Source organism: Pseudomonas sp. FYR_7, from assembly GCF_043106155.1.
Lineage (GTDB): Bacteria > Pseudomonadota > Gammaproteobacteria > Pseudomonadales > Pseudomonadaceae > Aquipseudomonas > Aquipseudomonas parafulva_B.
In genome coordinates, this window is sequence record NZ_JBICMI010000056.1 from 1 (window position 1) to 45,392 (window position 45,392).

Annotated in this window: 35 protein-coding genes, 1 tRNA gene and 5 pseudogenes; 20 read left to right on the top strand and 21 right to left on the bottom strand. The window is 57.1% G+C overall.

Annotated elements, in window-relative coordinates:
- The 5 genes from ACF8R3_RS14620 to ACF8R3_RS14640 all read left to right on the top strand — a co-directional run.
- Positions 1-657 (top strand): DUF2345 domain-containing protein (locus ACF8R3_RS14620; RefSeq protein ID WP_392515789.1); only part of this gene is annotated, 657 nt, incomplete at its 5' end.
- 14 nt (positions 658-671) lie between these two features.
- Positions 672-3,644 carry a hypothetical protein gene (locus ACF8R3_RS14625; RefSeq protein WP_392515790.1) on the top strand — a complete coding sequence of 991 codons (2,973 nt, stop codon included), beginning with the start codon at positions 672-674 and terminating at the stop codon, positions 3,642-3,644.
- Complete coding sequence (locus tag ACF8R3_RS14630; RefSeq protein ID WP_196186372.1) at positions 3,641-4,789, top strand: hypothetical protein; 1,149 nt, start codon at positions 3,641-3,643, stop codon at positions 4,787-4,789. Before ACF8R3_RS14625 ends, ACF8R3_RS14630 begins: the two co-directional genes overlap by 4 nt.
- Before the next feature lie 281 nt (positions 4,790-5,070).
- A complete protein-coding gene (locus ACF8R3_RS14635; RefSeq protein WP_197844709.1) occupies positions 5,071-5,727 on the top strand; it encodes a hypothetical protein in 657 nt (218 codons plus the stop codon).
- 138 nt (positions 5,728-5,865) lie between these two features.
- Positions 5,866-7,041, top strand: a complete 1,176-nt coding sequence (locus ACF8R3_RS14640) for an integrase core domain-containing protein (RefSeq protein ID WP_392515791.1) — start codon at positions 5,866-5,868, stop codon at positions 7,039-7,041.
- 140 nt (positions 7,042-7,181) lie between these two features.
- Here ACF8R3_RS14640 and ACF8R3_RS14645 read toward each other — a convergent pair.
- The 8 genes from ACF8R3_RS14645 to ACF8R3_RS14680 all read right to left on the bottom strand — a co-directional run bounded on the left by ACF8R3_RS14645 (position 7,182) and on the right by ACF8R3_RS14680 (position 13,370).
- Positions 7,182-7,257: transfer RNA gene (locus ACF8R3_RS14645), tRNA-Gly, on the bottom strand.
- 64 nt (positions 7,258-7,321) lie between these two features.
- Complete coding sequence (gene pgsA / locus ACF8R3_RS14650) at positions 7,322-7,882, bottom strand: CDP-diacylglycerol--glycerol-3-phosphate 3-phosphatidyltransferase (RefSeq protein WP_023534788.1); 561 nt, start codon at positions 7,880-7,882, stop codon at positions 7,322-7,324.
- A 33-nt stretch (positions 7,883-7,915) separates the two neighbouring features.
- Complete coding sequence (gene uvrC, locus ACF8R3_RS14655; protein WP_196127930.1) at positions 7,916-9,739, bottom strand: excinuclease ABC subunit UvrC; 1,824 nt, start codon at positions 9,737-9,739, stop codon at positions 7,916-7,918.
- Positions 9,740-9,744: 5 nt separating this feature from the next.
- Positions 9,745-10,383: a UvrY/SirA/GacA family response regulator transcription factor gene (gene uvrY, locus ACF8R3_RS14660; RefSeq protein ID WP_027916239.1), complete on the bottom strand. Its 639-nt coding sequence runs from the start codon at positions 10,381-10,383 to the stop codon at positions 9,745-9,747.
- A gap of 63 nt (positions 10,384-10,446) precedes the next feature.
- Positions 10,447-10,836 carry a helix-turn-helix domain-containing protein gene (locus ACF8R3_RS14665; RefSeq protein WP_058639781.1) on the bottom strand — a complete coding sequence of 130 codons (390 nt, stop codon included), beginning with the start codon at positions 10,834-10,836 and terminating at the stop codon, positions 10,447-10,449.
- Between the two features lie 109 nt (positions 10,837-10,945).
- Positions 10,946-11,395, bottom strand: a complete 450-nt coding sequence (locus ACF8R3_RS14670) for a GNAT family N-acetyltransferase (protein ID WP_392515792.1) — start codon at positions 11,393-11,395, stop codon at positions 10,946-10,948.
- Positions 11,396-11,432: 37 nt separating this feature from the next.
- A complete protein-coding gene (locus tag ACF8R3_RS14675) occupies positions 11,433-11,930 on the bottom strand; it encodes a PaaI family thioesterase (protein ID WP_392515793.1) in 498 nt (165 codons plus the stop codon).
- Positions 11,931-11,987: 57 nt separating this feature from the next.
- Positions 11,988-13,370 (bottom strand): amino acid permease, encoded by a 1,383-nt coding sequence (locus ACF8R3_RS14680; RefSeq protein ID WP_100851900.1) that lies wholly within the window; start codon positions 13,368-13,370, stop codon positions 11,988-11,990.
- A gap of 334 nt (positions 13,371-13,704) precedes the next feature.
- On the opposite strand from ACF8R3_RS14680, the gene ACF8R3_RS14685 reads away from it, so the two are divergent.
- A complete protein-coding gene (locus tag ACF8R3_RS14685; protein WP_392515794.1) occupies positions 13,705-14,958 on the top strand; it encodes an aspartate aminotransferase family protein in 1,254 nt (417 codons plus the stop codon).
- Between the two features lie 8 nt (positions 14,959-14,966).
- Here ACF8R3_RS14685 and ACF8R3_RS14690 read toward each other — a convergent pair whose 3' ends face one another.
- A complete protein-coding gene (locus ACF8R3_RS14690) occupies positions 14,967-15,269 on the bottom strand; it encodes a hypothetical protein (RefSeq protein ID WP_027916244.1) in 303 nt (100 codons plus the stop codon).
- Between the two features lie 177 nt (positions 15,270-15,446).
- Here ACF8R3_RS14690 and ACF8R3_RS14695 point away from each other — a divergent pair, with 177 nt between their 5' ends.
- The gene (locus ACF8R3_RS14695) at positions 15,447-15,872 is read left to right on the top strand and encodes a hypothetical protein (protein WP_145254671.1); all 426 of its coding nucleotides are present in this window, start codon (positions 15,447-15,449) and stop codon (positions 15,870-15,872) included.
- A 36-nt stretch (positions 15,873-15,908) separates the two neighbouring features.
- On the opposite strand, the pseudogene ACF8R3_RS14700 reads toward ACF8R3_RS14695, so the two are convergent.
- Positions 15,909-16,520 (bottom strand): annotated as a pseudogene (locus ACF8R3_RS14700) (SulP family inorganic anion transporter); the annotation flags it as partial.
- A gap of 210 nt (positions 16,521-16,730) precedes the next feature.
- Between ACF8R3_RS14700 and ACF8R3_RS14705 the strand changes: the two are divergent.
- Genes ACF8R3_RS14705 through ACF8R3_RS14725 form a run of 5 tightly spaced genes read left to right on the top strand, consistent with a single transcriptional unit; the run spans position 16,731 to position 22,917 of the window.
- The gene (locus ACF8R3_RS14705; RefSeq protein WP_392515795.1) at positions 16,731-17,846 is read left to right on the top strand and encodes a tyrosine-type recombinase/integrase; all 1,116 of its coding nucleotides are present in this window, start codon (positions 16,731-16,733) and stop codon (positions 17,844-17,846) included.
- Between the two features lie 36 nt (positions 17,847-17,882).
- Complete coding sequence (locus ACF8R3_RS14710; RefSeq protein WP_392515796.1) at positions 17,883-18,449, top strand: hypothetical protein; 567 nt, start codon at positions 17,883-17,885, stop codon at positions 18,447-18,449.
- Positions 18,440-20,209 carry a hypothetical protein gene (locus ACF8R3_RS14715; protein WP_392515797.1) on the top strand — a complete coding sequence of 590 codons (1,770 nt, stop codon included), beginning with the start codon at positions 18,440-18,442 and terminating at the stop codon, positions 20,207-20,209. Before ACF8R3_RS14710 ends, ACF8R3_RS14715 begins: the two co-directional genes overlap by 10 nt.
- 12 nt (positions 20,210-20,221) lie before the next feature.
- Positions 20,222-22,237, top strand: a complete 2,016-nt coding sequence (locus ACF8R3_RS14720) for a hypothetical protein (protein ID WP_392515798.1) — start codon at positions 20,222-20,224, stop codon at positions 22,235-22,237.
- The gene (locus ACF8R3_RS14725; protein ID WP_392515799.1) at positions 22,237-22,917 is read left to right on the top strand and encodes a hypothetical protein; all 681 of its coding nucleotides are present in this window, start codon (positions 22,237-22,239) and stop codon (positions 22,915-22,917) included. Before ACF8R3_RS14720 ends, ACF8R3_RS14725 begins: the two co-directional genes overlap by 1 nt.
- A gap of 1,781 nt (positions 22,918-24,698) precedes the next feature.
- On the opposite strand, the gene ACF8R3_RS14730 is transcribed toward ACF8R3_RS14725, so the two are convergent.
- On the bottom strand, positions 24,699-25,031 hold the full coding sequence (locus ACF8R3_RS14730; RefSeq protein WP_392515800.1) for a hypothetical protein: 333 nt from the start codon (positions 25,029-25,031) through the stop codon (positions 24,699-24,701).
- Between the two features lie 300 nt (positions 25,032-25,331).
- Here ACF8R3_RS14730 and ACF8R3_RS14735 point away from each other — a divergent pair, with 300 nt between their 5' ends.
- Both ACF8R3_RS14735 and ACF8R3_RS14740 read left to right on the top strand, forming a co-directional pair.
- On the top strand, positions 25,332-25,505 hold the full coding sequence (locus ACF8R3_RS14735) for a hypothetical protein (RefSeq protein WP_392515801.1): 174 nt from the start codon (positions 25,332-25,334) through the stop codon (positions 25,503-25,505).
- Positions 25,506-25,662: 157 nt separating this feature from the next.
- Positions 25,663-26,766 (top strand): YcaO-like family protein, encoded by a 1,104-nt coding sequence (locus tag ACF8R3_RS14740; protein WP_392515802.1) that lies wholly within the window; start codon positions 25,663-25,665, stop codon positions 26,764-26,766.
- A gap of 122 nt (positions 26,767-26,888) precedes the next feature.
- Here the strand turns inward: ACF8R3_RS14740 and ACF8R3_RS14745 are convergent.
- The 8 genes and pseudogenes from ACF8R3_RS14745 to ACF8R3_RS14780 all read right to left on the bottom strand — a co-directional run.
- Positions 26,889-27,233, bottom strand: a pseudogene (locus tag ACF8R3_RS14745) (PepSY-associated TM helix domain-containing protein); the annotation flags it as partial.
- 1 nt (position 27,234) lies between these two features.
- Entirely contained in the window at positions 27,235-27,519 is a 285-nt protein-coding gene (locus tag ACF8R3_RS14750; protein WP_181104781.1) for an iron transporter, read from the bottom strand.
- 20 nt (positions 27,520-27,539) lie between these two features.
- The gene (locus ACF8R3_RS14755; protein ID WP_392515803.1) at positions 27,540-28,838 is read right to left on the bottom strand and encodes a histidine kinase sensor domain-containing protein; all 1,299 of its coding nucleotides are present in this window, start codon (positions 28,836-28,838) and stop codon (positions 27,540-27,542) included.
- A 204-nt stretch (positions 28,839-29,042) separates the two neighbouring features.
- Positions 29,043-31,283 (bottom strand): TonB-dependent siderophore receptor, encoded by a 2,241-nt coding sequence (locus ACF8R3_RS14760; protein WP_392515804.1) that lies wholly within the window; start codon positions 31,281-31,283, stop codon positions 29,043-29,045.
- A 323-nt stretch (positions 31,284-31,606) separates the two neighbouring features.
- A complete protein-coding gene (locus ACF8R3_RS14765) occupies positions 31,607-32,515 on the bottom strand; it encodes a 2-hydroxyacid dehydrogenase (RefSeq protein ID WP_181104777.1) in 909 nt (302 codons plus the stop codon).
- 45 nt (positions 32,516-32,560) lie between these two features.
- Positions 32,561-33,925, bottom strand: a complete 1,365-nt coding sequence (locus ACF8R3_RS14770; RefSeq protein WP_181104775.1) for an MFS transporter — start codon at positions 33,923-33,925, stop codon at positions 32,561-32,563.
- Positions 33,926-34,008: 83 nt separating this feature from the next.
- Positions 34,009-35,592 carry an aldehyde dehydrogenase (NADP(+)) gene (locus ACF8R3_RS14775; protein ID WP_392515805.1) on the bottom strand — a complete coding sequence of 528 codons (1,584 nt, stop codon included), beginning with the start codon at positions 35,590-35,592 and terminating at the stop codon, positions 34,009-34,011.
- Positions 35,593-35,689: 97 nt separating this feature from the next.
- Positions 35,690-36,649, bottom strand: coding sequence for a LysR family transcriptional regulator (locus tag ACF8R3_RS14780; protein ID WP_392515806.1), 960 nt, complete (start codon positions 36,647-36,649; stop codon positions 35,690-35,692).
- 115 nt (positions 36,650-36,764) lie between these two features.
- Here ACF8R3_RS14780 and ACF8R3_RS14785 point away from each other — a divergent pair, with 115 nt between their 5' ends.
- Genes ACF8R3_RS14785 through ACF8R3_RS14795 form a run of 3 tightly spaced genes read left to right on the top strand, consistent with a single transcriptional unit; the run spans position 36,765 to position 41,214 of the window.
- Entirely contained in the window at positions 36,765-37,946 is a 1,182-nt protein-coding gene (locus tag ACF8R3_RS14785; protein ID WP_181104769.1) for a fumarylacetoacetate hydrolase family protein, read from the top strand.
- Positions 37,947-37,999: 53 nt separating this feature from the next.
- Positions 38,000-39,385 carry an MFS transporter gene (locus ACF8R3_RS14790; RefSeq protein ID WP_181104767.1) on the top strand — a complete coding sequence of 462 codons (1,386 nt, stop codon included), beginning with the start codon at positions 38,000-38,002 and terminating at the stop codon, positions 39,383-39,385.
- Between the two features lie 41 nt (positions 39,386-39,426).
- Complete coding sequence (locus tag ACF8R3_RS14795) at positions 39,427-41,214, top strand: IlvD/Edd family dehydratase (protein ID WP_265533880.1); 1,788 nt, start codon at positions 39,427-39,429, stop codon at positions 41,212-41,214.
- Between the two features lie 370 nt (positions 41,215-41,584).
- Here ACF8R3_RS14795 and ACF8R3_RS14800 read toward each other — a convergent pair.
- Positions 41,585-41,935 (bottom strand): annotated as a pseudogene (locus tag ACF8R3_RS14800) (NAD/NADP octopine/nopaline dehydrogenase family protein); the annotation flags it as partial.
- Between the two features lie 110 nt (positions 41,936-42,045).
- Positions 42,046-42,483, bottom strand: a pseudogene (locus ACF8R3_RS14805) (transposase); the annotation flags it as partial.
- On the opposite strand from ACF8R3_RS14805, the pseudogene ACF8R3_RS14810 reads away from it, so the two are divergent.
- The 3 genes and pseudogenes from ACF8R3_RS14810 to ACF8R3_RS14820 form a co-directional block, all read left to right on the top strand.
- Positions 42,476-42,856, top strand: a pseudogene (locus ACF8R3_RS14810) (integrase core domain-containing protein); the annotation flags it as partial. The pseudogenes ACF8R3_RS14805 and ACF8R3_RS14810 sit on opposite strands and share 8 nt — an antisense overlap.
- The gene (locus ACF8R3_RS14815) at positions 42,790-43,452 is read left to right on the top strand and encodes a hypothetical protein (protein ID WP_392515807.1); all 663 of its coding nucleotides are present in this window, start codon (positions 42,790-42,792) and stop codon (positions 43,450-43,452) included. The pseudogene ACF8R3_RS14810 and the gene ACF8R3_RS14815, both read left to right, overlap by 67 nt.
- Before the next feature lie 555 nt (positions 43,453-44,007).
- Positions 44,008-45,392: hypothetical protein (locus ACF8R3_RS14820; RefSeq protein ID WP_392515808.1), on the top strand; the 1,385-nt coding region annotated here is incomplete at its 3' end.

Below are 45,392 nucleotides of genomic sequence, written 5' to 3' on the forward strand. Positions count from 1 at the left end.
GGCGGCGAACCGCTGATCGCCGTCAGCGCCCCGGCCGGTGTGGCCGTGGTCACTTCGCGCAGCGTGGCCATCGCCGCCAGCGAGCATATCGACAGCGTGGCCCAGCAGCACCAGCACCTCACGGCCGGCAAGAACATCGTGCTCAATGCCGGCGACCAGATCGGCCTGTTCGCCCAGAGTGGCGATATGCACCATATCGCCCACCAGGGCGAGGTGCTGGTGCAGGCCCAGCACAACAGCATCAAGGTGCAGGCCGAGCAGAGCATCGAGCTTAGTGCTTCCCAGCAGTACGTGCAGATCGACGCCGGCACGCACATCACCCTGCTGTGCGGCGGCGCCTACCTGAAAATGGAAGGCGGCAACATCGAGCTGGGCATGCCCGGCAGCTTTATCGTCAAGGCGGCGAATCACCAGCAGGAGGGGCCGGGACAACTGAGCCGGACGGTGAACACCTGGCCGCACGCGAAGTTCGACGACAAGTTCCAGGTGCTGCTGCATGACGGCAAGCCTGCTGCCAATTACGCCTACGTCATTACCCGTGCCGACGGCGCGACGATCGAGGGCGTTACCGACAGCCAGGGCATGGTCGATGTTCAGCGTGGCCTGAGCATGGAATCGCTTTCCCTGGAAATCCTTGAACCGAATGATGCTAATTGACAGGAGACCCCGGCATGAGCACGGAAGAAACCACTTGCCGCCAGGTGGGCTCGCGGCTTGACAGCAAGACCGCCAACTGCCGCTTCGACCATACCCTCACGCCGAACAAGCGGACTGATCTGGTGCAGCTGCGCCTGCCGCCACCGCAGCAGGGTTTGGCGATCTACCCGTTGCGCTATGCCGTGCTGCGCCATGAGTTCCCCCGCGCCAAGTTCCCGACGCTGAATTTTTCCGGTTATGCCGAACTGGGCGACGGCTACCATCTGGGCGTACGCGAGCTGCGCCCGCGCACCCAGCTTTACCTGCTGTACACCGAGAATGGCACGTTCAAGCACAAGCATTACCAGGTAACGGATGCGGTGCAGTTCGCCGAGGTTGTCACCTCCGAAGAAGCCGGCACAACCACGACCTCGACCGATCAGCAAGGCAACCCGGTTACCGTCATGCCCACGGTCTCGTCGGCTGTCGGCTTCATCACCGCGCCGCTGCCAACCGCCGAGCGTGACATCGGCGACACGGCCTATCTGCTGGTCTGCGATACACCGCTCACCGCTACCGTACTGGGCAAGCTGGAACGCAATGAAGGCGGGCTGCGCACCGCCACTACCACGGAGATCCGCCTCAAAGGTGGCCCCCGGCAACCCCATGTGCTGGGCACCGAAACGCTGAAGGACATACCCGCCCTGGCCGAGGACGAAAAACAGCGTCTGTCACTGCTTGAATGGAGCGAAAACCAGCCACAGGAAATGCTCGGCGGCGAGACGATTCACCTCGTCTGTCAACGCCGCTCCCAGCAGCCCGGCCAGTCGCAGCGCCAGGCCCCCGTGGCCGTGGCGCTGCATGACCCGGTTGGCGTCATGAGCGAGTTCGGCCACCTCACCGGCAGGTGCGTGCTGGATCTGCAGGAATGGTCTGATCGCGAGCAGGTGCCGCGCAAGGTCATGGTGTCGAAGTGGATTGATGAATTAGGCCAACAGAAGGAAGATAGCGTCAGGCAAGACAGGCTCAACAATGATGCGGTCTGGGGTGGAATAAAACACGCAACGAACGCTACTCAGAACGTAGTCTATAAGGAAGCCGTTCGTGCCTCGAAGGAGGCTCGCAGAAAACGTCTGGAAAGCGCCCGCAACGATGAGCGCCGCGACTTCATGGCCACCTATGAACAGAAGCGCGATGAGTTCATCGCCGCCATTGATAAAGCCGCTGCTGCGGCCTATGCCATGTACACCGCCCTGGAACTTCGCCACGGCGCCGTCATGCAGTTGTACGATGAAACCGATGTAGAAAGCTTTATCTGCCTGCGCCGCGCCGTCACCTACTCGATGACCGTGCTTGCCTGCGATCCGCAGGGCCGCCAGGTTCTGGAAGCCATGCTGCCCGAAGCCGGCCCTACTGGTCTGATGGCACGCGCCATCAAGGGATTTCCAGATTTCGCGGAGTTTATCGATGCGTCTATCGGGCAGCAGAGTGCTCTAATCGCCGCTAGCCGGGTTGCTGACATCACACGCGAGTTAGCAAACAAGGTGCCTCCAGACGATACCAGCCGCTATCTGAGCAACATCGTCACAGAACTGGTAGCTCGTACTCGCCTGCGCACCCCCGAAGCATTTGAACGCAGCATGTATTTTCGTGCGTTCCAGTTAATGGATGGAACTCTTGCCCAACGTGAAACCGTACCGCTAAAAGACGCCGGCAAGTGGCTACTGGAGAACAACGGCGGAAAACCAATCAACGGCTTCCGTCCGATCACCATGGCTAGACACGCCAACGAACTCATTTCTTTATACAAGAGCGAACCGATACAAAGCCACTTGAGTGAAATTGAGGATAATGCCAAGCAAGTAAGGGGAAAATCTAATAATTGGCATGGGATCAAGTTTACCATCGGGTCTTTTGGTGTCTATCTGAGCACCCGCAACTTACAAGAGGTGGTGAGTAAGATTGGCGAAAAAGATGGATGGACTTTAGTCAACTCCCTTAATTTGGCTTCAAGCATAATAGAAACCGGTAGTGCTCTAGCTGTAATCAGCGAAGCAGGGTATCAAGGCAGAGAAGCAGCAGCTATGACCCGAGCGAACCAAGCGGGAAGTGAGCTTGCGAAACAAAGAGCAACAATCTACGGGAACTTAGCAGTAGGGCTACTAGCACTATCCGCAGCGACAACAAGTATCAAAGAGCTCTGGTTAACTGCAAACTCCTCCTCCGGCAGCCAAGCAACCGCTCATGCAGTGGGGAGCGTCTTACAAGCCGCAGCTACAACAGTTGGTGGATTACACCTAATGGGCAATCTAAGTAGGCAAAATAGTAGCAGCTACTTATCATCGCTCTCCCGAAGAGTGATGATAAATTTAGCGGTGCATGCCGACACTTCAGGTGCTGCCCGATTAGCCCTCGGAATCGCCCGTTTGGGTTCAGGATGGATTGGATGCATATTAATCGCCCTGACTGCTACCTACCAAGCCGTAAAAAACTGGAACGAGCAAAACGCCGATGAGAGTAAGGTTACGGATTGGATTGCCCGCAGTATCTGGGGAACCGGCATGCGTAAACGCTTGTTTCGTAGCGATGAACCTCTGACCGAATTTACTCCCAAAGAGGAAATCAAAGAATTCTATCGGTTTTTTATGGAGCCCCATATCGAAACAGATGCAGCAGTACTGAGAACGCTGGGCTCTTTGACTTTCCCAGTATGGGGCGCCATCAACCAAGTAAAACATGGCAGCCAGTTACCAGCAGATGCCCGTACCGTCACTGTGGCCTTACCCGGCTGGCAACCAGAGGTTAGCGCCTATACCATCACCCAACATAATGAATTCAAGTTTGCCGGCATACAAAAAACGCTAGATAACCCGGACTTGGTTCAACTTCGCAACGGCGTCGGCTATATTAATTACCATACAGACACTTTAGGGGGTGATATTGAGGTCAAGTATTTGCCCAATGGTTTTGCTGAGCCCAACTTTGTATTGGAAATGAAGAAGACATGAATCAACAACAGGAACTACCACAAACCAGGGAGGAACTGAACGCCAGAATCGACCAACTCTGGCGTGAGGAACTGGAGTGGGTGCGTCAGCACCCCAACCCTGACCTTACCGAATTCAGCGAGCTGATCAAAAAAGAAACACACAAAAGCAATGTAAACAAACTTCCTCCATTGGATATCGCCATGTGGCCGGCAGATGTATTTTGCAACATTAACATTGGCGACACCGAAAGGTTCAATGACCACTTTATAGAACCACCAATGGAAACCCGCGCCTCAGGCGGAGAAAAAATCTTTTGGGGATTTCACAATGGCATGGTGTTATTACTGCTCTCCCACTTGATTGTTGGTAACGAGGATCCCATTTCCCTGCTACTTTTTTATCTTATCGTACTTGTAGTTATTGGCCCCATTATTTATTTCGTAACATTCCGATTTGGAAAAGAAAAACTCGGCCGTACTCGTTATAACCGCCAGGCTCAACTAGTACATATCGACAATGGTAAGGGACATGTTGCCCATATTCCTTGGCGGAACGCAGTCCCCTTAGTACAAACCGGCTTTTGGCCATCCAGCATGATGCGTATCTGCGTACCTCGTCCCCAAGCGGATGCAGAGGAATTCAATCTCCGCACCTCTCGCGCGCCCGGTACACTTGATGACAATCTACGAGATATCTATGGTATCGATATCGCATTAAGCAATGAAGATCATTCCTCTATCCACAGCAATCTACAGCGTCTGGAGTTTATGCGGCGCTATATGGAACACGGCCTACAGGCTATTCAGCCGCACCCACAAGCGATACAGCAAGGGCTAGTGGAAGACCCTGAACAACGCGACGGGCCTAAACGTATCTGTGCCACAGGCTGGGACGGCAAGTACGTTATCTACCCCTTGGGCCGTATCTGGCATTATTTTTGTTTTGGCCCATGGCTGGATAGTCGTGCACGCCGTCGCCTCGAGGGCTTTGAATGGAACGATGAGGTCAAGAACCTCTGCGGCCCCAACCCCGATCTGCGCGGCCTGAACACCCGCCCGGTCAAATCCCGCACCGATGTCTACTACCGCCCTGACGGTGCCAGCTACCGGCTGGTGGATCGCTGGGGCAACCCGCTACGCTTCGAGCCGGCCAAGCAGGCCTGATGGCTGGTTCGCGTATGGCACTGGCCCTGCTTCAGCCCGTTGCTCGATAGGTACACACGCCGTGGCTCCGAGAACGCTGGATGTAGCGACGAAGTCCAGAATCTCTGCGGCCCCGCTCCCGACCTGCGCGGGCTGGATACCCGGCCAGTCAAATCCCGCACCGACACCTACTATCGCCCAGCCTACGACCACCCCGCCAGCTTCGGCTACCGCCTGGTAAATCGCCACGGGCACCCACTCCCCCCGTCGCCTCAGTCACTATCAACAAGGAAATGAGCCTGATGGAAATACGGTTCGAGCAGGCAGACGAAAATGCGCACGATACGATCTTCAAGTTGCTTCAGGGCGAAGGGCATCGCCTTGATAAGATCAGAATGGATCACGACTTTAATGTGATCGAATTGGATGGCAAAAGAGTGCTCGAACAACGCGGCCCCGCCATATCCCTGATCATCAATGAAGCACCAAACCAACTCGAAAAGCAGGCATTCGACTGGCTGAACGAACATTGCCAGCTACGCCCTGCCAAGTACAAGGACGCCTGGTTCTATGCGCTTTGTGCGTGTGGCGGGTGGGTCCTGATCCGCTCTCCCTACCTTGTGGAGGGCGCATCATTTGCCGAAGCAGCAGTGCTTCTCACCATGAATCTGCTATCCACCACTCTGTTCGTGCTGGCCTATCTCATAGCCCGAACAAAATCCCGGCAGAATACGTCCGGACAAGCCTTCAGCATCAGGAAGAACAAGCTGTTCTGGGTGGGAACAGTACTGGTGGCCTTGCTATTCCTGGTGGGCTTGGCAGCCCTGTTCGATAAACCCAGCCTTGCCGCCGTTTCTCTCCTGCCATTGCTTAGCCTGGGAACCGCCGTCATGGCATTTCGCAAGACACGCTACTTCCACACGCTCGAAGTGTTGCAGCGCCATGAGGCAACAGCATGATCAGGCGAATCTTTTCCCTTGCCAAAAAAGCGCTTCCTGCCCTTGCTTTGGTATGACTCACCCACATGGGTTACCAATCAGTTCACACACATGGGTAACAGTTTTTAATTGGCAGGGTCGGTTTTTGAGGATCTGACCATGCCATGGCGAGAGCTGAGACCTATGGACCTGAAACTGCTGTTCATCGCGGACTACATCAAGGGTCCGCCCAGCTTCAGTGCGCTTTGCCAAGCCTATGAAATCAGTCGTAAGACTGGCTACAAGTGGGTCAAGCGCTATGAGAAGGACGGACCTGCCGGCCTCCAAGACCTTAGCCGTCGTCGGCATTCCCAGGAATGGGTGGTGCCGCTTGCGGTGCATGAGGCGATCACTGAATTGCGCGGTCGAGGCGAGACAGAACCCGGCCCCAAGAAAATCCAGGCGGCTTTGCAGGAGCGCTTCCCCGATCAGAAACCGCCATCTAAGACCTCGATCTACAACATCCTGAAGAAAGCTGAGCTCGTCAAACCACGGCGATTGCGTCAGCGCGTCGCGGTTTACCCTAAGCCATTACAGAAAGCAGAAACCCCTAACCAGCTGTTCAGCGCCGATTACAAAGGGCAGTTCCTGACGGGTGCGGGAGTCTGGTGTTATCCATTAACCATCATGCATCACGCCAGTCGATTCTTGCTGGCGTGCCACAGCATGGCGAATACCAATTTTCAGGAAACCCAAGCAGTTTTTACCCGCGTGTTTCGCGAGTATGGTCTACCGGAGCGCATCCGCACCGACAATGGGGTCCCGTTTGCAAGTAAGGGACGAGCTGGCCTTTCTCAGCTATCAAGCTGGTGGTTACGCCTTGGGATCATTCCTGAGCGGATCGCACCCGGAAGGCCTGAGCAAAATGGTCGACATGAACGTATGCATCGGACCCTGAAAAGCACGCTTCCATCACCGCCCGCAATTGAATGGGATGCTCAACAACAACACTTTGACCTGTTCATGCAGCACTACAATCACGAACGTCTGCATGAAGCACTGAAGCAGAAAACACCGGCATCCTGCTATGAACCTTCACCGCGCCAGTACCCTGAAAAGCTGCCAGACATGACCTACCCGAGTCACATCGATAGCCTCCAGGCCGACTGCTCAGGCATAGTCAATCGACGTGGCCTAAGGATCTACGCGGGGAATGTGCTCAAGCATCAGACCATTGGACTGGAGGAAGTAGAAGACGGGATCTGGGATGTTATCTTCGGTCCAATCATTCTTGGAAGGATCGATGAGAGGGATGCAATCGATGGATATGTGACACTCCAGGTGTTACCTGTGTGAGTGTACTTTTTTGTAACCCATGTGGGTGATCCGTACAGATGTGGGTGAATTCCAGTAGACTTCGCTGGAATGAAAAAAGGGCCAAAAGGCCCTGTTTTCAATGGCTTGCAGACTTCGGTGGACGTCTACAGAACCTAAATTGGAGCGGGAAACGAGACTCGAACTCGCGACCCCGACCTTGGCAAGGTCGTGCTCTACCAACTGAGCTATTCCCGCGTCGTGATGGGTGCCATTGTAGCGATATCCAAAATGGCGTCAACCCCTTGATTCAAAAAAACTTTTATTTCTGCTCCGAGCCTTCGCGCAGGTGCGGCCAGGCAGCCACCAGGTAATGCACCATCGACCACAGGGTCAAGCCCGCCGCGACTAACAACAACCCGTAACCCAGGATCACCCAGAAGGTTACCGCTGGCGGGTTGCCCAGCAGGATCACCAACGCCAGCATTTGTGCAGCCGTCTTCCACTTGCCCAGATTGGACACGGCCACGTGCGCCCGCGCGCCCAGTTCGGCCATCCACTCGCGCAGCGCCGACACCACGATCTCGCGACCGATGATGACTGCAGCCGGCAAGGTGAGCCAGAAGTTGGCGTGGGTCTGCACCAGCAGCACCAGCGCAACGGCGACCATGAGCTTGTCGGCCACCGGGTCCAGGAACGCACCGAACGGGGTGCTCTGCTGCAACCGACGCGCCAGGTAGCCATCCAGCCAGTCGGTGGCGGCGGCGACGGCAAATACGCTGCTGGCGGCCATGTAGCTCCAATGGAACGGCATGTAGAACAGCAGGATGAAAATCGGGATGAGCAGAACGCGTAGAACGGTGAGCAGGTTTGGAATATTCATCGGTACGACTGGCCGCGGGTTGAACCCGGCATTCTACTCGCTATGCAGGCTGGCATAAATCGACTCGGCAAGCTTTTTACTGATACCCGGTGCCTTGGCAATCTCGTCGACACTGGCGCGGTTGAGCTCTTGCAGGCCGCCGAAATGTTTCAGCAAGTCCCGCCTGCGCTTGGGCCCGACGCCTGCCACATCCTCCAGGCTCGACACCCGCCGGGCCTTGCCGCGACGGGCACGGTGGCCGGTGATCGCGAAGCGGTGGGCCTCGTCGCGGATCTGCTGGATCAAGTGCAGCGCTGGCGAATCACCCTTGAGGGTGAATTCGTTGTGCACATCGTTCAGGTAGAGGGTTTCGAAACCAGCCTTGCGCGTCACGCCTTTGGCCACGCCAAGCAGGGTCAACTCGCTGAACCCCAGTTCCTGCATCACATCGCGCGCCATGTTCAACTGGCCCTTGCCCCCGTCCACCAGCAGCACGTCCGGCAGCTTGCCCTCGCCATCGCGAATGCGTCCGTAACGACGGGTCAGGGCCTGGTGCATGGCGGCGTAGTCGTCGCCGGCCGTGACGCCCTCGATATTGAAGCGCCGGTAGTCCGACTTGATCGGCCCTTCCGGCCCGAACACCACGCAGCTGGCGACCGTCGCCTCGCCACTGGAGTGGCTGATGTCGTAGCACTCCAGGCGCTGCGGCACTTCGTCCAGGCCCAGTACTTCGGCCAGTGCGTCGAAGCGTGCTGCCATGTGCTGGCGGTTAGCCAGGCGTGCGTTGAGCGCCTGCTCGGCGTTGGTCACTGCCAATTGCTGCCAGCGCGCACGGGTGCCACGCACACGATGGCTGATGGTCAGCTCGCGGCCGCGCAGGGCGTTGAGGGCCTCGGTGATGGCCGCGAAGTCCTCGTGCACCACGTTGACAATCAGCTCCCCCGGCAACTCACGCTCCGGGTTGCCGACGTAGTACTGGGAAACGAATGCCGCCATCACCTCGGAAACGTCTTCCTCGATGCCGACCTGCGGGAAGAAGTTCTTGCTCCCTAGCACACGCCCACCACGGACGCTGATCATGTGGACGCAAGCGCCACCGGGGTTGACGAACGCGGCAATGACGTCGACTTCGCCGCTGCCCCCTTCGATGTACTGCTGGTCCTGTACGCGGCGCAGCAGGCCGATCTGGTCGCGCAGTTCGGCTGCTTTTTCGAAATTGAGGTCCATGGCGGCCTTTTCCATCTCGGCATTGAGCTCATTGCCCAACTGCTGGCTGCGCCCTTCCAGGAACATCACCGAATGGCGTACGTCCTCGGCATATTCCTCAGCGCTGACCAGGCCGGTGCAGGGCCCCTTGCAGCGCTTGATCTGGTATTGCAGGCATGGACGGGTGCGGTTGGCGTAGTAGCTGTCTTCGCATTGCCGTACCAGAAAGGTCTTTTGCAGCACGCTGAGGCTCTCGCGGATGGCCCCAGCACTTGGGTAGGGGCCGAAGTAGCGCCCCTTGGCTTTCTTCGCGCCCCGATGAATGCCAAGCCGCGGGAACTGACCGTCGGAAAGGAATACATAAGGATAGGACTTGTCGTCACGCAGCAGGATGTTGTACGGCGGGCGCCACTCCTTGATCAGGTTCTGCTCCAGCAGCAGCGCCTCGGTTTCGTTGGCGGTGATGGTGGTTTCCACCTGGGCGATGCGGCTGACCAGTGCAGCGGTCTTGGGCGCCAGCCCGGACTTGCGAAAATAACTGGCCAAGCGTTTCTTGAGGTTCTTGGCCTTGCCCACGTAGAGCAGCCGCGCATCGGCGTCGAACATTCGGTACACACCCGGGCGACCACTGCAGGTCGCCAGGAATGCGCTGGCATCAAAGACTTCAGACATGAGATTTACAGGCTTGCGTCAACCATACCGTGGCGAACGGCCAGCAATGTCAGTTCGACGTCGCTGGTGACCGAGAGTTTTTCAAAGATCCGGTACCGGTAGGTATTGACGGTCTTGGGCGAGAGGCACAACTTGTCGGAAATGATCTGCACTTTCTGGCAGCCGACGATCATCAGGGCAATCTGGATTTCACGCTCGGACAATGCATCGAATGGCGAGCCCTGTGGCTGGAACGACTTGAGCGCCAACTGCTGAGCAATCTGCGGGCTGATGTAGCGTTGGCCGGCAAATGCCAGGCGAATGGCCTGGACCATCTCGTCGAGGCCGGCGCCCTTGGTCAGGTAGCCGGCCGCCCCGGCTTGCAGCAGGCGCGTGGGGAACGGGTCTTCTTCACACACGGTCACTGCCACCACCTTTATGTCAGGGTGGCTGCGCAGCAACTTGCGCGTGGCCTCAAGACCACCGATGCCAGGCATCTTGACGTCCATCAGCACAACGTCTGGCTTGAGCTCGCGCGCAAGCTTGAGCGCCGATTCGCCGGAGTCCCCTTCACCTACCACCTGCAAGCCGTCGATATCGGCCAGCATGCGCGTAATACCGGTTCGTACCAGATCGTGGTCGTCGACCACTAGGACCCTAATCAAGCACACACCTCTTCAGCAGGGCGATTGTATGACGCCACCTTAACAAAATTTTTCAAGACCGGCCTAGCGCATTGCTTTCGTCAGAAACGACTGACGACCTGGGTCCGAACCTATACGCCCCGGCTGCTCATGCCTGTGGTCAGACAGTCGTTTCAACAGGTGGACAATCGCCGCCTTGTCGGCCTCAGCCAGGCCCCGAAGCGCGTTGAGCACGTCCGACTCCTGCGCACTAATCCCATGCAAGGGTACAGGGATGCGTACCCCGTTCAGAACATACAGCGCATCAACCCCCCTGGCCGCTACCGCAGCCAGGTAATCGACACGTGGCATGCGCTCCCCACTTTCGTATTTGCCCTGCGCGTTGGGTTCCACCCCACCGATATCGCCGAATACACGCTGGGTCATACCCAGCCGCTCACGTTCTTCCCGCAGCCGAGGGCCGATTCCATTCATCCGGGCGTCTCCTTGTCCCTGAGTATCTCCGAGCAGCGCCACGTCCGCACGCACCGCTGCCTCGTTTACAAAGGGCACTATGCCGCTGCCGGCCGACTGGGACAAGGCATCATTGCCCTGAGCAATCGATCCTGCGCTGCATGCGCACAAAACAATCATCCTCCCCCATTTCGATGAACCCTCGCCGCTGGTAAAGCCTGCGCGCCGGATTGGTGCGAAACACCATCAGCCTGAGCAGCGCCAAACGCCGTTGGGCTGCCCATTGCGCGAGCGTTTCGAGCACCCAGCTGCCAACCCCCTGCCCCTGGTAAGCGGGAAGCAAATGCAACTCCCGGATGAAAAGCGCCTGGCTATCCTGGCTGAGACTGCAGAAACCCAACACGGCGTCGGTATCGGTGTCGGTCACTAGCCACTGCTCGCGCCACTGCCAGGCCTGGTCGAAAGCCTGCTCCACCCACAGAAGGTCGTATCGGTGGTAATAAGGCAGCATGAGGCGGCGCGTCAGGTCGCGGGCGAACGTCAGATCACTGTCAGTGGCAGGAATGAGTTGCAGCATCACGCGTTCTCCCGCTCAGGCAGGCTTGGCCGGAACGAACTCACGCCCTTGCATGGGCTTGGCGCTGCAATTTATCGGTATCGACACGAACGAACACCGAATCGGCCCTGACGGTGAGCACCCCATCAGCCCACACCTCGCAGATCACCCGGCTTTTGCGTGCCACTTCTCCCTCGACCCGAGCCTTGAGCAGCAGCTCAACCCCCATGGGTGTCGGTTTGAGGTACTCAAGCCCCAGGCGGCCAGTGACGCAATCGATACGCGGCAAGCTGCCAGGCGCCCGGCCTTCGCATCGATAGTGATAGGCCATGGCCGTCCAATTGGAGTGGCAGTCCACCAGCATTGCCAGCAATCCGCCATAGACCAGCCCCGGCCAGCCGGTAAAGGTAGCGTCGGGGGTGTGTCGACAGACCAGATGAATGCCGTCTTCGGCCCAATGGCTTTGTACACGGAGCCCGTGCGGATGGGCGCTGCCACAGCCATAGCAAATGCCATCCGGGGCAGCCACTGCCTGCAGGCTCAAGGCTTGATCGTTCATACGCTTCCTGTGCTTGTTGTAATGAGGGCGCGCTACGCCCTCATTAAAGCAGATAGGTCACGCGGTTTGCAGACTCGCCTTGCCGGGGCGCCTGGCCAGCGCCACCACGAGGATGAACGTCGTGACCCCGGCTGTCATCAATGTCTCGTACCGATAGGCATCGCTGAACAACATGTACCCCAGCACCAGGACGATGGTGGCGATCACCAGCCAGGTGAGCCAGGGGAACAACCACATCTTCAGCTCCAGCAAGCGCCCTTCGCGCTCCGCGCGCGCGCGCATGCGCAGTTGGGACACGGCGATGACCAGATACACCAGCAACGCGATGGCACCGGTGGTGGACAGCAGAAAGCCGAACACCTTGCCTGGGAACACGTAGTTGACCAGACACCCGGCAAACCCTGCCAACGTCGAGAGGATCACCGCGACCGTAGGCACGCCGGAGCCTGCAATGCGCCGGGTAATGGGCAGAGCCTGCCCGCGGGCGCCCAGCGAATACAGCATGCGCGAGGCGGTATACAGCCCCGAGTTCATGCAACTGGTCACGGCCACCAGCACCACCATGTCCACCAGCAGCTTGGCGCCAGGCACGTTCAGCACCTCAAGGACCCGTTGGAACGAGCCGACTGCCTTGAGCCCTGGGTCATTCCAGGCGACCAGCGAAACCACCAGGAAGATCGAAGCCAGGTAGAAGATCGCGATGCGATACACCACCAGGTTGGTGGCACGACGGATCTTGTCCTTGGGGTTGGCCGTTTCGTCGGCAGCGATGGTGACGATCTCCGCGCCGAAGAACGAAAAGATGGTGATCAGTACACCGCCCAGTACGGTGCCAAAGCCGTTGGGCATGAAGCCCCCGGTATCCCAGAGTCGGCTGACCCCGGACACGTCGGCCAAGGGCCAGAAGCCAGTCACCGCCAGGGTACATACGACGATGAAGGCAACGATGGCCACGACCTTGATCAACGCGAACCAGTACTCGAAGGCGCCGAAGTTCTTGACGCTGATCAGGTTGGTACCCGATAGCACGAGCATGATCAGGAAGGCGAACAGCCAGGACGGCACCCCGGGAAAGTAGGCATGCAGGATATCAGCACCGGCGATGGCCTCGACCGGAATGATCAGCACCCAGAACCACCAGTACAGCCAGCCGATGGTAAAGCCCGCCCACGGGCCGATGGCCTGCGAGGCGTAGGTGGAAAAAGAACCGCTGTTGGGGTTGGCGATGGCCATCTCGCCCAGCATGCGCATCACCAGCAACACCAGCAGCCCGGTCATGGCATAGGAAATGAGGATCGCCGGGCCTGCCGTGGCGATGGCGTTGGAGGAGCCAATGAACAGCCCGGCGCCTATGATGCCGGCAATGGAAATCATCGATACCTGACGGGATGTCAGGCCATGTTGCAAGGAACGCTGTTTCTTGTTGTTCGGGGAAGCCATGTTGAACCCTCTGACTGGATCGCACGGTCATTTTTTGATCCGGGTAAGTATTGAGACTTGCCAGAGGTGTCACAAACGACGTTTTATCAGTACGTAATTCCTTGAGGGAATGATTAAGCGTCCTCCTACGTGGACTACGTTCCCTAGCGTGGCGTATGAGCCTCCCTTGCAAAAGGGTGAATCATGTTGTTCAAAGAGCATGACCAGTGCACCACTGATCACAGCCTCGGGCACATCAAGAACCGTAGGAATGAAACCAATCCAATAATTCGTTTGCACCCCCTGACCCCTAGGCGCTTGGATAGGCAGTACATCGCCCACAGGTCCCCGCCTCATGAACCACGACTGCATCAGCCAATCCATCGCCATCGTTCATCCCATTACCCTTACACATGGCCGCAACGCCGAGGTGTGGGACGACCAAGGAAAACGCTACATCGATTTCGTAGGCGGCATCGGCGTGCTGAACCTGGGCCATTGCAATCCAGCGGTCGTACAAGCCATACAGGATCAAGCCAGCCGCCTGACTCACTACGCTTTCAACGCAGCCCCACATGCCCCTTACCTTGAGCTGATGGCGCAACTGAGCCAATTCATCCCGGTCGCTTACCCGCTGGCCGGCATGCTGACCAACAGCGGCGCGGAGGCGGCCGAAAATGCCCTGAAAGTAGCCCGCGCGGCGACCGGCAAGCGCGCCATCATCGCCTTCGATGGCGGCTTCCATGGCCGTACCCTGGCCACCCTGAACCTCAATGGCAAGGTCGCCCCTTACAAGCAGCGGGTCGGCGAGCTGCCGGGGCCGGTGTACCACCTGCCCTACCCCAGCGCCGACACCGGGGTTACCTGCGAACAGGCCCTCAAGGCCATGGACCGCCTGTTCAGCGTCGAGCTGGCGGTGGAGGACGTGGCGGCGTTCATCTTCGAGCCGGTGCAAGGTGAAGGCGGGTTCCTCGCCCTTGACCCAACGTTCGCCCAGGCCCTGCGCCGTTTCTGCGACGAGCATGGCATCTTGATCATCATCGACGAGATCCAGTCGGGCTTCGGGCGTACCGGGCAGCGCTTCGCCTTCCCACGTTTAGGGCTTGAGCCCGATCTGCTGCTGTTGGCCAAAAGCATTGCCGGCGGCATGCCGCTGGGTGCGGTGGTCGGGCGCAAGGAACTGATGGCAGCGCTGCCCAAGGGCGGCCTGGGTGGCACTTATTCAGGCAACCCGATCGCCTGCGCAGCGGCCCTGGCCAGCCTGGCACAGATGACCGACGAGAATATCGCGACTTGGGGCGAACGCCAGGAACAGGCAATCGTGCGCCGCTTCGAGCACTGGAAGGCTACAGACCTGAGCCCGTTCATCGGCCGCTTGACCGGCGTCGGCGCCATGCGCGGAATCGAGTTTGTCCAAGCCGACGGCAGCCCGGCGCCGGCGCAACTGGCCAAGGTGATGGAAGCGGCTCGCGCCAGGGGGCTGCTGCTGATGCCCAGCGGCAAGGCACGGCACATCATCCGCCTGCTGGCACCGCTGACCATCGAGGCCTACGTGCTCGAGGAAGGCTTGGATATTCTCGAGCAGTGCCTTGCCGAGCTTGGCTCCTGAAGAGGGGCTTAGAGACCCAGCTCTTGCGGGGTAAGCATATCGGACTCGAAGGCAATCCAGCCGCCTTCGAGTTCGGCGTGGCCGTTGACGATCGGGCCGTAGTAGGTCAGGCCATTCTCCAGGGTCACGCAGATGTGCGTGGCGTTCTTTTCCGGAGCGGCCAGCGTACCGACGAAATGCACCTTCTTGAGGGTCTCGGTCACCGCTTCCAGGCCCACGCGCATGCTGGCGTTTTCCGAGGCTTCGATGTCGCCGCCTCGGTCTTCGGCGCTGATGGTGATGGTGGCGATGTACGGGTACTGGTTGCTCAAGCGGGTCTACCTCGAAACGTGGGTGGGCATAGGGGCGCGTAGAGTACGGCAGCCGCCGCCCCTTGTCTCTAGCGTTCGCCTGCCGAACCGGCGCGGTGCAGACCAACACAGGTGATCTGCCTGCAACGATCTGTTAGGGTGCCGGCCGATACACGCCCTAGCATACGAGGATCCCGAGTGAGCGCTGAAGAACCCATGATCGCCGACCTGTTCGACGTCGACAAACGCCTGTCCCTCAAGCCGGTGGTCGATTTCAACAGCTACCTGCGCAATGCGTTTGGCGAGGGGCCCTGCCGCTGCCACCGTTGCCTTGAAGGCGCCGACCAGACGAGCTACGCCCTGGCGCACACATTCTCGTTCGACGGCCGGCCATGGCATCGCCGCTTCGCCAGTACCGCCGCCAGCGACGTGGCGCAAGTCCTGAAAAAGGCCTGGCTGTCGTACACCAAGGTGGATCTGACGCTGTCCGGCATCCTCGACCTGGCCACCGTACAGACCTTCACGGATGCAGCGCTGCACCCGCGCCTGCTCGCCCTGCTGCCCGCCAGCGGGCTGGCCCATGAAGCGGACGGACAGTGGCACCTGCAGGCCCCGGCTGACTGAAGCTCTGGCTTGCGGCCCATGCGGCGGGCCGCCGCCTCAGTGCTGTTCGCCGGCCCGCTTGAGCAGCTTCTTGCAACGCTCGGACAAATGCACCACCCGCAGGTGCTTGCCGGCCTTGGCATAGCGCTCACGCAAAGTTTTTAGCGCGGCAATGGCCGAATAGTCCACAAAGCTCAGGTGCTGGCAGTCCAAGGTCACCTCGGCCGGGTCATTGGCCGGGTCGAACTGGTTCAGGAACGGCGCGGTCGAGGCGAAGAACAAGGTGCCGTGCACCTGATAACGCTTGTGCCCGTGCTCGTCCTCATGGCTGTCGGCGTACAGTTCGCGCGCATGCTGCCAAGCAAAGTTCACCGCCGCGATCACGATGCCGAACAGCACGGCCATGGCCAGGTCGGTGAACACAGTCACCACGGTGACGGCGATGATCGCCAGCATGTCGTTCACCGGCACCTTGTGCAGCACCCGCAGCGACGCCCAGGCGAACGTCTGTTGCGCGACCACGAACATGACACCCACCAGGGCCGCCAAGGGGATACGTTCGATCAATGGCGAAAGGAACAGCACGAACAACAGGATCATCACCCCGGCCATCACCCCTGATAGCCGCCCTCGCCCACCGGAACTGAGGTTGATCACCGTCTGACCGATTTATAAAACACACAAGGAAAAAATAGCAAATTACGTCTAGGCCTCGGTTGCCAAGCGGCGTGATTTTCATCTTCTATAATTTTTTTGGTGACACAGTTGCCTGGGCCTGGGCCTGGGCCGGGGCCAGGGCGCCGAAGCCTTTGCCGTTTTCGGTAGCGATGATAGGGATTGGTAGCTCGGCCGTGTGCAGACAAGACTGGAGGAACGGGTATGGCTCATCTGAAGGTCATTGAAAGCGATTTTCCATACGGAGGTTCCACCAAGAAGATTTTCGGTATTTTCGATTCCGATGCTCGTCGACCACACCTCGCAGGAACTGCGTTCATCCTGAGAAAAGCTCTGGATGGGGCGCGTTCTTCGACGCTGCGCACCTACGCGAATTCCTTAGCTCCTTTTTTGCAGTTTGTAGAAAATGATGTCGTTGTAAAAGAGTGGGATAATGTGTCGGATGAATACATACATTACTATTTTGTCCATGTTCTTATTGGTCAGAAAGGCCTCGCTGGACAGTCGCTACAATTAGTTAGAACTGTGCTCACGCTTTTTTATGATTGGGCAGTCTCGTCCGGTTGGACCCAGCAAAAACGGCTTATCTCAAAAGGAACGATTGAAGCCCTAAGGAGTAGGGTTGAAATTGAGGTTTCGAAGAATAATTCGATCGATAAGTACAGATTATTTTCGCAGTACATTTCCGAGGGCGAATTTGACTCTCTGCTGAGTTGGGTATCGATGGGGCATGAGTTTGAGAAAAGCAGAAATATCATCTGCTTGCAGTTGGGTTACCTAAGTGGGTGGCGACGCTCAGAAGTGGTCGATCCAGCTAACATGTCTGTAAGAAAAATAGAGGCTGCGATGAAGGTGGCCGACAAGAAGGGTGACCCTGGAATGAAAATCTCTGTAATAGGAAAGGGCAGAGGTGGAGGTCAGGCACGTACGACTTACATCCCTCCCCGATTGAGAGAACATATAGAAAGATTCATTAAAGGGCCACTGCGAAGGTCCAAGCCTCATGACTTGCTCATAGCAAAACGGGATGGTAGCAGATTGGGAGACCATCACTGCAGCTATCTCTTCAATAGAACAAGAAACGCTTTGCAGATGGGGAGCCAGGATTTCGACAGTGTCAACATGTGGTTGGAATCAATGAACCGCTGTTTCCATTCGCTCAGGCATAGCTATGCTACCAATATGGCGCGGTACCTCAGGGAGAACGATTTACCGATTCAGATCCTGCAGGATCTTATGGGCCACAAAGACTTGGAAACGACGATGACATATGTGCACTTAGAAGCTATGTTGTTCAAGGAGCAAGGCATTCCATGTTGACGTGGGTCTCTAACAAAGGGTCAGAGGGAATGAATAATGGATTCAACAGGAACGTATGAATCCAACATCTTTGATATTGGCAGTGTTCATGATGACTTGATACTGGTGGTGGACGGTGTTGAGCGTCGTAGAATTCCCGTTCCTTCTACCCTAAAGGAGGATTCAGTATTCATAGCTCTACGCAGGCTGGTTAATTCATATTATCTGTATAGAACTTGGTCTTTGAGTCGTTACGAGTCCGCTTTTTATGCGCTGGATTATTTTTGCGAAAGTTTCAAAAATGCTGAAAATTTAGTTCTTGAAAACGGGTGCTTTTTACTGTCTAGACGCACGGGTAAAATATTTATTGATCACTTAGTCTCAAAAAAGCTCGCTGAGTCGACAATTTATAACCATTCTGAGGCGATGAAAATCCTGTTACAAAATTGTAACTCTGCTGAGTGTTCAGGCTTCCTTGATGTCAGCGTCGAAACATGGCGGAGGACTAAAGAAATTTTGGATGACTGGCCCAAGATTTGTAAGCCTGAGACATTAAATCATCGGCCGGGTTTAACTGAGAAGTTTGAGATCAATTGCGATGAGCAGCAGTGCTCATGTCGGTAAAATTATTTTGCCCCTGGTTTTTGAGTGAGTGTCACCGCATACGCAAAGAATTCAGGGAGCGGTGCCCTGAAGAATTTCAATGGTTATTGCAACAGGCGAGCGTTCAGGATCGGCGACGTGCGCTTGAGCGGCCAGCAGTGACATTAGGAGTAAGAAGTAGTGGACTGGAAAACCAAGTGTACTCAAATTTGATTAACGCAATGAAAAATATTGATTCTCCTTTGTACTACGAGACGGTGTTATACAAAGGTGTCCTCCTAGATGTGCCGGGTGACGAATGGAATGAGAAAAACGGGATAATGGATGGGCTCGGATTGACTTTCCCTCAACCCGTTATTGACTATGGCACTTGGGATAAAGATAAGGTTGTATCTCGGCTTGAATCATTTCAGTGCGCATTAGGAATTACTCGGCGCCAAAGAGTTAAGCCAGGAGAGAGAAAATTCTTTAAGATGCGCGCGTTGTTCTCACCGATGTTCATGTTGATTCCATCACCCGAAGAGAAGATGGTTATTTCCTGGTTGCTTGCGGCGGAGCGCGTTCAAAAGTCTAATTTGTCTAGGATACGCATGCAGGATGTACAGAAAGTTAACAGCTCGATTAGCGTCTCCTCTTACAAGGGGCGAAATTCTACAACAGCTTCAGCATATTTTCGAAGGGGGGATCCGGCCTACGTTGCTCTGATGGAGTATAAAGATGATACGATGTTTGGTTATGAAAGTGGATTAATCGATAGGGTCGATGCGATTGAGGATGCTGCATTTATACCAGGATTAAAAGAGGCCTGGTTTTTGTTTTATAGGCACAAAATTAGCTGTTGTTTATTTCTTCCATTAATTGTTCAGTCGTCAAATACACAGAGGGCGTATTTAGAGCATTGCAGCCGAATCAGCACGACAGCATGTCCGGATTATTTCCTAAAGTGCATGTCATCTGCCGATGAAGTTAATGCAGATTTTTTTAGCAAGAGGAATACCCGAAAACGCAGCATGCATCAAATAAATAAAACGGGCTCGCGTATTGAGGAAGAGACGGATGATGGTGATGCTGAGACAGGTGCCAACCCAGGATCACGATCACTTGGACCACAGACGGTCGCTCAAACATGCGTTTTAGGAAATGACTCAGCACGGGCCATGAAGTCATTTCAGCATCTAGAACTAGATGAACAAATGGCCGTAAAGTTCGATGAAAGTCAAGCAGTGGATGACCGTATCCATGCAGCCCGAATGAGACACAGTCTCAGTAGTGAGGGCGTCTATTCCGACTTTTCAAAGTGTAAGCAAAAAGTTGAGGTTGATCAAAAGTTTGGAGCCTTGGTCGGGTCGGAAATGCGATCAATTGCGGCGAAGGTTGCTGAGTCAATGATTGAGAAGTCTCGCATAGTATCACTCCATCAGATCGAGAAGCTGTTGAAATTGACAGGCAATGACGATTCAAACATGTTGTCTGACGAACAGGTATTTGAATGCGCTCAGCTCCAAGAGTTTGTTGTGGATAAAGTAGGGCTTTTTGAAAAAGATGGTATGACTTATGTCGTAAAAACGCCTCTTGTTGCAGCATTAATCAAGGGAAAGATTGATCATATTGAGAGGGGCTTCGCGCGATTGGTAAATGACAATCCGTTGCGGGTCAAAAAGGTGCTCTCACTTCTAGTGTTCTATAAAGCGCTGCTGAATGAGTTTGGAAAAGATGCTGTGAGGTTAGGCATTGAAAAGTATAGTCATTATGAAATATCTTTTTCCGATCTTAATATATAGAGGGCCTATCCCATGAGTGTGAAAGCTGACCCTCTCGAGGAATATTTTCCTAGTGCGGCCGAGTTGCGGGGAATTGCGCAAGGAAGAGGAGAGAGTGCATTTCAGTTTGCTGAAAATGTATGGCCAGTGAAAACATCTGCGGGTGAAACTGGAATCTTCGACTTTTCAGCTTTGAATGTTAGAGAGAAAATGATTGTCGCAGCTAAGGAGTTGTTTTTAACTTTTTGTAAGGTCGATGTGGATGGGTCGTTGGTATCCTCCTATTGGGCTAAGTACAGAGTAAAACGAATTATTACAATACTCGATCAATACATGACAATTGCCGGCATTGACCGAGTGTCTGATTTGCAGGTGGGAAATATTGAGGATTTGTTAACAAGAAGTCTGTTGGGCGAGTATGATGAGGAGCGATCCATTGCCTATACAACTTACGAGACGATGATTACCACATTGTCTAAATTTAAGGAGGGCTTTCTCAATCGAGCCATCGAAGACGGCCCTATCGCAATGCCATCTCCGAGTCATTGTTATTCTCTCGCTCGGAACGTCTTGGAAAAATCAGGAAAAGACTATGCTGAATGGGTTTGCGGCTCAAAGTTAGATGGCCTCCCAATGTCATTGCTTATGGTCTTGCTTAGTGAGGCTATTTCGATAATTCATTCGGACTTGACGAAATACCTGCTAGCTTTCTTCCAGTACCAAAAAGATATAATATCACAGGGGTTTCCTCTGGCTAATGGATATCGCAAGAATCGAGGGGTATATTTTACTCCTGAGAAAGTAAACAGAATCCACAGATTTTTTTTATCCGACCTCACCGCGAAGTACCCGAAAAAGGTCGATCATATGTATGTGGTATTGCCTGAGTATTGCGCCCGTGAGTGTAAAGTCGATTCAGTGAACGAGCTTCCATTTAAAAAGTGGCCGTTTAAGACTGTAAAGGACATGTATAGGCACATACAGCGTGTGTATGCGGCCGGGTTCATAATTTTTTCATGCGTCACGGGCGCAAGGCGCGACGAGCTGGAAAAAATACGCGTATCTGATTTGCTCCGAGAGAAGGATGGCAGCTATTTGTTCAAGTCAGATATCAATAAAACAAATCATGGAATACCGACTATCCGTTCTATTACCGGATTGGCGGCTGACGTCGTCGAAGTTTTAGAGCGACTGTCTCTTGAGGATAAAACCACTACTGATCTCCCGTTGTTTTGGGCTCCCCAAGGGTTGTCATTACAACTCTACGGCCAACCATTTCAATTTGCTTGTGGTACAAACTTAGCAGGAGAGCAGAATGCGCGTTATATGCTGAGGCGCTACATTACCAAGGATTTTCTTTCTGAATTTCCAGGATTGTCTTCCGAATTGGAATGCATCCAAGTTACCCCCCACCGCTTTCGCCATGCGTTTGCTGAGTTTGCTCTGCGCCGGTTTGATGGGAATGTACCGGATTTGATCCGTCGTCACTTTCGGCACCATTATGGCTCTTTCATGACCACAACTTATACATCCGGTAAGCTGTATGTGTCTGAAACATATTCTCCTGAAAAGATGGCGTTAAATTATTTGTCCGAACTCGGATTGAATTGGCTAGACAATAAGGAGCAGTTGTACGGCCCAATTGGCATGTTAATAAAACAGAAGCTAAAGGAGTGGAGTTTCCTTGCACCTGATGAGCTGGAAAAGGAATTGGCGGCTTGGTGTGCACAAGAGTTTACTGGTGAGTTTAAACCCATGGAGTATGGGTTTTGTGTCGTCCGGCATAAAACGGTAAAACAAGCAAATTGCAGGGATGAAGTAACAGGGGTTCCTGTATTTGAGAATTCCAGTTTGTGTACTTGTACCGGCTGTGTTCATTCACTTTCCATTGGATCGCAACGAGAGGACATAATCAGAATTGGGCAGAGTGTCAAAGAGCAATTGAGCTCCTACAAAAAATTAGGAATAGCTTCGCTGGTACAAGCATGTGAGAAAGAATTGAAGTATGCTGAGGCATTAATCAGAATAGTCAGCGTGAGTGATGGATGATGGATATTTTCGATCTCGTTGAAAAGCATAATTTCGACTCGTCACCTCCATGGCTGCTTGAAGCTTCGGCAAGTGAGGTTGCGATATACAAAGTGGCTAAAGCGCGTTTCGATGAGATCGCTGAGCAATTAAATGCAGGGCGCTTACTTTCTAAAAGACAGCGACAGCTGGTTAGAACCCAATTGTCGGCTTGCGCTGGGCTGAATGATAAGTATATTCATAAATCCAAGACACCTAAGCTGTATGAATGGATAGATCAAGCCAATCAAGTTTTGGAGCTGATTTCAAAGCGAAGCGATTCGTCCGCCTCGCACCTGAAACAAACGTCTAAAATGAAGCGTGATAATCTCATTGATAACTTCAAAAAACTGGAGGAAGAGTGTCGCAATTTTCGATCTCTGTCTATATCAACTATATGCCGTGAACTGGTTGATAATGCTATGATCTCTAATGCGTCTGAAAATGTGGCAACTATTCGTCGTTTGAAGTCAGAGCTTAAAGAGTCGCTTGTGCGCGAAGAAAACTCTGAAGAACGCGCTCGAAAGTGGCAAAGGGAATATAATTCGCTGCATGAACAATATGGTGCCCTTTTGAAGGCTTTTTCAAATGTTAAAGGTGCGGACGCGGCAGGTGATGCAAAGCCAGGCAAATTTTTGCTAGTCAAAAATGATCCAGATTAGTGAGTGGGGTAGTACGGGTGTAGCGCCGGTCAGCAGGTCAAAGAAATCCGGTAGCGCCTTGTCGCAGAGCTCGGCAATGCCGAGACTGTAAAATCCTAGGAGCCAGCAATTATGGCATGACCTTAGAGTGCTTTGGGCAAGTTGTGTATCCAGGTGCCCTCAAGTGTCGACCCAGGATACTTCCACATTGCTACGACGGTGGGGAATAGCCAATAGTGTTGTTTCCAGGAGAAATTCACACACTCTCGGGCAACCCTCTCTGCCGATAACCCTAAGACAGTTCGCCGTCTAACCCAGCGATCGTGAATTGGCTCCACGCGAACCATCACCCCAATCAGCCGCATGATTCGCATCGTGGTCACCAACCTTATCTGATGCAGCGACAGCTTGTCGCCAAAGTACATCCGCCGAATTTTCCCCATCGTTTCCATGCTGATCACCTGTGTTCTCCTACTCGGAAAATGAGCAGAAGCAGTTGAACACCTGGGTCAGTTTTCGGTCAGCGGCAACTGGGAAATTGCACCTGAATTGACCAAGCGTTTGCATCGCACTTGACCACCTGTTTGCATTCGACTTGACCAGCCATTTGCATCGGATGTGACCACTCAAGGCACGCAGTAACGGAGAGCTATAAAAGCGATGTGGGCGGCACCACCTGAGGCGTGCCATCAATGATACACATCCAGCCCCAGGCTCTGAGTGCTGACGTCTTGTTGAACTCGTTTACTAAATCGCTTGCGATTTCGCCGATGTCGGCTCGCAGGGCGAACTGCGGACGCATAGCGTGCATTACGTCCACTCCCATATCGCCGGCCAGAAGCTTGCACATCAGTCTGGTGCGTAGCTTCCAGGGAAGGCTCTTCGGACTTCAAAGCAGACTAGCTGAGTTGGCCGTACACCGTCGTTCCGGAACTCGGCCGAAATACTACAAAAGTGCGCTTTCGATCCAGGGGTCTGACGCCATTGCTTTGCGGTCTTCTTGTCCACTGCCCACCTTTTAGCCATTGTCAGTCCTGTACGGCTGACTGCATTTGGCCGATCTCAGCCAATTTCAGTAACGCCCTCGCGCCTGGCGACTTCGGCCATCGTCAGGTTGAGTGGAGGGCCCAGCATCTTGAGCAGTTCGGCTTTGCGCTCAGAGGAATAGTACGGCACAACGGCTCTCTTTCCGCCCCCGGGGTCTGGTTTCAGGTAAATCTGGCGAGGCGACAACTATCCTGACACCGGGGGCCCGGAAGAAGTCCTCTGTAGGCGTGGTCTCATTAGGAACTGCGCATGCTGAGCATATTTAATTGTCCGCTTTGGGTCGTTAGCGGCCGGTCGCGACTGAGAGCTTTCGACCCGAACCTGCCGTTCACGAAAGGCAGATATCGGCCAATAGCTGCCCTTCATGATGGGTAGCTATCGACCCGAAGCAGACCTTCGCTAAGGGCTGCAAACGGCCAAAAGTAGACTGTTTGATCAACAAATAAATCTGTCCCCTTTTTTCGTGCCCTCAGCCGCCAAGGTTGGGCATGGCCGATCAGTCCATGGGGGCCACGCTCAGCCTCTAGGCAGACCTTCATCAACTGCGTGGCCTTTCCCGAAGCGGTTTTCCGGCGATCATTAGCATTTGACGCTTGTCTAGCGCAGACTTGATCTCATCGGGCTTGCCAGCAATCGGCGATGCATTGTCATACCGCATCACCGGCAAGTTCAGGTACTGCGCTTCGATCTTGGCGCAGAACGCCTGAAACGCTAGCCAACTGCTGCTAGCGGCTTGCGGATAGACACGTTGCCGCTCAACGGGTCTGGCTGAGTATGATGCGATCAAACAGACGGTCGCCAAGCCAGACGCGCATGCGGATCAGCATCTTGGCGAATTTGCCGATGGCGTAGCGTGTACGTGGGTGGCTGCTGGCCACTGCCTTGGAAACCACGTCTGCGATCACTTGTGGATCGCTGCCAGTGCCATGCCCATAGGTGCTCTTGATCGACTTGGCCACCATCTGCACCATCCGTCCGTAGAGGCCACCAGTCGAACGCTTGATGATGGTTTCGGTTGCGCCGTCGCCGAAGCCCGTCTTGATCACGCCAGGCTCGACGATTACAACCTTGATGTCGAACTCGGCCATAAGCGGCCAGTCGCAGCTAGCCGCTTTGAACTAGGTAGCCACCAGGTATCGTTAGCTACAATCCGTTGGTCGTCACCTCTCGCGACATTTGAACTGGCGACGCAGGAAGTTTCGTCTATAGTAATTTTTACCTCAATGAGCTGTAAAAGAAAATCGCTAGCTTTCAGCAACCTTGCGATTACAGATGTGCGCTTCACGACACCAATCATCGTCTGTCTTGATTTTACTGGCTAGATATACGATGAGGCTTATATGCAGTTTGGGGAAGTTCGTTACGACAGAAATTAAAGGAGCGGAAAAATGACCTCACCTGATAAAGAAGTAACCCCATTAAAAAAAACGATGAATCCTAAGGATCGCGGAAACTTCACGGAGTTGAAGGAGATTCAGTTGGACTCATTGAGCGAAAGAGAGAAAGTTCTCTATCGCGTGATCAATGAGCTCGAAAAGCAGCTAAACAAACTTCAGAAATAGTTTGTGCCCCGTGGAGATCGGCATGGGAAAAATTCCAATAGAGCGGAGCGTTGGGCTTTTGGAAGCCAGAAGGCTTTTAGAAGGGACACTGCATTCTTATGGAATTGAATGGGAAATCGAAGTCACGGGGCAATAGATATTCACCGCTAAATGCACCTTGTATAATGCGAGCGGAGAGCTCATAGACTATGGATATGGCAAGGGGAGCAGAAATGAGTCTGAAATCGGAGCTATGTTTGAATCAGCAGAGCACTGGTTTAGTAGGTTTTCGAACTCCCAAAACGAAAACGTCCAGTACCAAAGCTCTCATGCATATATAAGGAGCACAAGCTTAACTATCAACCTTCCGTTATCTGTAATCAGCGACACGCCCGCCGGAAATATTGCGCTCCGAAGTTACGTTCAAATAGGAGGTTCTACAAAAGTTCTTTATCCTGTTGCTCTATCCACCCCCAAATATGTGGACGACATACTTACTGATTCTCAAAAGCACCCGCTTGATTCTTTTGACTATTCAAAAATAGATAGATATTGCACAAACAGCGGTGTGGCCATAGGTAGCAATGAGCTGGAGGCGACGATTCATGGGTTGCTGGAGGCTATAGAAAGACACAGCTTATCGAAATTTCTAGTGAGAGTTTTTTTGGCAATGGACAGTAGCGCTCTTCGGGTCATAGATAAAAAAACGCTGCCAGGCGCGCTTCGACAAAAAGTACAGTGCGTCGAAAAGGAGGTTGGGCATAGCATACTTATAATTGAGCTTGAAAATGAATTTAAAGTTCCCGTATTTTGCTCAGTATTAAGTGGCAGTAGATTCCTTGTCGAGGTCGCCGGCTATGGTTGCTCTCTATCAAGAGAACATGCTTTATATAGAAGCCTTCACGAGGTCGCCCAGTGCTATCATGCGAGCGCTGTCTTCTTTCGAGAGCAGTTTCACGACAAGGCAAATAACATTATAAGTAAGCTGTCGCACTCTGAAGCTCACCTTAGGTGCGCTAAATTCAAAATTAAAGAACAATGCCAGAAACTAGGTTTTTTTGATGTCTCGTTTCTGAACACACCGGATTATAATGTACCTGAGTCTCTGCATTCCTACTTAGAATGCCTTGCAAAAAAAATCGAAAATACTGGATGTCGAGCATTTTCTTCAATTCTGAACACACTTTGGGGTGGGCAGGTAATAACGCATAGTTTCATTGAGACCCAAGACCATTTTTTTTGCGTGACAGAAGGGTGCTTTGTTTTTCCAAACCAAATTTGACTACTTGACTTGCGCGGCCGATTTATATTTAAGAGTTAGGCTTGCTTATAACCTGCACGAGACAAAAAAACAATCAGCTCAACACTACTTACAAAGCTAATCCCAATATTTTTATAGGCTAGGCGCACCTGCACTACCTCGCCGGTCTGCGGGTCGAGCTGCACACCGCCGCCATGGCGACGATCGCCGGTGGACACGCGCAAGCCCGGGGAGCGCTCGGTGGGCAGGCTGATGCCCCAGTTGCTAGCGGTCGGGTGGTGTTCCTGCAGGTAGGCCACGGCGCGCTCTGCCGCCTGCGCGGGTGTTACCTGGGTAGTAGGAATCTCCGGGTGCATCCAGTGGTCGATTTCCTTGTCGAACACCGCCAGGGTGCCGGTGACGAAAATCGCATACAGCAACCAGCCGAAGATCAGCCCGGCCCAAGTGTGCAACCAGGACATCGATTGGGTGAAGGTCTTGCTCTTCATGTCATACGCCCCCTGCCTGCGGCCAGAACGCCACCAGCGCCAATGGCCCGGCCAGTGCCACCGCCGCCCAGGCCCGCCAGGCATCGCGACTGGCAAAGGCCCAGAGGATCGCCGCGGTGTAGAACACGAACGCCGGCAACGTGGCGACGATCACCGCATCGCTGGGCGACAGCGGCAGCACACGGGCCAGGAAGGCGGTGACCGCATAGGTGAACAGGTAGCCGCCGAGCAGCGCCGCGGCGCTGCGCGACAGGATCGACAACCAGGCAGGTGCAGTCTTGATCATTCGAAGGTCCTTTTGGGTGTTCATGCCATCGGCAGGCGCAGGTTCAGGCGCAGGCCAGGTTGGAGGTTCTCGGCCCAGAGCTCGCCGCCCTGCAGTTGCACGCGACAACGGGCGATGCTCAGGCCCAGGCCGAAGCCGTCGCCACCGGGACGGGCGGCGTCCAGCCGGGTGAAGGGCTGGAAGATGCGCTCCAGGGCCGCCTGGGACACGCCAGGGCCTTGGTCGTCGATCCACAGGTGCCAGTGGTTGGCGTGGCGTTGGCCGCCCAGGCTGACCTGGCCGCCCGCCGGCGAATGGCGGATGGCATTGCTCACGATGTTCTCCATCGCCTGGGCCAGGCCATTGAGGTGACCGCGCACCCTGCAGTCGGGCGCCAGCGTGGTGGGCATCTGTTCCGGCTGCCAGCCGCTCTCGAAGCAGGCGTTCTCGCGCACCACTTCCCACAGCGCATCCACCTCGACGACATCGGCCGCCAGCTGTGGCCGCACGTTATCCAGCCAGACCAGCTCAAGCGTGTCGTCGACCAACTGGCGCATGCCTTGCACTTCGCGCAGCAGGCGGTCACGCAGGACGGTGCAATCGCTCTCGTTCTCCGCCGCCATGTGCAAGCGCGTCAGGGGTGTGCGCAGTTCATGGGAAAGGTCGGCGAGCAGCCGCTGTTGCAGCACCACGGTCTGCTCCAGGCGCTCGGCCATGTGGTCGAAGGCCCGGCCCAGGTCGCCCAGCTCATCCTGGCGCCGGCTGATCACCGGGTCGACGCGGGTCGCCAGGCGATCAGCGCGCAGGGCATTGGCCTGGGCGCGCAGGTGCGCCAATGGGCCGATCAGCACGCGGTACAAGAGCACGCCCACCAGCAGCGCCAGCACACCGGGCAACAGGCCGTGGACCAGCACCTGCAGCAGCAGTGGCAAGGTGGAAGGCATGTAGCGCTGCGGCAATTGGAGTACCAGCGTGCCCGGCACCGACGGCAGCGGCACGCCAATGGCCGGCAGTTCGACCGAGCGCTGGCTCATCGGCCAGTCCACCTCCCTCATGAATGTCACGTAGCGCCGTTGGGCCGGGGTGAGTGGCTGGCTACTCAGTGACTCGAGCTGCGCGCCGATTACCAGGGCCCAACCGCCCTCGCGGCGCTGCAGCTCACTGATCCAGCGGTCGACGCCAGCGCGCCCTGCCTCCTGCCACGCCGCCTGCGCCTCGGCGGCATAGCCGCGCAGGACCTGGCGGGCTTGCTGGCTCAGGTGGTTGCTCTGGCGCTCCAGGTGCGCGCCGCTGTAGCGGCTGAGCCAGATCAGCAGCAGGCAGAAGACGATCAGCAGCACGCAGAGCCTCCACAACAGGGAGTGACGGCCAGGAAGGCGCAGGGTTGATAGTAGGTTCACGGTTCACCTTGACTATCCAGGGGCGCCGCACCATGGCGGCTTGCTCGCCGCTTCTGCTTCCGCTGCATGCCCGACACAAGAAAGCTGCCCTTGCTCGGTCGATGCGCAACCGAGCAAGGGCAGCCGGGGTACCGCTGGGTCAGGTCAGAACGAGATGTTCAGTGCGGCGAATACCGCGCGGCCTGGCTGGTTGTAGGTGTTGGCGCCCGCGCTGCTGGCGTTGCCACCACGATAGATCTGCTTGTCGAACACGTTGTTCACGCCCAGGCGCACGTCGTAGTGTTCGTTGAACTTGTAGCCGGCGCTGACATCGACCAGGCCGTAGGCTTCGACGTCCTGCTGGGCCTGCTCGTCGTAGCTTTCCTGGGTGCGATAGTTGTAGGTCGGCGATTTCTGCTTGCCGTAGTAGGTCCCCGCCAGCTGGAACGACAGCTGCTCGGTGGCGCGCCAGTCCAGGGTGGTGTTGACGGTATACTCGGGCACCACGCTCAGCGGCTCGCCGGTGTCGCGGTTGTCGTTGTTGAGCATCCAGGTCAGGTTGGTGTTCCAGTCCAGCGATGGGGTCAGCTCGATGAAGAAGTTGCCTTCCACGCCTTCGACCAGCGCCTTGCCGGCGTTTTCCCATTGGGTCACGCGGCGGCCGCCGTTGACGTCGGTGACCACGTCGGTGCCACCGATGATCTTGTTCTTGTAGTCATTGCGGAAGTAGGTCGCGCTGGTACGCCAGGTGCCGCGGTCGTACAGCAGACCGATTTCCTTGTTGACGCTGGTTTCCGGATCGAGGTTGGCGTTGCCCTGCAGGTAGCAGCCGCCGTTGTTGGTCTGCTGCACGCTGCAACCGTTGCCACGGCTGTAGAGCAGGTAGTTGGGGTTGTACTGGTACAGGTTCGGCGTCTTGTAGGCACGCGCGATGCCGCCCTTGACGGTCAGCTCGTCGGTGAGCTTGTGCGACAGGTTCAGGCTCGGGCTGAGGTTGTCGCCGAACGCTTCGTGATGGTCCAGGCGCAGGCCAGGAGTGATGGTGGTATCACCGATGACGATGTTGTCTTCGGCGAACAGCGCGTAGCTCTTGGCCGTCATCTTGGTCTCGCTGCGATCGAAGCCTTCGATCACGTCACCACCGTTGCCCGACGGGTCGAAGCTCTGCGCGCGGAACGAGCCCTGGTCGTTGAGTACCTCGTAAAGGTATTCGCCGCCGAGGGTCAGCACGTGGTCGGTGTTGCCCAGGGTCAGCGGCAGGTTCACTTCGCTAGAAAGGCGAGTATTGCGCAGGCGCGACATGTCGGCGCCGGAGTCGTTGATCGCGCCTTCCGGGCCACCGGCCAGGCCTTCGTTCAGGCGCCAGTTGCGCACGTACTCATACGACAGCGAGGTCCTGGTCGAACCCCAGGCGAAATCGCCCAGGTGGGTAAGGTCATAGGTGCTGCGCTGCATGATGTTGGTCTCCTTGCCGTACAGGCTGGAGATCAGGTCAAGGTTGCCGCCGGCGTTGCTGTTCATGGTGTCGCCGGCATAGAGGTTGCCCTGCCGGCTGTAGCCGCTGCTCAGCTCCAGGCGGTGCTCGTCGTTGAGTTTCCAGCTCAGCAGGCCGTTGATGTCCTTGTTGCGTACCCCTTCGCGCCCCCCGGCCAGCGCGCTGCTGGCGTGCTCGGCGTTGATGTCCAGGTCGTCGGCATCGGTCTTGGCCAGGCCACCGTAAAGCCGGAACGACAGGTCGTCGGTCAGGCCCCCGCTGAGGTTGAAGTTGGCGCGGCGGCTGGCGCCCTCGGCGCTGTCTTCGGGCAGGACGGTGAACAGGCTGACATTGCCCTTGAGCTCCTGGGTTGGACGCTTGGTGATGATATTGACCACCCCGCCCATGGCGCCGGAGCCATAGCGCGCCGCGGCCGGGCCACGGAGGATCTCGATACACTCCACAGCCTCGGCTGGCACCCAGTTGGTTTCGCCACGGGTATCGCGGTCGCCGTTCCAGCCATAGCGCACCGCGTTGCGAGCGCTGGACGGCTTGCCATCAATGAGGATCAGGGTGTTTTCCGGGCCCATGCCGCGCAGGTCGATCTGGCGGTTGTTGCCGCGCGCGCCGCTGGCGCTGTTGCCGGACAGGTTGACGCCCGGCTCGCGGCGGATGATGTCGGAAAGGTCGTTGGCCGGCGGACGGCGCTTGATGTCCTCGGCGGTGATGATCGACGACCCCAGCGCCTGACGCGCTTCCTGTTCGGCGGTGACCCGGGTGCTCTCGATCACCAGGGCGCTGTCGCTGACCGGAATTTCCAGCACCTCACTGGATGGCACGTCTTCAGCATGAACCGAGGTCGCGACCATGGCTGGCGATGCCAGCGCGACAAAGGCCCAGGCCAGGCTATTGGGTGAGGTTCTGGACTGCATTTCTACGTCTCCGTGTATTCATGAGCAAAAGGCAAAGGCCGGCGTCGACAAGCCAGCAAGCCGATGCCCACTGGCCTCAAGCGCTGCTTGGGGTAGCCACAGGGACGGTAAATATAGTGATTCTCAAATAGGTTTAAATCTTATTTACGAAATTTACATCTTGCCGGGGAACTCGGTGCAATTACCGTAACGCCATGGCATTTGGTAATGCTCTGTGCGCGTCACGCAGCCAATGGGTTGGACAATCCCCTACCGGGATAGCATCGACTACGTGACCCCGTTGCCAGCAGGGCCATGTAGCGTTCTGACGTTCACATTGCCGCTTAACCGGCCAGGACCGCTTGCACCACACACTCGGCCATGGCCTGGCGGGTCTGCAGGGTGGCGCTGCCCAAGTGCGGTTGCAGCACCACGTTGTCCAGCGCCAGCAGCGCTTCGGGCACTTGCGGCTCGTGCTCGAACACATCCAGCGCGGCACCACCGAGCCGCCCGGCGACCAGACGCTCCACCAGTTGCGCTTCATCGATCACGCTGCCGCGGGCGACATTGACGATCACCCCCTGTGGCCCCAGTGCATCAAGCACCCGCGCGTCGACCAGGTGGCGCGACGCCGGTCCGCCAGCGGCGGCGACAATCAGGATGTCGCTGGCCTCGGCCAGCGCACCCAGGTCGTCATGGTAGGCATAGGGACAGTCCATCAGCGGTCGCCGATTGTGGTAGGCCAGGCTGACCCCGAAGGGTTGCAAGCGCTCGGCGATCGCCCCACCAATCTTGCCCAGCCCGAGAATCCCGACCCGCTGCCCGCGCAGGCTGGTACCCAGCAGCGGGAAGCCTCCCTCACGCCAACGCCCGTCACGGACGAAGCGGTCCGCCAGGCAAACCTGACGCAGCAGCGCCAGTACTAGCGCAACAGCCTGGTCGGCCACCGCATCGGTGAGGATGTTATCGGTGGTGACGATACGAATGCCCCGGGCACGCGCCTGCTCCATATCGATCCTGTCGGTGCCTACGCCGTTGACCGCGACCCGTTCCAGGTTCGGCAGGCTGGCCATGAGTTGCGGATCCACCCCCTCCCCGCCATTGGTGACCAGTATCCTGAAGCGCTGCGGATGGTCGCCCAGTAGCGCCTGTTGCTCGGCCCGGCTGTGCGCACGGACCAGATGGAAATGCTCGGCCAGCCGCGCCTCATATGGCGCGAGCAAGGGTGCCAGCATCAGCAGTTCAGCTTTCATCGATGCTCCTTAATTGGCCTGACGCCAGGCCCCTGGTACAGAGAATCATGCCGTCTCCAGCTTGAGACCGGCGGCCGACTCGCTGTCACCGCGGCTGAGCATCGCTGCCGGAATCGACAGGATCAACAGCCCGCTGACGAACAGGCACAAGCCCAGCACATAGGTGCCGTTGTTGATGTTGCCAGTGAGTTCCTCTGCCACTGCGGTAATCATCGAACCGGTGAAACCGGAGAGGTTGCCGATGGCATTGATCATGCCTATCCCGGCGGCTGCGGCAACGCCGGACAGCACGGTGCCGGGCAACGTCCAAAAGATTGGCATGAGGCTCAGGATCCCGGAGGCGGCGACGCTGAGGAAGATCACCGAAAGCACCAGGTTGTCAGCGAACAAAGCGCTGAGGATCAGGCCGCAACCGCCGATGAAGGCCGGGATCGCGGCATGCAGGCGACGCTCGCCAGTACGGTTGGAGTGGCTGGCGTTGAGCAGCATGGCCACTACCGCCACACCATAGGGGATGGCGGTCAGCAGGCCAATTTCAAGGCTGCTGGTGATGCCGGCGCTCTTGATGATCGAGGGCATCCAGAAGGCCAGGCCATAGAAGCCGGTATTGAAGGTCAACAGGATGAACACCAGCAACCAGACCCGCGGGTTGAAGAACACCTCGCTCAGGCGCGAAGCCTTGCCGTGGTTGTCCTGCTGCAGGTTGGCCTTGAGCAGTTGCTTCTCTTCGGCCGACAGCCAGTGGGCCTTGTCGATGCTGTCGCACAGGCAGGTGAACACCACGACCGCCATGATTACCGAGGGGATGCCTTCGATCAGCAGCATCCACTGCCAGCCGGCCATATCGTGCCAGCCATTGAGGCGGGTCATCAGCCAGCCGGAGAGCACGCCGCCCAGGGTCAGACTGATCGGCATGGCGATCAGGAACCCCGACATTACACGGCTCTGCCGTTGGGTCGGGAACCAGTAGTTCAGGTACAGGATCACGCCTGGGAAGAAACCGGCTTCACAGATCCCGAGCAGAAAACGCAGCACATAGAACATGGTGCTGGCCTCGACCTGAAACAGCTTGGCCAGCGGCACGGTAAAGGCCACAGCCATCGAAATGATCGCCCAGGTGAGCATGATCCGGGCAATCCAGAAACGTGCGCCGTAACGGTGCAGCAGCAGGTTGCTCGGCACCTCGAACAGGAAATAGCCCCAGAAGAACACGCTGGCGCCCAGGGCGTAGACGGTGTTGCTGAACTGCAGGTCGTTGAGCATGTCCAGCTTGGCGAAACCGATGTTGACTCGATCCAGGTAGGCGGCCATGTAGCAGAGCAGCAGAATCGGCAGGATGCGCAGAATGACCTTGCGGTAGGTGCGGTCTTCGAAGTCCGGATCTCGGGACAATGAGGTCTGGGTGTGCATTTGAGTGACCCTTGGGCATGTCGGCATGCCTGATTGTTGTTATTGATCGGATACCGGGCGCCAGGCGCCCGGTAGTGTAGCGGTCAGTGGATCGGGTCGCGGCTAGGCTGGCCATCGACCAGGCGCATCAGGCCCAACGGGTTGGCATCGTGCAGTGCCGGTGGCAGCAGCGCCTCGGGGAAGTTCTGGTAGCACACAGGACGCAGGAAGCGATCGATCGACAACGTACCGACTGAAGTGCCACGGCTGTCGGAGGTAGCCGGGTACGGGCCACCGTGAACCATCGCGTCGCAGACCTCGACACCGGTCGGGTAGCCATTGATCAACAGGCGTCCAGCCTTGTGCTCCAGCAGCGCCACCAGGTCGGTGGCCTGGACAAGCTCGCCTGGCTCGCCGAGCAGGCTGGCGGTCAACTGGCCACCGAGGGCCTGGAGGGCCTGGAGCAATTGCGCATGATCGGTCAGTTCGACCACGACGGTGGTAGGCCCGAAGACCTCCTCCTGCAGCAGCGGCTCGGCATCGAGCAAGCATTGCGCATCGGCCTGGAACAGTTGTGGCCAGGCCTGGTTGCCCTGCTGGTCGGCACCCGCCAGGTGCTGAACGCCGGAGTGCGCCTTGAGTTCGGCCACGCCATGGGTGTAGCTGCGCAGGGTGCCGGCGTTGAGCATGGTTTGGGGGGATTGGTCGGCGATCTGCGCCCCCAGTTGCTCGACGAAGGCACTGAACTCGGGCGAGCGGATGCCCAGCACCAGGCCCGGATTGGTGCAGAACTGCCCGCAACCGAGAACCACCGAGGCTGCGAGTTCGCGAGCAATGGCCTCCCCGCGTACGGCCAGGGCCTGGGGCAGGACAATCACCGGATTGATGCTGCTCATCTCGGCAAACACCGGGATCGGTTTTGGCCGTGCAGCAGCCAGATCACACAGGGCACGGCCGCCCTTGAGCGAGCCGGTGAAGCCCACGGCCTCAATGGCGGGGTGCTTGACCAATGCTTCGCCAACGCCGGAACCGAAGATCATGTTGAACACCCCAGCCGGCATCGCGCAGCGCTCGGCGGCACGCAGAATCGCTTCGGCCACCCACTCGGCTGTGGCCATGTGGCCACTGTGGGCCTTGAATACCACTGGACAGCCTGCGGCCAATGCCGCCGCGGTGTCGCCGCCGGCCGTGGAAAACGCCAGCGGGAAGTTGCTGGCGCCGAATACAGCGACCGGTCCCAGGCCCATGCGGCACTGGCGAATGTCCAGGCGCGGCAATGGCTGGCGCTCGGGCTGAGCGCGGTCGATGCGCGCGCCCAGGAAGTCGCCACGGCGCAGCACCTGGGCGAACAGCCGCAGTTGGCCACTGGTGCGGCCCCGCTCGCCCTGGATGCGGGCGGCCGGCAGTGCGGTTTCACGGCAGACAGTCTGGATGAAGTCCTCGCCCAAGGCGTCCAGCTCGCTGGCGATGGCGTCGAGGAATTCGGCGCGGCGCTGCGGCGCCAGCGCGCGGAACTGCGGGTATGCTGCGGCAGCAGCCTGGGCAGCGGCCTCCACTTCCTCGGCGGTGGCCTGCTGGAAGGCAATAGGCAATGGCTCGCCTGTGCTGGCATCGATGCTGCGCAAGGTCTGGTTGCCGGCAGCGCTGCGGCGCCCCCCAATAAAGTTGTGACCAGCGTGTTGAGTCATGGACGCTCCTGGAACTCGTTGAAAAGACTGGTCGCTAATCTAGGCAGGCGAGCGATTCTTTCCCAATGGCATTTGTGGATCGAGCGATAACGACAGGCTATCGAAAACCGTCGCTGCGTCCACGGCCCTTACGGGCATCGGCCATGAGGATCTGCGCGAACTCCAGGGCCGAGCCGACGAGCGGCTCGCCTTTGCGGGTGAGGATGCCGTAGTCCTGCGGCACCAGATGCAATGGCGTATCGAGCGTGCGCAACAATCCGCTGCGCAGGTGAGGCTCGACCATCGCCTGCGGGAGCATGCCGATCATCGGGCCACCCTGCAGCACATTGAGGAAGGTCTGGGTGGAGATGGTGTCGATGGTGTTGCGTGGCACGGCCACGCCTGCTTCTGCGAAGGCGCGCTCCATTCGCCCGCGGATCGGCGTGCCTTTGGGGTAGAGGATCCATGGCCAGTCGAGCAGTTGCTCCAGGCTCACAAATCCAGCATCGGCTAATGGATGGTGATGGTTGACCACGAAGCAGAACGGCTCCGGCGCCAGAGGCTGGAAGTCGAAGCGCTGGCGCTGGGATTCGTCGGTAAACCGCGCCACGGCCAGGTGCAGGATCTTTTCATCAAGCATGTGCATCAGGTGGTCGCTGGTCTGCTCCACCACCTCGATCGACAACAGCGGCCAGCGCTGCTTGATCTGCACGACGGCATCCGGCAAGGCCACGGCCGTGGCGGCGAAGATCCCGCCGACCTTCAGATGCCCATGCCCGCCCTCGCGCAGGCTACCGATCTGGTCCACGAAGTTGCGCGCATCGTTGAGCGCGACCTGCGCATAGCGCACCACCTGCTCGCCGAGGGCGGTGGGGGGCATGCTGCGTGGCTGACGTTCGAACACCGCGAAGCCGAGCAGGTTTTCGATCTCCTTGAGCATCTTGCTGATCGCCGGCTGGCTGAGGTTCATCTGCTGCGCGGCCAAGTGCATGTTGCGGGTGCGCCCGAGCGTGTCGATCAGTACGAGGTGGCGGAACTTGAGCCAATTGCAGAAATGGGAGAACGAGAGGTCCGACATGGGAATCCGCCTTTGGTGTAATAACGTGTTGTTATCATATGGTGAAAATATGCCATTGGAGTTTATCGCCAGCGTTACCTAGCGTGCAGCTTTTACCGATCAGGAACGCCACGACATGCCGCTCACCCTTACCCCTACCAACACCCTACCCAGCGACGGCTTCACTGGAACGCTGATCGGTCGTGCCTGGATCCCTGGAAACATTGCCGGTCCATCGCCGATCGTGCTGCGCGCCGATGGCGTGTTCGACCTGTCGCAACGCTTCGCGACCCTCAGCGAACTGCTCGAAAGCGATGATCCACTACAGGCGCTGCGCAGCACGCCGGGTAGCTACCTCACCAGCATCCAGGAGCTGCTGGCCAACACGGGCCCCCATGCCACTCCAGACAAACCCTACTTGCTGGCGCCGCTGGACCTGCAGGTGATCAAGGCCGCCGGGGTGACCTTCGCAGCCAGCATGATCGAGCGGGTGATCGAGGAGCAGGCCGGTGGCGACGCCGCCAAGGCCGAAGCGGTGCGTGCCACCGTGCGCGCGGTGATCGGCGACAACCTGCGGGCGGTCAAGCCCGGTTCGGACCAGGCCATGGCGCTCAAGGCGCTGCTGATCGAACAAGGCATGTGGTCGCAATACCTCGAGGTAGGTATCGGACCCGACGCCGAGGTGTTCACCAAGGCGCCTATCCTCGCCGCGGTCGGCAGCGCCAGCCTGATCGGCGTACACCCGGGCTCGCAATGGAACAATCCCGAGCCCGAAGTGGTGCTGGCAGTCGACAGCCGCGGACGCATCCACGGCGCGACCCTGGGCAACGACGTCAACCTGCGCGATTTCGAAGGTCGCAGCGCCCTGCTGTTGAGCAAGGCCAAGGACAACAATGCTTCCTGTGCCATCGGCCCGTTCATCCGCCTGTTCGACGAAAGCTTTGACCTGGACGCGGTACGCCAGTGCGTGGTCGATCTCAAGGTGCAAGGTGAAGACGGCTTCGTACTGGCCGGCGCCAGCTCGATGGATCAGATCAGCCGCGACCCAGAAGATATCGTCCGGCAGACGCTCAATGCCAACCATCAATATCCCGACGGTTTCCTGCTGTTCCTCGGCACCCTGTTCGCCCCCACCGCCGACCGCGATAACCCCGGCGCCGGCTTCACCCATAAGCCGGGCGACCAAGTGAGTATCAGCAGTCCACTGCTGGGCACGCTACACAACCAAGTCACCACCAGTGATCAGGCTACGCCCTGGACCTTTGGTGTCAGCGCATTGATGCGCAACCTGGCCGACCGCGGACTGCTGCAGCGCTGAGCATCCCCTCTTGACCACGAGACTCATCCATAACAATAAAAGCGAGGCTTGATATGCATACAGAGGCCAAGGTCTCCCCGACGCCCGATCCGCGCCAGCTGCGCCGGGCAATCTACACCGGCGCCATCGGCAGTGCTCTGGAGTACTACGATTTCGCGATCTATGGACTGGCCTCGGCGCTGGTCTTCGGCCACATCTTCTTTCCGTCGCTGGGTACCACCGGTGCACTGCTGGCGAGTTTCGCCACCTATGGCGCCGGCTTCCTGGCACGGCCATTCGGCGGGCTGTTCTTCGGTTCGCTGGGCGATCGCAAAGGGCGCAAGCTGGTGCTGCTGCTGACCATCGCGCTGATGGGAATCGCCACCACCCTGATCGGCCTGCTGCCCACAGGCCCGGTGGGGGCCGTGCTGTTGGTGCTGTTGCGCCTGTTGCAGGGGTTCGGCGCCGGTGCCGAGCAAACCGGCGCGGCAACACTGATGGCCGAACTGGCCCCACGCGAACGACGCGGCTTTTATGCCGCTCTCCCCTTCATTGGCGTATTCAGCGGCCTGGCGCTGGCAACTATCACCTTCCGCGTGCTGCAGGCATCGCTGACCCAGGAGCAGTTGCTCGATTGGGGCTGGCGCCTGCCCTTCCTGGCCAGCGTGGTCTTGATCGGCATGGCTGTCTGGATTCGCCTCAAGCTCAAGGAAAGCCCGGTGTTCCAGCAGCTGAGCCAGAGCCAGCATGTCATCGAATCACCGATGCGTGCGGTCCTGCGCAATGCCCGCCGGCCACTGGCGGCCACCACCCTGATGCGCATGGCCGAAACCGGTTGCTCAACCCTCTACACCACCGTTTCGATCGCTTTCCTCGCCGGCTTCGCCAGTCGCCACCTGGGTGACAGTGGCGCCAACATCACCGGCATCGGTACCGATGCGGTGCTGGCGGCGAGCATCCTCAGCGTGCTGACCACACCCCTGTTCGGCGCGCTTTCGGATCGCTTCGGTCGACTGGTGGTATACCGCGGCGGCGCGTTGTTCTGTGCGCTGTGGGCCTATCCGGCGTGGTGGATGATCGACAGCGGCGACCCAACGCTGGTCTGCATCGCCGTCGTCGGGGGCTTCGCCATTGGCGCCAACAGCATGCTGGGCGCCCAATGCGCGCACTTCACCGAATTGTTCGGCAACCGTTACCGCTATTCCGGTGTAGCCTTGGCGCGGGAAATCGGCGCGATGCTCTCCGGTGGCCTGGCACCGATCCTGGGGATATTCCTGGTTGGCATCGCCGGTGGCGCCTTCTGGGTACTGGCGCTCTACACAGCCGTGCTGGCCTGCCTGACCCTGATCGGCACATTGCTGTCGACCGAAACCCGTGGCCGCGACCTGACCGACCTGTCCGATGCCGTCGGCAGCGGCGCTGCCGCCACCACCCATAGTTCCGCTAGCGTGCCGGCCTGACAACGCTAATACCGCGCCCTTCAAGTGCAAGAGAGACAGACATGAGCACCACCTCGAAACGCCCGTTACGCAGCCAGCAATGGTTCAACGACCCGACCCATGCCGACATGACCGCGCTATACGTGGAACGTTACATGAACTATGGCCTGACCCGTGAGGAGCTGCAATCGGGGCGGCCAATCATCGGTATCGCCCAGACGGGCAGCGACCTGACGCCCTGCAACCGCCACCACCTGGAACTGGCCCAGCGGGTCAAGGCAGGGATTCGCGATGCCGGCGGCATTCCGATGGAATTCCCGGTGCATCCAATCGCCGAGCAGAGCCGCCGGCCGACCGCCGCGCTGGACCGCAATCTGGCCTACCTGGGCCTGGTGGAAATCCTCCATGGCTATCCGCTGGACGGCGTGGTCCTGACCACCGGCTGCGACAAGACCACCCCCGCCTGCCTGATGGCCGCCGCCACTACCGACTTGCCGGCCATCGTGCTGTCCGGCGGACCGATGCTCGATGGCCATCACAAGGGTCAACTGATCGGCTCCGGCACCGTGCTATGGCACGCCCGCAACCTACTGGCCGCCGGCGAGATCGACTACGAAGGCTTCATGGACATGACCACGGCCGCGTCGCCGTCGGTGGGCCACTGCAACACCATGGGTACGGCCCTGTCGATGAACGCCCTGGCCGAAGCACTGGGCATGTCCCTGCCTGGCTGCGCCAGCATTCCCGCGCCCTACCGCGAACGCGGACAGATGGCTTACGCCACTGGCAAGCGCATCTGTGAGCTGGTTCTGCAGGACGTACGCCCGTCACAGATCATGACCCTGGAGAGCTTCGAGAACGCCATCGCCGTGGCTTCGGCCCTGGGTGCATCGAGCAATTGCCCGCCACACTTGATCGCTATCGCCCGGCACATGGGCATCGACCTGTCACTGGACGACTGGCAGCGGGTCGGCGAAGACGTGCCGCTGCTGGTCAATTGCATGCCGGCCGGCAAGTACCTCGGCGAAGGTTTCCACCGCGCCGGCGGCGTGCCGGCAGTGATGCATGAGCTGCAGAAGGCTGGGCGGCTGAATGAGCACTGCGCCACGGTCAGTGGTAAGACGATCGGCGAAGTGGTGCGCGATACCGTGACCAGCAACGCCGAGGTGATTCTGCCATTCGAAGCGCCGCTCAAGCACCGCGCCGGTTTCATCGTGCTCAGCGGCAACTTCTTCGACAGCGCGATCATGAAGATGTCAGTGGTCGGCGAGGCGTTCCGCAAGACTTACCTGTCCGCACCGGGAGCGGAAAACAGCTTCGAGGCGCGGGCCATCGTTTTCGAAGGGCCAGAGGACTACCACGCGCGTATCGACGACCCAGCGCTGGATATCGACGAGCGTTGCATCCTGGTGATCCGTGGCGCCGGTACGGTCGGCTACCCCGGCAGCGCCGAGGTGGTCAACATGGCCCCGCCCGCGGAACTGATCAAGCGCGGTATCGACTCGCTGCCCTGCCTGGGCGATGGCCGCCAGAGCGGTACCTCAGCCAGCCCGTCGATCCTCAACATGTCACCGGAAGCGGCCATCGGCGGTGGGCTGGCATTGCTGCAGACCAACGACTGCCTGCGTATCGACCTCAACGCCCGCAGCGTCAACCTGCTGGTCGACGAGGAAGAACTGGCTCGCCGCCGCGCCGCTTGGCAGCCTAGCATCCCGCCGTCACAGACGCCCTGGCAGGAGCTCTACCGGCAACTGGTCGGGCAGCTCTCCACCGGAGGTTGCCTGGAGCCGGCGACCCTGCACATGAAAGTGATCGCCCGCGAAGGTGGCATGCCACGGCATTCGCACTGAGGTCCAGTCGGGCCTCTGAGGGTAGATAAGGCCAAGGAAGGCCAGCCTCTCCCCCAGTTGCCCGACAACCGGATGGGCTGCCCTTCGCGCATGCCGCTATAGGTTAGCGATACCCCACTTGGCGTATCGACCCTAGTGTCCTGTCTCGGAAATACGTTCTCTTTTGGCGAGTGGCTTGGGTGTTCGGCCAAGGCGCCGCGACGAGTCATAGCAGGGCTATGGCGAGGAGTGGCAACGCCGGCCGGGCGCCCAAGACGCCGCCAAAAGTGAACAGCTTATTTCCGAGACAGGACACTAGTTGGTTAAGCCACGGTTCTCTGCGCCGAGCAGTTCGAGATTTGCCTGGGCTGTGAGATCGGCTGGACACTCATCAGTTGAAACTTGCATTCACTCTCTCGAGCAGCCCATCAACTGTCTCACCCGAAAGATCAAGGCCTTCAAGCAAGTCATTTGCGTTCAACAAATCCTCACCTGCAATGAGCGCTGACACCGCGACCATCGTATCGGTAACAGGCATCGCGATTCCGGCAATCTTCCCAATAGCCGCCATGAAGATTAGCCCGTAAGGCACATCTTCCCAAAGATAGCGTGTATCCACCGACGTGGGTCCCGGCGGACCGCCTCGCTTGCGATGAAGCTCCGCTGCGACACTGGGCAAACCCGACGCGGCGACATCAAACGAGTTCCGAAGCTTTTGCTCGAACTTAGGGATGCTCCGATCAACTTGCCGCGCAGCGGCGGCAAGTCGTAATTTGCTCGGCGCGCAGCGCTATTGGCTAAAAATCGAATGATGCATCGCGTATTGAGGGCTTTTTCGCCCGATTTACCGTGTTAAGCGCGCAACTCACCCATACCCATCAGCTGTTTTCGAACCATCCACAGGTTTGACAGGGCGAACAGCGTGGTCAACTGAGCCGTGTTTTTCATCAGCCCACGAAAGCGCACTTTCACGTAGCCAAACTGCCGCTTGATCACTCGAAACGGATGCTCGACCTTGGCCCGTGTCTGAGCTTTGCAGTATTCGATCTTGCGCTTGACCTTGTAGAGCACGCTGCGCTTGTTCAGCTTGGAATAGGTACTGCGGCGTGCTGCAATCTGCCAGATCACCCCCCGATTTTCATGCTCTTCGCGCTTTTCGATACCGGTGTAACCGGCGTCTGCATACACGGCGTTCTCTTCGCCATGCAGCAGCTCAGCAACCTGTGTGACATCGGCCACATTGGCGGCGGTGCCATGGACGTGATGAACCAGGCCAGACTTCGACTCCGCGACCAAGCGCAATGGCGCTGAGTTTCTACGTCAGGTAGTGCAGGCGTTTCCATACAAAATCCACACTATCCTCACTGACAACGGTGTGGCGTTCACTGAGCAACCACGGTATCGCAACGGCGCGACCAATAGGTTCGGGGGACACATTTTTGATCGCGTCTGCCACGAGCACGGCATCAAACATCGTCTGACCAAGGCCTATCACCCCTGGACCAATGGCCAAGTCGAGCGCATGAACCGGACGATCAAAGAAGCCACGATCAAGGCCTTGCGATGGCGCACTCCCTTCAAGGTAATCTGTGAGGCTTGGACGAAAACCCCAGAGCGATTCACTATCAATCCGCACCATCTCATTCCGGGACCGTACACCTAGCACTGGCGCTTGAAAAGCACGGACTGAAAGTCTTCGTAGACTCGACTGTCTGGGGCTTCTACGGTCAATTGGTACGAAAAATCATCTCCCAGACACGGCCGTTGGATGAAGAAACAAGGGAAGAACACGTCAGTCGCGTCCATGCGGATGTTCATATGATGCTGGCGGGAGCCCTTCACCGCACCATTGCACAAACCGAAATGTTCGTGTTCGTCCGATCGGAAAAATCTGTTCCCTTGAGCTTCGGCGACAAGGCTAGAACCTTGTCTCCCTGGTTGTTCTCAGAGCTGCAATTCAGCTTTCAGGTTCAGCATGCCACTCCGAAACGTATTCGAGATAGGCTACACGGCGCTACGTTGGACAATGTCAAAGGGTTCAACAACATGAGCCTTGAGAGCATGCAGCACCTTATGGCTTTCAGGGCGTTTAATGAGCACTTGCCTCCCGTTTCGGGCGATCGTCTGCACGGCTGGATTACTAGCCTGCCTTCGGAAGTACAAGGTGAAGCTGCACTGGACTCGTTATATAGTCGGTTCAACTTAGCCAGCGAATACCGGCGGCGACGTGAGTCTCTAGGTACTTTCGCTTCCTCATGAACCGTATGGATGGCTCAAAGTGATCCATTGCCGGATAATCGACCTCAGGCATAATCAGCACCGCCACCATGGTGGTGACCTAGCCGTAAGGGGAGAAAGAAGTGCAGCCGGCGCCAGTCGGACTGACTCCTTTGGAACAAAATGACGTAGCAAGTCGTCCCCGCGCTCGGCGAAAGACTCGACCTCGATCCTGCCAACATAGCTGGCGACGATTTCGGCTGCGATTAACATCCCCAGTCCTAGCCCAGCAGTTGTGCCCTTTTCTTCTGCCGCGAAGTTTAATAAGCTCAGCCGCGCCATGAAAGAGCTGCTTCCGACGCGATGGGGACGAGTGCAAATCTCTTTGTTCAATACCGTTTTAGTTCATCAGCGACCGCTTAATTCGCTCATCTTCCCTGTACAGTTTTCATCTTCACGTACCGTCACACTGGTCAACTGCCACTATGACAAAATGAGTCCAAATCAGACGGCCCTGCGTACAGTCGACTTTTGTAGATCGATGGCAAGATCACGGTCGTGTATTCTGAGCCTCTGAACACACCTAAAGGAGTAGCCATGCTTCAGGTCGCAACTGCAAAGCTATTTACGAACCCTTCACATAGCAACTTGCTAAGAGGCGTGCTGTACACGAACGTCCACCTGCCGAGCGAAGTAACCGTTGAGACAGCGATAGGCTCCTTCACACCTCTCGCGCACACTCAGCATGGTAACGGAATTTGCTGGGATTTCACTGAGCATGTCGAGGGCACTGAGATCGGCCAGGGGGTACTGCACTCCAATGGCATTGATGCCTATATTGATGATTGCGCAGACGTAGTGTCGTTCAGCCTGGATTGCATTTGCACTCCGACCCCAACCATAGCAAACCGACTTATCAGTAAGGGCTCTAGCGACAGGCGTGATACCCCGAGCCAGCTTGTACCCAGGGTGTTTGATGAAAATATCTATGTCCAGCCTGATCTTGTTCAAGATTTCCAATTCTTCTTGCAGCACTTGATCGGTCTACCCCGCAAAAAGTTCTTGGGCGCCATGAAGGCAATACGAACGTATGTGGCGGCGCTCCACCGACTCGAAGAAGATGTAGACCTTTCCTACACGCTGCTGGTCATGTCAATGGAAACGCTTGTACAGGATTTCGATGGCTACGAAAGCAGCTGGTCGGATATCGAAGATCGTAAACGTCGACCGCTTGAGAAAGCAATGGAAGGTCTAGCCCCAGAACAAGCGGAGAAAGTAAAATCCACGCTTGTTCAGGTTGAGCATGTGGCAGCCAACCGAAGGTTCAAAGAATTTATTCGCAGCCATATAAAAGACGACCATTTCTCTCTCATTACCTCTGGAGAGTCTGAACCAATAGGCAAGAGAGAGTTCGAGGAAGCTCTGAATACCGTTTATGATGTGCGCTCCAAGTACGTCCACACCCTAAAGCCGCTTCCCAATGAGTTTCTAGCATATTCTGGCCAAAAAGAAACAGTGCACATCGGCGACAGTCTGATCTTTACAATTCGAGGACTTAGGCGCATAGCAAAAGCGGTGATAAAGTCCTTTATCCTTAGTCAAGAACAAGTCGAAAAAGAGCCATACAACTACATCTTTGAAAGCCCAAATATAATTCAGGGATTAATGTGTCCAAGCACATGGGTAGGCAGAACAGACAGGCTAACCAACGAAAAGTACAGGTCACATTTCGAGGGATACATCTCTCTCATTGACAGTTATCTAATCGACTATCCGCAGGGGAAGCTCTACGACGTTCGTGGCGTCTTAGAGATGGGATTGTCAAAGCGTAGCCAATTGAAAGCGGATCAACACAGGGCTCTTGTCGGTCTCTATATTGCCTTTACCAGATTTGTCCATCCTACCCTACACCCGGAAACCCCGCTCAAGAGTCGTGACTTTGATGCAATCAATACGCCTTCCATTGACTCTCTAGTCACTCA

Excerpts from the sequence above, each read along its gene's own strand:
- ACF8R3_RS14625 (WP_392515790.1), top strand. The coding sequence starts at position 672 with ATGAGCACGGAAGAAACCACTTGCCGCCAGGTGGGCTCGCGGCTTGAC.
- ACF8R3_RS14630 (WP_196186372.1), top strand. The coding sequence starts at position 3,641 with ATGAATCAACAACAGGAACTACCACAAACCAGGGAGGAACTGAACGCC.
- ACF8R3_RS14635 (WP_197844709.1), top strand. The coding sequence starts at position 5,071 with ATGGAAATACGGTTCGAGCAGGCAGACGAAAATGCGCACGATACGATC.
- ACF8R3_RS14640 (WP_392515791.1), top strand. The coding sequence starts at position 5,866 with ATGCCATGGCGAGAGCTGAGACCTATGGACCTGAAACTGCTGTTCATC.
- pgsA (WP_023534788.1), bottom strand. The coding sequence starts at position 7,882 with ATGAATATTCCAAACCTGCTCACCGTTCTACGCGTTCTGCTCATCCCG.
- uvrC (WP_196127930.1), bottom strand. The coding sequence starts at position 9,739 with ATGTCTGAAGTCTTTGATGCCAGCGCATTCCTGGCGACCTGCAGTGGT.
- ACF8R3_RS14665 (WP_058639781.1), bottom strand. The coding sequence starts at position 10,836 with ATGAATGGAATCGGCCCTCGGCTGCGGGAAGAACGTGAGCGGCTGGGT.
- ACF8R3_RS14675 (WP_392515793.1), bottom strand. The coding sequence starts at position 11,930 with ATGAACGATCAAGCCTTGAGCCTGCAGGCAGTGGCTGCCCCGGATGGC.
- ACF8R3_RS14680 (WP_100851900.1), bottom strand. The coding sequence starts at position 13,370 with ATGGCTTCCCCGAACAACAAGAAACAGCGTTCCTTGCAACATGGCCTG.
- ACF8R3_RS14685 (WP_392515794.1), top strand. The coding sequence starts at position 13,705 with ATGAACCACGACTGCATCAGCCAATCCATCGCCATCGTTCATCCCATT.
- ACF8R3_RS14705 (WP_392515795.1), top strand. The coding sequence starts at position 16,731 with ATGGCTCATCTGAAGGTCATTGAAAGCGATTTTCCATACGGAGGTTCC.
- ACF8R3_RS14710 (WP_392515796.1), top strand. The coding sequence starts at position 17,883 with ATGGATTCAACAGGAACGTATGAATCCAACATCTTTGATATTGGCAGT.
- ACF8R3_RS14715 (WP_392515797.1), top strand. The coding sequence starts at position 18,440 with ATGTCGGTAAAATTATTTTGCCCCTGGTTTTTGAGTGAGTGTCACCGC.
- ACF8R3_RS14720 (WP_392515798.1), top strand. The coding sequence starts at position 20,222 with ATGAGTGTGAAAGCTGACCCTCTCGAGGAATATTTTCCTAGTGCGGCC.
- ACF8R3_RS14725 (WP_392515799.1), top strand. The coding sequence starts at position 22,237 with ATGGATATTTTCGATCTCGTTGAAAAGCATAATTTCGACTCGTCACCT.
- ACF8R3_RS14730 (WP_392515800.1), bottom strand. The coding sequence starts at position 25,031 with ATGGCCGAGTTCGACATCAAGGTTGTAATCGTCGAGCCTGGCGTGATC.
- ACF8R3_RS14735 (WP_392515801.1), top strand. The coding sequence starts at position 25,332 with ATGACCTCACCTGATAAAGAAGTAACCCCATTAAAAAAAACGATGAAT.
- ACF8R3_RS14750 (WP_181104781.1), bottom strand. The coding sequence starts at position 27,519 with ATGATCAAGACTGCACCTGCCTGGTTGTCGATCCTGTCGCGCAGCGCC.
- ACF8R3_RS14760 (WP_392515804.1), bottom strand. The coding sequence starts at position 31,283 with ATGCAGTCCAGAACCTCACCCAATAGCCTGGCCTGGGCCTTTGTCGCG.
- ACF8R3_RS14765 (WP_181104777.1), bottom strand. The coding sequence starts at position 32,515 with ATGAAAGCTGAACTGCTGATGCTGGCACCCTTGCTCGCGCCATATGAG.
- ACF8R3_RS14770 (WP_181104775.1), bottom strand. The coding sequence starts at position 33,925 with ATGCACACCCAGACCTCATTGTCCCGAGATCCGGACTTCGAAGACCGC.
- ACF8R3_RS14775 (WP_392515805.1), bottom strand. The coding sequence starts at position 35,592 with ATGACTCAACACGCTGGTCACAACTTTATTGGGGGGCGCCGCAGCGCT.
- ACF8R3_RS14780 (WP_392515806.1), bottom strand. The coding sequence starts at position 36,649 with ATGTCGGACCTCTCGTTCTCCCATTTCTGCAATTGGCTCAAGTTCCGC.
- ACF8R3_RS14785 (WP_181104769.1), top strand. The coding sequence starts at position 36,765 with ATGCCGCTCACCCTTACCCCTACCAACACCCTACCCAGCGACGGCTTC.
- ACF8R3_RS14790 (WP_181104767.1), top strand. The coding sequence starts at position 38,000 with ATGCATACAGAGGCCAAGGTCTCCCCGACGCCCGATCCGCGCCAGCTG.
- ACF8R3_RS14795 (WP_265533880.1), top strand. The coding sequence starts at position 39,427 with ATGAGCACCACCTCGAAACGCCCGTTACGCAGCCAGCAATGGTTCAAC.